The following is a 57,302-nucleotide window of genomic DNA, read 5'->3' as shown; positions in this document are numbered from 1 at the left end:
TTCATAGTTCATGCCTCATATAAGATGTCAATTGTATGCAGTATATAAACCCTAATTTGTTATAGAATTATTCTCATGTGCGAGAGACTGTTCCCAGTCTGTCAATAGATAAAAATTATTAAGTAGTCGCAGGCGGTTTCTACCGCCTGCCTGTTTTAATAGATAAGGGGATTACACTATCAACTGAATAATTGACAAGTCAAAATTTATAGGTGTATAATGACTTATTTGAACTGGGATGGGGGAGTGCCAAAAAACTTTTTAAAGCTTTTACTAAAAGTAAATACATCAGGAAAGCTACATAGGATGGCTACCTCTGAAACAGAATGATTTTTCTCTGTTAATAATTTACGAGCCAATTGCATTTTGTTCTCAGTGATATATTGGTAAGGCGTCTTTTTGTATACCTCCTTAAACCTGCGGAAGAAATGGTATTCCGACATATTACAGTGATCTGAGATTTCCTTGATCTCTGCTATCTCCAAAAAATTTGTATCCATATACTCTTTTGCCAGTTGCAGGCGATGCAGGACTTCTTTTCTGGTAGTTGCTTTCACAGAATTTATTTCGTTTAGTGCGAGGTAATTACCATATTCCTGGTAGATGATCCTTTCGGACAGATCCATGAACCATTCTTTGTTGATTTCCGGGGTTTTTTCCTTTTCTATCCTGGTAAGCAATTGCCGGAGTTTAGCACCAATGGTAGTATTGGTTATGGAGTGCAGACTTTCGAAAAACTCCGGGTATTTAAAATGCCCTGAAAGAAAATTATCAAAGTCTTCGTGCCTGGAGGTAAGTACAGTAAAGGTTTCTAAAACTGTATCCGGGCAAATGTCAATACAAATACTTTTTATCGGAAGTTTATTATAGGCATATACATTATCATATTTGCATGCAGTCAAATAGGTGCCGGCATTCACCGCATGTTCTTTCCTATCGATCTTATAGTAAATGCAATTATCAACTACATATTTCACGCTAAAACTTCTGAATGCATTGGTCGTGTACCATTCTTCAAGCTCGGAATAATAGATCATATCTATATCCATGGGCTTATTCAAAACCAGTTTATTTGATTCAGTTATTTTCTGGAACATTAGCGGTTGGTTTCCTTCTATAAGATAGAGCGAATTCCAACTAATGCTGCTTTTCCTATAATGGCATTTGACCACTTATCAAAATATATACTGGTTTACCCTTAAGAAGGTAAGCTCCAGACTTGCGCAAGTATTTAATTACTTTATGCAAGTAGAATTAATTGATGAGAAGGATCATATTATAAGGCAAAATTTTGTGATTTTTATTTTATTTGAATAGGGTGCAATCAAGTAGTTTTGCCGCATTAAGATATTTTTCTCATGTGCATGTTTTAATGCACATATCCAGGTCCTGTTTCTACAGGACCTGCTTTTTTTATAGCAAGATCTACCAGTTATTCATTTGTTCTTTAATGATCCGCTCGGGATCTTCTGGTTTATGGTCTGGCCATTCAGGATCATAGTTCACAAAGCAGGAAAGCCATAAGCTACGGGCAAAACGCATGAGCCATGGCTGGAGAAATAACAAGGAGATGGAATTAAAACTGATCCAATATAAAAAACGTTTGTCCCTGAAAGAAAAACCAATGATCAATAACCAAAGAAGAAAGCTGATAATTGTAAGAAATAATGCAACCAGGTAACTTACATAACCTGTTCCATAATAGAAGCCTACTTCTATATCGGTTATTTGCCCGCAAACAGGACAGGTCTCATTCATTTCCATGTTTTTGTTAAACCGGAAGGTGAGGGGATATTTAAAAAGTTTCCCTTCACGGCATCTTGGACAACGGCAGGTGATGATAGTTATCAAATAGCTTCTATGAGGTTTTTCTGTCTCCATATTCATTACAAATAGTCCAGGACTTTTTCCATCTGCATACTCCTGGAGCCTTTAATCAACAGGTAAGCATTTTCATATTTTCCTCTCATCCATTCTCCCGCTTTCGCAGAAGAAGGAAACTGATGAAATGGATGATTTATTTGCTGGAAATCTCCGCCAACCAGAATGACATCCTTCCAGGGATATTTTTTGATTTCTTCTATAAGGCTTTCATGTTCTTCTACACTCGTTTTTCCCAACTCCGCCATAGCGCCAAGTGCCAGTATTTTGTCAGTGGATCCCATCCTTGCAAAATTTTCAATAGCAGCTTTCATACTGCTGGGATTTGCATTATAGGCATCTAATATAATCTTGTTGTTCCCTTTTTGCATTAACTGTGAACGACTGTTAGATGGCAAATAAGCTTCAATGGACTCTTTGATTTTTTGCGGAGATACCTTGAAATAAACACCTAAAGCTACTGCTGATAATACATTGGGTAGATTGTAACTTCCTACCAGGTGGGTTTGTATAATTCCTTCATAACCCTTGTTAAACTGGACACTTAAAAAAGGATCTGTTTGAAAAATATTTCCTGTAACTTCTGCACCATGTGTTCCATAGGTATAAATCCCCGGTATGCCTTTGCTCATCTCTTGCAGGTACTCATAGTCTGACATAATAAAGGCGGTTCCTTTGTGTTGCCTTAAATAATCAAATAGTTCGCCCTTGCCTTTCCGTACTCCTTCTTCGCCACCAAATCCTTCCAGGTGCGCCTTGCCTACATTGGTTATCAAACCATGGGTGGGCATTGCATAGGCACAATAGGAAGCAATCTCATTTTGGTGATTGGCACCCATTTCTATCACAGCCATTTGAGCATCCTGCCTGATCTTTAAAATTGTTAAGGGAACTCCGATATGGTTGTTTAGGTTGCCTTCAGTTGTATATGTTTTGTAGTAAGATGATAGTACAGCATGTACCAACTCTTTAGTGGTTGTCTTTCCGTTACTGCCAGTAATGGCTATAAAAGGGATATCAAATTGTAGTCTATGGTGGTGAGCAAGATCCTGTAAGGTTTTCAATACATCATCTACTAAAATTGTCCGTTCATCAATGGCATAGTTTGCATCGTCAATTAAAACATAGGCAGCACCTGCATCAAGAGCTTTGGTAGCAAATTCGTTGCCGTTAAAGCTCGGTCCCTTCAAAGCAAAGAACATGTCTCCTTTATTCAGTTTGCGGGTATCGGTTTGGATAGATGGATTTTGGAGGTATAGAGTATAAAGTTCTTCTATATTCATTTGGCAAATGTAATAGGTGAAAGTCTATTGAATAAAAAACCCCCTCCAGGTTGACTGGAAGGGGTGTCTATGATGTTTTTCAGGATTATCTTTTTTGCTTTTTCGTTTTCCAGAAGTTTCCGGTTTTCCTCTTGTTACCTTCCGGGCTACCCATACGGTCCATAGCGCAACGGAAACCAATAGTGCTGGAGGCCTGGTCTTCTTCTAAGTAGCGGCGTGTACCGGGAACCAGCCAGTAGGCACGGTCATTCCAGCTTCCACCTTTATATACCCTTGACTTATCAGAAATAAGGGTAGTGATGCCGTAGCCATAAGAGGCATTTGATAAGCTGTCACCGTCAAGGAAGTTGATCACATTACCACGCTGGTAGTTACGACGGTTCTTGCTTTCCTCGTCAGTTACATCCGTCATCTTAACGCGACCAGTGCTATCTCTTTCATACCTTTCATTCGGATCTGTTGCAGCTGCGTCCTTCACATACAATTTCTGGTATTTATTACCACGGTAAGGAGCTACATCATCCTGATTCCCTGCGACATCAAGACCTGTAAGAGGCCTATAAACGTCGGCCACCCACTCACTAACATTACCAGCCATATTGTAGATGCCGAAACCGTTTGGATAGAATGAGGTTACTTCAGAAGTGTAAACTGCGCGGTCATTCAAACCACCCGCAACACCCGCATTATCACCTGACCCTCTTTTGAAGTTGGCCAGGAACTGACCTTGCCAGCTGCCATGTTTTGTATCACGCAATCCACTGGAATTCATATTATGTGTCCATGGGTAAACCTGCTTGTTCGATTGCAATTCTTCCCCTCTTTTTCCTTCTTTGGTAGAAGGACGTGGGTTTTGATTGATCAATCCATATGCTGCATATTCCCACTCAGCTTCAAATGGCAAACGGTAATCTGGTAGTAATAGGCCATCTTCCATTGTAACATTTGTACGGGGAGTTCCCTGTGCTGTTTTTAAAGGATTCTTTTTGGAAGTTGCCCCTTTGCCTGGCTGAGCCTGGTAAAGTCCAAGTAGGTAAGATTTAGTTGTAAAGTTTTCCTGTCCTTGCTGTCCTTGTACACCTTGTGGAGAAACATATCCTTTTTGCATCAGGATACCTTCATTCACACGGTCACTTCTCCAAAGACAAAAATCGTGGGCTTGCTTCCAGCTAACTCCAACTACAGGGTAGTAGTTAAAGCCAGGATGACGGAAGTAATACTCCACCAAAGGCTCATTATAACTTAACTCGCTACGCCAAACCAAAGTGTCTGGCAAAGCAGCATCCATAATTTTCTGATTGTTGGGATCGTCCTCAGGATTGAAAACCCTGTTTAGCCAGAAGATATACTCGCGGTAGTGAACGTTAGCTACCTCGGTACGGTCAATGTAAAATGAAGGAACAGTGACACGGCGGGGGATATTATCCCAGTTGCCCATTACGTCTTCCTCAGTCTGACCCATTGTAAAGGTACCACCCTGAACAAAAACCAAACCTGGCCCTAAGCCTTGTTCCTGGGACTTGGCTACCTGGTAACCACCCTGGTTTTTGTCATTGTAGTTCCAACCTGTTACATCGGATTTGTCTTTTTTGTTCTTGCCAAATAGGCCGTTCTTACACGAGGTCAGCGCTGCGGCACAGGATAATAGGATTAAAAAATTTCTTACTTGCATGGTTGCGTTTTTTGTCTTTCTAAAGGAACACATGGATTTTTCATGTGTCTGCCTTGGTTTAACCATTGTTTGGAATAACTTTAACGCCGTCAGATTGGAATTATTGTTACCCCCAATAGTTTTATAAGACAGATGTGCGAATATAGATAGAATGATATTAAATGTCTAAGGGGTTTTACGTTTTTTACATGTTAATTCTACGATAGCCATCACCATGTTCCCTATCCAAAAGCTACTGATCCTGAGTGTTTTGACAGCTTCAATGCTGATGGCGGGCGCCCAAAGAACGTATAAATCCTCCTCTGTTTTGGCCTCCGGAAACTGGTATAAGATCAGCGTTGGCAGGGAAGGGATTTATAAAATCGACCCCACTTTCCTGTCAGCTTTAGGCCTCCAGGGAGCCATTCCGTCAGCTCAGATCAGGATTTATGGAAATGGGGGAGGAATGCTGCCGGAATCAAACGCCGCTCAGGCAATGGACGACCTGGAAGAAATAGCCGTTGTAGTAGAAGATGGCGGAGATGGTGTTTTTAATGGCCCGGACCAACTACTTTTCTATTCTCCCGGTCCCGACCATTGGGAACTGGATTCCAATACCCATTCATTTCATCATACAAAGAACCTTTATAATGATAAAGCCTATTATTTCATTACTATAGGGGGTGTTGGGAAAAGGATTAAACAGCAAACTATTCCGCCTGTTCCCCAGTCAACTATAACTTCTTTCGATGAACACTATTTTCATGAGCTTGATAGTGTAAATTTCCTTTCAAGTGGAAAAGAATGGTATGGAGAAGAAATGACCAGTGCGCCTGGGAAGTCCTTGTCCAGGAGCATAATAACAGCAATTCCTGGCATCATTCCCGGTCGGCAAGCCAGCATAACAACCAATTTGTCTGCCCGGTCTATAAATGTTGCCTCATCTTTTTCTGTAACAATTAATGGATTCCCTGTTCAGCAAATTGCCATTCCAGCTGTGGGTACGGGTATACTGGACCCATTTGCCCGGCAGGTGGAGAAGAAAGATAATTTTATTGCCACTCCTGATCCTATAGTAACACTTAGCTTTTCTCCCGGCAGTTTTAATGCCCAGGGCTGGCTAAACTGGTTTGAATTATTTTATAGACGCAACCTCGAGATGCCTGTTTCAAGGCAGTTGGTTTTCAGAGACCTTTTGAGTGCGGGAACGCCTGCGGTTCAATATATATTATCTAATGCCGATTCACATACCCAGGTTTGGGATATTTCGGATCAGGGGGAGCCTGCTAAAATGTTGGGTGTCATTTCCGGTAACCAGTTGCAGTTTTCCAATGATGCGCGGGAGCTAAAGGAATATATTGCGTTTTCAGACAATTATTTATTACCTGTAGCTAAAGGCAAAGTAGCTAATCAAAACCTGCATGACAATCCCTCTGTCGATTTCTTTATTATTACACCACCTGGATTCATAACGGAAGCAGAGCGCCTGGCCAATTTTCACCAGCAGCATGACCAATTGAAAACACTTGTAGTCACCACCGAGCAGGTTTATAATGAATTTTCAGGAGGGTCTCCAGATCCTTCAGCATTACGCAATTTCATCCGGATGTTTTATGACAGGTACAGAACTACCTGGAAAGAATCAGGTAAATACCTGTTACTGTTTGGAAAGGGTTCGTTTGATTACAAGGACCGGGTTCCAAATAATACAGCTTTAGTGCCGGTATATGAAAGTAATGCTTCCTTAGACCCTTTAAGTACCTATACATCTGATGACTTTTATGGCTTTTTAGAAGAAAATGAGGATATCAATTCCGGCCTGCTGATTAATACCCTCGATATTGGCATAGGCAGAATACCTGCAAAGAATATGGCAGAGGCAAAAAATTTTGTTGACAAGGTCATGGTTTACCATTCTGCTGCTTCACTTGGGTCCTGGCGCAATCATATAGATCTTGTAGCAGATGACGAGGATAATAACCTGCATTTGCAGGATGCTGAATCTTTGTCTGCAGTTATAACCTCGGAAGCCCCTGTTTTTAATGTACAAAAGATCTACCTCGACGCTTTCAGGCAGGAAAGCGGATCAGCAGGTGGACGGTATCCCGAAGCTAATATCCAGGTTGATAATTCCATTTATTCCGGAACTCTCATATGGAATTATAGCGGGCATGGAGGTTCTCAAAGACTGGCTGAAGAAGTGGTACTCGATCAGTCCATCGTCAACAAATGGGACAACGCCACCAAACTTCCATTATTCATAACCGCAACCTGTGACTTTGCGCCTTATGATAATCCCTTGGTGAATTCCCTGGGAGAAAATATTCTTGTCAGGCCTAAAACGGGTGGCATTGGATTAATGACCACTTCACGAGTAGTATTTGCCTATAGCAACAGGATCATTAACGCAAACTACCTCAAAGCGGCACTCACTCCTGATAGTAATGGACGTTATAAAACCTTGGGAGCGGCAGTTTTGGATGCCAAGAATTTCACCTATCTCAATTCTGGTGATATTATCAATAACAGAAAATTTGCCTTGCTGGGTGATCCGGCTATGACCCTGGGCTTCCCGGAATTCAAAGTGACTGCCAGGACCATTAATGGCAAGGATGTAACAGGAACTCCAGATACATTGAGTGCTACAGAACTGGTGGCAATAGAAGGCTTCATCAATGATCTGCATAATATTCCGGATAATGGTTTTAATGGTACAGCCTATCTTACTTTACTTGATAAACCTGAAACCATCAGCACACTGGGTAATGACCCCGGAAGTTTTCCTGTAGGTTTTACGCAACAGGCAAACATTCTTTTTAAGGGAAAGGCTTCAGTGGAGAATGGAAAGTTTCTATTTCGTTTCAGGTTGCCAAAAGATATCAATTACCAGTATGGAAAGGGTAAGATCAGTCTTTATGCAGAAAATGGAAGCAAAGGAGGGAGTGGGTATTCTTCTAATATTATTATCGGCGGTTTAGATACAGCAGCCAATAAAGATCACCAGGGCCCTGAGATCAAAGCCTTTCTCAATGATGAAAAATTTGTCAATGGAAGCATCACTAATGCAACGCCTGTTTTATTGGTGAAGCTTGTTGATTCTTCCGGTATCAATACAGTCAGCTCAGGTATTGGGCACGATCTGGTTGCAACACTGGATAATGATAATAATAAATACTATGTTCTGAATAATTTCTATGAAACAGACTTAGATAATTTCCAGAAGGGAACTGTTCGCTTCCAGATGCCACAACTTGATCCAGGGCATCATACTTTAAAGATAAAAGCCTGGGATGTGACGAATAATTCAAGCGAATACCTACTCGAATTTACCGTGATCGAATCTGGTGAATTACGATTGGAACACGTATTGAATTATCCTAATCCCTTTACTACCTCCACCAGTTTTTGGTTTGAACATAATCATCCATTCGAAGATCTTTACGCAAAAGTTGAGGTCTTTACGGTTAGCGGCAAGCTTATTAAAACGCTCATACAAACAATAAATTCAGCCGGAAACCGTTCCAATGACATTCTATGGGATGGCCGGGATGAGTATGGTAATAAATTAGGCAGAGGTGTCTATGTTTATCGCGTGAAGATCAGAACATCATATGGAAAAACGGCCGAAAAATGGGAACGCCTCGTCATTCTTTAGCCATATAAATCAACCAAACATTTTCCTTTTATAACCAAAACTGTATATTTTCACGCACTTTATAAACAAGAACTATGAAATCAACTGCATTACGACTGACGACTGCTCTTACGCTTTTATTTGCAGGCGTTCTTCCCACCTTTGGACAGGAAAGAATTAATGTTGTGACCACGGCTGTACCTTTTTTACGTATTTCTCCTGATGGTCGTGCAGGTGCTATGGGTGAACTGTCACTGGCCACCAGTCCTGATGCAAGCTCCTCGTTTTTTAATCTTGGAAAAGTTCCTTTTAATGAATCTGTGGCAGGCGTAAATGTTACGTATACACCATGGCTGAAAAAACTGGTTAATGATGTATACCTGGCTTCCCTGGCCGGATATTATAAATTAGACGAAAACCAGGCAGTTTCAGGTTCACTTCGCTATTTCAATTTAGGAAGTATCCAGTTTACTGATAATAATGGTAATCCTTTAAATACATCCAATCCGCGTGAATTTGGATTTGACCTTGGCTACTCCCGCAAGCTTTCTGAGAAAATGGGTATCGGTGTAGGATTAAAATATATTTATTCAAACCTTGCCAGTGGTTATAGCGGTAATGGTAATACTTACAAGGCGGGAAGTGCTGTAGCAGGAGACATTGGTCTTTATTACAGGGCTCTTACTGAATCCGGACAGGGATGGGCGTTTGGTTTGGCATTGACCAACCTTGGTTCTAAAATATCTTATACTGATAATGCTGAACAAAAGGATTTTATTCCTGCCAACTTTGGTATTGGTACCACGTATACCAAGGTCATAGATGAAAGCAATAAGGTCACCTTTGGTGTTGACCTGAATAAATTAATGGTGCCAACCCCACCAGTACCTTCAAATCCTCCAACGCAACAGGATACGATCAATTTCAATAATTACCGCACAAAAAGTGTAGTGGGTAGCTGGTTTAGTTCTTTTGGAGATGCCCCTGGTGGAATGTCAGAAGAAATAAAGGAGTTCCAGGTTTCCCTTGGTGCAGAATATTGGTACAATAACCAGTTCGCTTTACGTGCCGGGTACTTTTATGAAGATAAAACAAAGGGTAATCGCCGTTATTTCACAACAGGTGTTGGAATTAAGTACAATGTTTTTGGACTCAACTTTTCTTACCTTATTCCAGTAAACAGTGGTGTGAACCAAAACCCATTAGCCAATACACTTCGCTTCTCCCTGGTATTTGATCTGAGCGGGGAACCGGCAACAACAGAATAGCATTAGAACATCATACTATATTAAAGCGGCTCTGTATTCAAGGGCCGCTTTTTTATTAACTGGTATGCTGTCCCGGTTCTCTTATCATCGCTTTGCATTCCTACATTTGCCAAAATAATTTATATGGGCATCCGCATAGGCTTAGGCGTTGATTTTCATCAATTGGCAGAAGGAAGGGAATTATGGATAGGTGGGGTATTAATACCTTACCATAAAGGTGGCCTGGGACATAGTGATGCAGATGTATTACTCCATGCCATTTGTGATGCCTTATTAGGTGCAGCTTGTCTGGGAGATATTGGAGTTCATTTTCCTGATACTGACCAGCAATATAAAAATATTGATAGTAAGATCCTGTTACAACAAACCATTGAATTGATCAATGCAGAAGGTTACCGCATAGTCAATATTGATAGTACTTTATGCCTTCAGGAGCCAAAAATTAAACCCTTTATAGAACAGATGCAGCAAACAATAGCAGCAATTGCAGGTATTGGTCAAAAGGATATTTCAGTAAAAGCCACTACTACCGAACAAATGGGCTTTGTTGGCAGGAAAGAGGGTGTTGTTGCCTATGCTTCCGCTTTATTGGAAACTATTTAACATCTTTGGACACTCCCAAACCTATCTTTGGAACAATGAGTATTGCTGTAAAGATCGTTAATACATCCTCCAATCCTTTACCTGATTATGCCACGGAGGGTTCCTCTGGTTTAGACCTCAGAGCTAATTTACAGGGCACTATGGTTTTAAAACCAATGGAAAGGCAAATGATCCCAACCGGGTTATTTATTGAATTGCCTGAAGGGTTTGAAGCACAGGTAAGACCACGAAGCGGGCTGGCTATCAAGCAAGGGTTGACTTGTTTGAATACACCCGGCACTATCGATAGCGATTACCGGGGAGAAATTAAGATTCTGTTGATAAACCTCTCTGGTGAACTGCAGGTCATACAACATGGTGACAGGATAGCACAAATGGTGGTTCAAAAGGTAGAAAAGATCTCCTGGCACCAGGTAGAGATATTATCGGAAACTTCACGCAGTGAAGGTGGCTTTGGTTCAACCGGAAAAAATTAATGAATGCACAGAATTCTATTTTTTATACTTTCTCTTGTATTGATGGCGTCATGCCGGTCCACTAAAAAGATTCAAACGGCTATTTCAAAAAAAGACACTTCTGCAAAAGTTATTCTACAAGGTGTGAAAGAAGATTCTTTACAGTATTTCAGGAAAATGGTTTCGGATATCAATGCTAACCGGATCCCGTACAATACTTTTACCAGTAAGGTTAATATTGACTATGAAGGCAATGATGGAAAGAAATATAACATCAATGCCAATATCAGGATGTATAGGGATAGTGCTATCTGGATCTCCGCGAATGCCTTATTGGGAATTGAAGCCATGCGTGTGCTGATCACAAAAGATTCTGTCAAGCTTCTTAATAAACTGGAAAAAACCTATACCGCCCGCAGTGTTGACTACCTACAGGAAATAACCTCTCTTCCCCTGGACCTTTTTACTTTGCAGGATCTTATCATAGGGAATGCGGTGTATGTTGATCCTAATGTGGTGGCTTTCTCTAAAAAAGCCAATACTATTACTTTGTTGAGTATTGGAAACTGGTTTAAAAACCTTGTCACACTTGATGCCAATAACAATAGCTTGTTACATTTGAAGCTGGATGATGTCAATATCACCAGGAACAGAACAGCTGATGTCAATTACAGCGATTATGAAAATAAAAAAGGTTTTTTATTTTCAACGAAAAGAAGGATCAGTGTTACAGAGAAAACACGATTGGATATTGCTCTCGATTTTAAGCAGTATGATTTGAATGAGCAGGTGAGTTTTCCTTTCTCTATACCCAAAAATTATGACCGTAATTAAAATTTATTTTAATTGAAAGCGTTAGATACATTCCTAATAAGACCGGCCATGCAAAAACTACTGTTGGTATTTATTCTCTTTTTCAGCATTCACACTGCTTTCGCCCAATCTGCCGATAAGGCAAAGATGGAAAGTGAACGCAGGGAAATTCAACAGGAGATAAGGGAATTGCAAACGAGTTTGAGCAAGGTCAAAGGCCAGACGAAGGCAAACCTGGCAAAGCTTAGGATGTTGGAACGTAAATTGGAATTGCAGGATCGACTCATTGCCAATATTAATAAAGAGATCAATATCATATCCGGTGATATCTATACCAGTAATGTTGAAATTAATAGGTTACAAAAACAACTGGATACACTCAAATTAGAATATGCCAAAAGTGTGGTATATGCCTATAAGAATAAAAGCAGCTATGACTACCTGAACTTTATTTTTTCAGCCAGTAGTTTCAATGATGCCCTGAAAAGAGTTTCTTATCTCAAATCATACCGTTCTTACCGCCAGCAACAGGTTGCCAATATTGAAGAAACACAAAAGCTGATCCAGGATCGTAAGCAACAATTATTAGGCAAGCAATCTCAAAAGAAGTCAGCTTTGGAGAATCAGCGCCATGAAATGGCGGCGCTGGAAGTGCAGAAAAAAGAAAAGGATGCCGTTGTATCCAAGCTGAAGTCACAGGAAAAAGACCTTGCACAGCAAATGGCCACCAAGCGCAAGCGTGATAAGATTTTGAGAGGCCAGATAGCGGCTATTGTTCGACGTGAAATTGAAAAGGCCAAAAAAGAAGAAGAAGCCAGATTGGCTGCTATTCGCAAAAAAGAATCAGAGGCAAGTAAGAATTCGACTTCAACAGGTACTGTTTCTGCACCTACTAAAAAAACTACTTCACCAGCTAAAAGACAGGATTACCTGGTATTAAATGAAGGCCAGGCTAAACTGGCTGCCAATTTTGCAAGTAACAGGGGTAGTCTACCATGGCCGGTTGATAATGGCAATGTCAGCATTCCTTTTGGAACCAGTAGGGTTGAAGGCCTTAGCATGGATAATCCCGGTATTACCATAAGTACGCCCAATGCAGGAGCTACGGTTAAAGCAGTATTTGACGGAGAGGTAAGTGCTGTGTCCAATACAGGAGATGGTATGATGGTAATGATCCGACACGGTAAATATTTTACTGTTTACAGTAATCTATCCAGTGCCTCCGTAAGCCGCGGCGATAATGTTCGAACCGGCCAGGCTATCGGCAGAACGGCGCAGGCAGATGATGGTAGTGGAGGACAGCTGGACTTCATGCTGATGGTAGAATCCCAAAATGTAAATCCCCAACCCTGGTTGAGAAGGTAATTATACTTTAAATCAACAATAATTTTATCACCTTACAGCTACATCTATAAAGCCAAAATAGCTTCCATCAGGAGGCTATTTTATTTGAAATATAGTTATTTGTCATTAACTGAAGAAGTCGAATGACTAAAAGTTTAAATTCATTTATGCCATAACACTGCTCAACACTTCTTCATACAATTTCACATACATAGGAACAATACTTGAAATATCAAAAGCCTTTGCCTGTTCAAATGCATTTGTCTTGAATTGTTGCAGGCGCTCATCATCTTTCAATATATCGATTGCGTGTTTGCTCAAAGTATCAACATCTCCCACATTGCCCATATAGCCGGTTACGCCCTGTATCATGATCTCAGGCAAACCACCAGCATTGGTCGATATTACCGGAACACCCGAAGCCATAGCCTCAAGAGCTGCCAATCCAAAGCTTTCATATTCTGAGGTCAGCAGGAAAAGATCGGCAATAGCCAATATGTCTTCCATTTGTTCCTGTTTTCCAACAAAGCGAATGTCATCACATATACCCAGTTTGCGGGACAATTCTTCAGCAGTGCCTCTTTCAGGTCCGTCTCCAACAAACAGCAATTTGCTGGGAATTTCTTTTTTTACCTCGTTAAAGATCAGGACCACATCTTCAACACGTTTTATCTTCCTGAAATTCGAAGCGTGCAACAGAATACGTTCACCCTCAGGAGCGATCACTTTTCTAAAAGCATCAATAGGTTTTCTTGAAAATCTCTGAACATCAACAAAATTGTGAATCACTTCGATGTTCTTTTCTATTTTAAAGTGCGTGAAGGTTTCATCCCTTAGGTTTTGAGAGACAGCTGTGATAGCATCACTTTGGTTAATAGAAAATGCAACCACGGGGGCATACATTTTATCACGTCCAACCAGGGTTATATCTGTACCATGCAAGGTAGTGATCACAGGAATATGTATGCCTTCCTGTTCCAGGATCTTCTTGGCCATATAAGCTGCTGAGGCATGGGGGATGGCATAATGAACGTGCAGCAATTGTAAATGGTTATTTTTTATCACATCAACCATGGTGCTTGCAAGAGCCGTCTCATAAGGTGGGTAATCAAAAAGAGGGTAGGTAGGAACCTGCACCTCGTGGTAGAATATATTAGGAATAAATCCATTTAACCTTACCGGCTGCTGGTATGTAATGAAATGTACCTGGTGGCCATGCTGTGCTAATGCCTTACCCAATTCTGTTGCTAATACACCGCTACCCCCAAATGTGGGATAACAAACTATACCTATTCTCATTCATTCGATTTATATAAATGAAGGTAGTTACAAAAAAGCGTTTGCTTCTTTTCGCGTAACGTTAAAAAATTGGGCTGGTAAAGCAGATTACTTTTATTTTTAAACAATGAAGACGTTTATCCTATTCCTTACCTTTAGTTTACAGGCATTTGTATCATTTTCACAGGACACTGATTCTGTATTTATCAGCAGGATTTCCAACCAGATTTTAACCAATGGAAAGGCTTATGATGACCTGCGTGTTTTGACCAAACAGGTTGGAGGTCGTTTATCGGGTTCGCCTCAAATGGTAAAGGCAGAACAATGGGGTTTGAAAGCTATGCAGGAAGCAGGTGCCGATAAAGCATGGTTGCAACAATGCATGGTACCTCATTGGGTGAGAGGTGGTACTGATGAAGCAAGCGCTTCCTTTACCTCGGGCGGTAAAAAACAGGTGCATAAACTTGATGTGATCGCCCTGGGCAACTCAATGGGATCCATGAAGCCACTAACTGCACCCGTAATGCTTGTTAATAGTTTCGAAGAACTGGATAAAAGAAAGGATGAGGTAAAAGGCAAGATCGTATTCTATAATTACAAATTCGTCCCCACTTACATTCATACTTTCGGTTCCTATGGCGATGCAGTCCGATACCGTGGGGGTGGGCCCAGTCATGCAGCTGCCTATGGTGCAGTAGGAGTAATAGTCAGGAGCATGTCACATAGCACGGATAACAATCCGCATACTGGTGCTACAAATTATATTGATTCCCTGGCTAAAATACCGGCAGTAGCAATTGGCCTGAAAGATGCCGATTGGTTAAGTGACCAGGCATTAAAAGGTAATGTTTCAGTAACACTCCATACACATGGTAAGTTCCTGCCCGATACTATTGGTCATAACGTAATTGGCGAACTCAAAGGATCAGAATTTCCAAATGAATATATTACTATAGGTGGCCACCTTGATTCCTGGGATCCTGCTGAAGGGGCGCATGATGATGGGGCAGGCTGTGTACAAACCATTGAATTGTTGCGAACCTTTAAAGCTTTAGGGTATAAACCAAAAAGAACGATTCGTTTTGTTCTCTTTGCCAATGAAGAGAATGGAGGAAGAGGTGGAGCAAAATATGCTGAGGAAGCAATGGCGAAAGGTGAAAAACACATATTTGCACTGGAAAGTGATGAAGGTGGTTTTACTCCACGGGGGTTTAGTGCAACGGTTTCAGATAACCAGTTTCAAAAGATGCAGGGGTGGAAGGATCTGTTGGCACCGTACGGTTCTGAAGAATGGATACGCGGAGGTGGTGGTTCAGATATAGGACCATTGGGAAAAACTCAAAAAACACCACTAGCAGGTTTTATGCCTGACTCCCAACGTTACTTTGATTACCACCATGCACGAAATGATGTTTTCGAAGCTGTAAATAAGCGGGAATTGGAATTGGGTGCGGTGAATATGGCGGGACTTATCTTCCTGGTAGATAAATATGGATTGTAAATCTTGCCAATCATACATAACTTAGGAAAATGGATAACAGGACAAGTCCCCTTGTACAAAGGAAAGGAAGCGGATTTAGAAAATTCTTTAACATTCTAATCATCTTTCTTTTATTGGCAGGGGGCATTTACTTCTACTGGAAATATTATTTTACCTATAGCAATGGTAACAGGTATGGCTTGCTTCAAAAGTTTTCACACAAGGGCAACCTGTTTAAAACCTATGAAGGAGAATTGATCTTAAGTAGCATCAGAAGCAATGCCAATGTAGCCCTGGCTTCTGAAAAATTCTTCTTTTCCGTAACCAAAGAAAACGTTGCCCAGGAACTGATGAATGCACAGGGTAAGTTCGTCACTGTTCATTATAAGGAGAAAAATGGTACGCTTACCTGGCGGGGTGATACCCCCTATATCGTAGATAGTGTTGTGGTTGATAAATAAAAAGGCATAATAGAAAATAACACCTCACTCACTTAGAAACAGCCTTCTATTATCCTTCCAGGTGTATAGTGAATACGATCATCCTTGATTGTATGGCTTCAAGTATACGGCTGTAGTTCAACTTTTCATTGCGGTCATGCAGGTTGCTTAGTCCATTGCTGATCTTGATCTCTGGAGACAGAATAAAGCTGGGGAAATAAAAGTTAAAACCTACTCCCGCTTCAATGCCATAATCAAAACGGTTGATGCGGATCATATCATCTGCCTTCCTGGCCTTGGCGTTAGAAGCAAGATCAATATCAACTTTGCCCCCACCCATCATATAAACCCGGAAGTTCCCAATGCGGTCGGAATTGAATTTCACCTGCAACGGAAAACTGGTGATAACAGATTCTACTTTTTTATCGACCTGGTATCCAAAATCCTGGTCTTTGTATTTCAACTGGTAGCGTATATTCCTTTCCGTGAACATCAACTGGGGATTGAACCGGAGTTCAAACCTATGGGTAAGGTTCATAGTGGCCAGCAAACCGAGGTTAAAGCCTCCATTATTCATGGGTTCTGCCACCATAATACTATCCTGTTCCATAAATCCCGGGTTCAGGTGAGTATGGAAGGTGGCTTTGCTTACACCCAGGGAAATACCAAAATAATAAGCTTTGTTATCATGGTCTTCCTGGTACAAAACTTTTTGAGAAAAGGAGGTATAGGAAATAGTAAAAAAGAGCGCTAAGAAAAAGGCCCGGTTCTTCAGGTTTTTGGCTTTCGTCCGCTGTATATGCAACATATTCCTAAGCTTAGTGGATTAAATGAGGTATCGGAATAACCTGTTTTGTTTAGAACATCAATAAATAACTGGCGGTCGGGGAAAGCCCTTGCAGATTCATTCAAATACTGGTAGGCCTTCTTATTTTGATTAAACCATTTAGCCATTTGCGGTGCTACCACCCCCATGTAAAAATTATACAGGGCTTTCACACCAGGTAATTTTGGTTTGCTGAATTCAAGAACGATCAATTGAGCTCCGGGCTTCATTACCCTTAAGATCTCTGCCATCCCTTTCTCCAGGTTTTCAAAATTCCTTACCCCAAAGGCCACCATCACGCCATCAAACGAATCCTTTGGGAAATTTATTGTTTCACCATCGCCACTGAACAACTCAATTTTCGTTCCAAGCCCTTCTTTATCAATCTTTTTACGACCTATCTCGAGCATTTTCTCAGAAATATCAATCCCTATGATCTTTTCAGGCTGCAATATTCTTGAGGCCATAATTGACATATCAGCGGTCCCTGTGGCTACGTCTAACAATATCCTGGGATTATCCTTTTGAAAGCGTTTAATGGCCTTCCTCCGCCAGCTTACATCAATGCCGACGCTTAAAAAGCGGTTCATGAAATCATAGCGAGGAGCAATATGGTCAAACATCTCACTTACCTGCTCTTTCTTTGAGCCCTGTTCTGAAAAGGGCTTGATCCTGTCATGCGAAAATTCGGTCATAAGGCTGCAAAGGTAAACGGGAGAAGAATTACTTAATTATGATTTAGGTCTTATTGGTACCAGGCGGGCGGGGGTCTTTGCCCGGAAACTTATCGTCTCCGAGAAATCATAGCCCTCACATATGCTTACAGAACTATGACATTTTAGTTCGTATATAACAATGGCTGATTAACTTTTTCTCTTTCCTGTTTAAATGGGTTGCTTATCACTTTTACCACTGATAAAACTCCTGTGAATTTCTAACAAAGGTCATATTTAACCCCTTGACATCTCGATACTTTCGTAATATGAAAAGTGAAGCGGTCAATTCCATACTCATACGAAAGTACAACCAGCCGGTACCCAGGTATACCAGCTATCCGACTGTACCTTTTTGGAAAGATGAGCTTGACATTGAACAATGGAAAGAAGCGTTCAGGAATAAATTCAGTGAACAAAACCATATCAACGGAATTAGTCTGTATTTACACCTCCCTTTTTGTGAATCTTTATGTACCTATTGTGGCTGTAATAAAAAAATTACCACTAACCATAGGGTAGAGGAAGAATATATCGATGTGCTGGAAAAAGAGTGGAGCATGTATCGCAAACTGATGAAGCAAACCCCTGTGATCAGGGAACTGCACCTCGGTGGCGGAACACCTACTTTCTTTTCTCCACGCAACCTGCAACGCCTGCTAAAGTTTATTTTAAAATCCAGTATACTTCATCCCAAACATGAATTCAGTATCGAGGGACATCCTAACAACACTACCCCTGAACATTTGAAGACCCTTTATAACAATGGTTTCAGGCGTATAAGTTATGGAGTGCAGGATAATGACCCGGAAGTACAACGTGTCATTAACCGCATTCAGCCCTTTGAAAATGTGAAAGCTGCGACTGAAAATGCACGCTCGATTGGGTTTACCTCTATCAATTTTGATCTTATTTATGGCCTACCCAAACAGACCTTGCAAAGCATTGAGACGACCATTAATAAAATTATTGAGCTAAAACCCGACCGCATTGCTTTTTATAGCTATGCCCATGTGCCATGGACCAGTAAGGCGCAGCGTTTGTTTGATGAATCAGACCTGCCTGGTGCTGAAGAGAAAATATTGCTCTACCTGAAAGGCAAAGAGTTGTTGATGAAGAATGGATATGTGGATATAGGCATGGACCATTTTGCCCTTCCTTCCGATGAACTATATCTTGCCTGGAAGTCTGGCAGGTTACACCGGAATTTTATGGGATATACCACACAGAATTCAGGATTGCTATTAGGCCTGGGAGTTTCCAGTATCAGCGATACAGGAAATGCTTTTGCCCAGAATCAAAAGGCACTGCATGATTATTATACTTCCATCAATGAAGGAAAATTTGCTATAAAAAGAGGCTGTATATTAAGCGAAGAAGACATTGCTTTCAGGAGATACATACTGGATATTTCCTGTAAGGGAGAAACCAATTTTAAGGAAGAACACATCCCTATACTGGAGCAATATACTTTTCCAGTCCTTGCAGACCTGGCTAAAGATGGTTTGATTGAATGGAACAGGAAAGGATTGAATCTTACAGAACAGGGACATTATTTCATTCGTAATATTTGCAGTGCATTCGACCTCTACCTGCACCGCACTGCTCCGGGAAAACAGATCTTTAGTAAGGCAATCTAGTGCAATGGGAAGCTAAATAAAGTTGACAAGTTGACAAGTTGACAAGTGATGATTATATCCTCCTATCCAATTCTATGAATCATTGTACTCAAGCTACATGATTCAATAATCCTTATTCTAATGTTGTGTGGATCTATTCCTCCTCCAAAATCCTACCCATTCCAGTAAATCTTAGTTCTCTTAATCTTCCTTAAACTCATCCAATTCTCTTCTCTGTTTCTTGGTAGGACGGCCAATTTTGCTTTGGCGTTTTCCTGTGTGAAATGAAGCTGCGTGAAACTTCATGCGGTCCAATTCTTCCTGTGGAGTGATGTCAAGATAGTATTTAATAGCTTCAGCATAGGCCTGCCTGTTATATAATAATCCAGTTGCCTTGATGCGCCATTTCTTTGCTTCTGTTTTGATCTCGTACTCATCACCTACAACCACATTTTTAGATGCTTTAACTGCTGTGCCATTCTGTTTCACCTTCCCTGAGTCGCACGCTGCAGCAGCCAGCGTCCTTGTTTTAAAAAGACGAATGGCCCAGAGGTATTTATCTATGCGTAATTTTTCTTTTTCAGCCATAATGCAAAAGCAAAATATAAAAACATCAAATTCATAGAGGTGTTATTCCACCTACTGATTATCTCCCAAACTCAGAATTCTTTTCAACTTTTTTCCTTCAACCTTTATGCCGTATATAAAAAGTTCTTTAGGCCATTTTGGCCTAAAGAACTACACACTACAAACTAAAAACTGCTATTGTTCTTGTGCAAAGAACTTATGGAAGTAAGGTATTGTTTCAATGCCTTTATAATAATTCTCAAGATTGTACTTCTCATTCGGTGAGTGCAGGTTGTCATTATCCAACCCAAAGCCCATGAATACGATCTTGATGCCAAGTTCTTTTTCAAGGATTGAACAAATAGGAATACTGCCACCGCCACGAACAGGTATTGGGTCTTTGCCAAAAGTAGTTTGAACCGCCTTTGCTGCAGCCCTATAACCTTTGCTGTCAATTGGAGTCATATAGGGTTCTCCACCATGATGTTCAAATGCTTCCACTTTCACCGACGCAGGTGCGATCTTTTTAAAGTGTTCCAGCAGCATATCAGTGATCTTTCTTGAAGATTGGTTAGGCACCAGGCGTGCAGAAATCTTTGCCGTTGCTTTTGATGGTAATACCGTTTTAGCACCTTCACCTGTATATCCACCCCAAATACCATTCACCTCTATTGTGGGGCGAATGCCAGTTCTTTCCCCTGTAGTATAACCCTTTTCACCCCATGTTTCTTTGATGCCCAGTTCATCCTTATACTGCTGTTCATTGTATGGGGCCTTGGCCATCAGTTCTCTTTCTTCTTTCGATGCATCTACCACATCATTATAAAATCCAGGGATCGTCACATGATTATTCTCATCGTGCAGCGATGCGATCATTTTAGCCAGTATAGTGATGGGATTGGCTACCGCTCCGCCATAAGTTCCACTATGCAGGTCACGGCTGGCGCCTGTTACTTCAACTTCTATATAAGAAAGACCTCTGACACCGATGTCAAGGGAAGGATTTTCCATGGAGATCATAGAGCTGTCAGATATCAGGATCACATCGGCCTTCAACTTGTCTTTATGCTGGGCAACAAATTTTCCCAGGTTGGGAGAGCCTACTTCTTCCTCACCCTCTATCAAAAATTTAATATTGGTTTCCATAGTGTTGGTCTTAACCATGGTTTCCAGAGCTTTTACATGCATGTAAAACTGGCCTTTATCATCAGCACTGCCCCGGGCATATACCTTGCCGTCCTTGATGACAGGATCAAAAGGCCCACTATGCCAGAGTTCAAGTGGTTCGGGAGGTTGCACATCGTAATGTCCATAAACCAATACTGTTGGTTTGGAAGCATCAATGATCTTTTCGCCATAAACCACAGGATGGCCATCTGTTTCCATAACCTCGGCCTTGTCAGCGCCGGAATCCAGCAGGCGCTGCCTTACCAGTTCCGCACATTTGCGCATATCTTCTTTCCGTTCACTCTTCGCACTGATAGACGGTATACGTAACAATTCCAGCATCTCATCCAAAAAGCGTTGTTGATTTTTCTCCTGATACTCTTTCCAGGCTGTTTGCATAATCGTTATTTAGTTGAATGGATAAATGATTCTATTCAGCAGGCCTGACCCTGCTTTGAAAGTTCGTAAAATTAAGGATTAGAAGGGGAGGAAGTCTAAAATGGTAAAGTAAAAACTGAAAATGTGATTGCCAGCCTGGAAAGTTACAAGCTTGAAAAGTTGATACAGAGGGAGCTTTCCGGCAATTGACAAAAGCCTCTTGAAATTTGTCAACACCTGGGACCAGAACTATAAACTTTATACCAGAATAGCTCCTAATGTTATCATCTCTCAAACATATTCCATAGATAAATCATAGATGTCCCGAAGATATCCCGACTATATAAGTATCGGCTTATCGTCGTGATATCTATGGGACATCCCTGCCTTTGATTAGCTTTTACATAGCGTAAAGGGTACCTGGTGGAAGTCGAAAGATCAAAGTTTCTGAAGTGAAAACCTTAAAAGCAAGATGTAAACATTTGCTATCTATCTGATTGCATGATAAATGTTTATGAATAAAACTGACTCCCATTCTCCTCAATAATCCTATTCAATACTGCCCATCTTAGTTCTTTTTCTTTCCAGGCAGTGTAGTAGCTTTCATGACAGCATCCGAGCCATACTGGTTTTTTATGCCATCGACAGCTTTGAATAATTCAAGCTTTTCTACAGAATCGTCAAAAAGACTCATTTGGATGGTCATGGGTACAAGGTGGCTGAAACGCACACCCAGGAGGCGTACCTTTTCTCCCTTGCGGTACAATTTATCAAAAAGATCATGAACCTTGTTCATCAGCACATTATCAAGTGCGGTATAATCAATCACCTCCTGGCGGGAAACGGTTGTAAAGTCCGAATAGCGCAATTTGATGGTGACACAGCCGGTAAGCTTATCTTCCTGGCGCAGGTCATAGGCCGTTTCTTCGGTTAGTCGCACCAGCTCTTTTTTAAGAAAGGATATATCGTTATGATCTTCCTGGAAAGTATTCTCGTGTGACAGGGATTTTTGTTCGCTATAGGGTTCAACGGCGGAATCTGAGATGCCATGGGCTTTTTCCCAGAGGCTTTTGCCCCATTTGCCAAAAGCATATTCCAACTGATCTACAGGTGTTTTTGCCAGTTGCTCGATGGTATGAATTCCCATGCTATATAAGTGCTGTTGGGTTTGTTTTCCCACCATGGGTATTTTATCTACAGTCAGAGGCCAAAGAAAAGCAGTTTCCCGCCCTGCGGGTATTTCAAGGAAACCATTGGGTTTAGCTTCATTGGTGGCCATTTTGCTTACCAGTTTACTGGTAGATAAGCCATAAGAAATGGGTAAGCCGGTTTCCTGAATGATCCTTTCCCTTAACTCCCTGGTATATTGACTAACTCCGAAAAATTTATCCATTCCCGAGAGGTCAACGTAAAATTCATCAATGGAAGCTTTTTCATAAACTGGCACAGCCCCCGCAATGATATCGGTAACCATTCTGGAATACTTACTGTATTCATGGTAACTTCCTTTAAGAAATATTGCCTGGGGACAAAGTTTTTTAGCGGTCATGGCAGGCATGGCACTCTGGATACCAAACTTCCTGGCTTCATAACTACAGGCGGCCACTATGCCACGCTGGCCATCTCCACCTACAATAAGTGGTTTCCCTTTTAGTTCCGGTTTCTTTAATAATTCCACCGAAACAAAGAAGGCATCCAGGTCAAAATGGGCTATATGACGAGGCATTTCAGCCATATTCAAAAATAAACTTATTGCCCGCTTTGCCCCTAACTTTAACCAAAAAGGAAATTTTGGAGTCGGAATTACTTCATCAATTCACTACAGCTATCCATCCATTAAAAGAGCAGGAGTGGGAATCTTTTGTGGAAATCTGGGAGCCTTTTGCCTGCAAGCGAAAAACCTTACTCACTTCCGCAGGAGAAACAGAGCGCTATTTATATTTTGTTCTGGAAGGAGTGCAACGTAGTTTTTACCTTGACCAAAATGGTGAGGAATCCACAATTGTGTTTACTTATCCCTATTCTTTTTCTGGCGTGGCTGATTCATTTCTTACCCAAACTGAATCATCCTATTACCTGGAAACCCTGACCAATTCCCGTTTTTTAAGAACAAGCTACAAACAACTGGAACGGTTGATGGATCAATACCCGGCCATACATCGCCTGGTTTTAAAGGCTACAGCTTTCGCCCTGAAAGGGGTCCTGGAAAGACAAGTGGAACTGCAAAGCTTCAGCGCAGAGGAAAAGTTTCGCCAATTATTAACCCGGAGTCCACAGGTATTGAACCTGATTCCACACAAGTACCTTGCTTCTTACCTGGGGCTTGATGCCACAACATTCAGTAAGTTATTGGGCAGGGTGCGGTTATAAAATCTTGGTGCAGGCAAAGATTTTGCAGCAGCTATAGAAATAGTTTTGAAAAAACAACGGAAAATGAAAAAGTTTAAAAGCGAAAAACTTATAAATCAATTAGAAGCGGATGTTCGTCAATTGATGGCTGCTGCAGAACACTTGCAAATGGCTGATAATGTAAAATTGGGCTATCCGCCTGCGGAAGGCAAGTGGAGTGCTGCCCAGGCATTGGAACATTTAAATATGTATAACCGTTATTATTTGCCTGCTATTGAAAAGGCCATGGTGCATATTCCCAAAGAGGTCAATGCCTGGTTTGTTCCTGGATTTTTTGGTAATTATTTCACCAATACCATGATGCCAAAGAACGTTTACGAGGTTAAGAATAAAATGAAAGCCATGAAGGGCTACAGGCCTGACAGGGGTGTGAGTGTAGAAGGTGTTTTCAAAGAATTCAATGAGCATCAGCATAAATTGTTGCAATTGCTGGAAATGGCACGCAAACGTAACCTGGAACAGATTCGCATACCCACAACGATCAGCAAAATGATTCGCCTGAAATTGGGAGATGTATTCCGCTTCCTGGTTGCGCATGAACAAAGACATATGATCCAGGCAAGAAATGCCATTAAGGCAACTGGTGTATCTACAGATAAATTTCCAGTAATCCTGGAGGCAGCTCGACTATAACCTGCTGTTTTTTCTTATCGATCTTCACGATCGTTTCTTCATGTAGCGGTATCAATGCTTCTTTGCCCTTAATATCTATGCGGCAAAGAAGCTGGTGCGGCTGCTCTATGACTTCAAGGATCTTTCCGAGTACGTTATTCTCTTCTACTACTTCATAACCCAACAGGTTGATAGGGGAAGAAGAGGAAGCAAATTTTTTAAAGTCTGCTTCGGGTAGCCATACTTCTTTTTGGGTAAGCTTCAATGCAGCTTCTCTCGAACTTACACTTTCCAGCTTAATATAAATTTCTTCCTCGCTTTTTATCCTGGTGCTTTCCAAAAACCAGGGTATAAAACTTTCTTTTCTTTCTTCAATAAAAAGAGCAGTCAATCCTTTCAATGAGGTCTTCTTACCCAGGTTGTGTTTCAGTATTAGTTCGCCTGTTAAACCAAAGGCTGCCACCAGCTTTCCTATTTTAAAATATTCTGTCATGCAGTTGGCAAAAATAGGCAGGAATTAGGGAGAGTTGCTGCTAATCAAATTGTTCGTGCTTTTTATTAATTGGATATTTGTCGAATCGGGTTGCCCGGTAAACTAATGCTATGAAAGTTAAACCTATTGACTCCATTTTATTAAATGAATTGACCATTGAATCTGTAACCAGGAAAAACTGGGATAAGCTGGTGCAGATTTTTGGTGAAAAAGGTGCTTGTGGTAATTGCTGGTGTATGTATTTCAGGTTGAACAAAGCTGAATTCCAGGAAGGCAAACAAAGTGATGGAAATAAGGATGCGCTGCAGGAGATCATTTTTAATGATAAGCCGGCAGGTCTTTTAGCCATTTATGAAGAACAGCCAATAGCCTGGTGTGCTTTTGCTCCAAGAGAGGATTTTCTAAAGCTTGAAAAATCAAGGGTACATAAACGCATTGATGATAAACCTGTATGGTCAATTCCCTGTTTATTTATCCATAAGCATTTCAGGCGGCTGGGGGTTTCGGTTGAATTTCTAAAAGGAGTGGCCCGGTATGCCAAAACGCAAGGTATACATATCATAGAGGCATATCCAACCATACCAACTACAGACACCATACCTGATTCATTTGCCTGGATCGGTTTATATAAATCTTTTGAGCGGGCAGGCTTTACAATCGTTAATATTACTTCTAAAAACCGTCCCATGGTTCGTTTTTATACGGATAAATAACCAGGATGTTTCATTATAAGAGTTGTTAACTGACCATATACATATTCGCCGTACAGCCAATGATATATTTAATGAGATGTGTAATTAGTATATTAGACGGCAATTATAATAAAACCAAAATGCGACTGAATACACGTTTGATTATGACTGTTAGTGCTGTTTTTCTTGCCCTGATCGGCATTATATTAAGCTTCATGCCAAATGAGATAGCTGAATTCATCGGACTACAAAGCTCAAAAACCATTCAATTGATTTTGCAGATAGCAGGCGCCCAGTATTTTGCTATGGCGGTGTTGAACTGGATGAAAAGAACAAGTGTGATAGGTGGCATATATAACAGGCCTGTGGCTATAGCTAATTACACACATTATCTCATAGGAACATTAGCATTATCAAAGGTATTATTGGGGAAAGACAGCCTTCCTTCTGTGTTTTGGATATTGGCAGCATTTTATTTGATTTTTTCTTTTCTGTATGGATTTATTTTTTACCGCAATCCAGTACTTTCTTAGAAGTAAGTTATAAGCATTACATCCGGTTAGAAATCCAATAGATTTCGAAGGGGAAATCTTAATAAAAGAGGTAATAATTAATTATTAATATATTTAATAAAGTTTGCCTTCTTAATCTTACGAACTATTCACCTAAAACAAGCTAGATACCTACTAACATGAATCATTTAACTGGCAGGGGCAGGTTAATAATTGGATTGATTTTACTAAGTTTTTCTATAGTTCTATTTGTATTATGGTTGTATGCCTGCCAGATGGCTAATGGGTATCCTGACAATGTAAAATTGTATAATAGTTTTTTACCTGGATCATTGAGATACAACTCTGAAACAATATTAATTCCAATTGTTTTTTGCATAATTGCGATCGTTTTAAATGCACGGAATTTAAAAAATTCCAACTTGCTGATCAAATCCGTATCATGGTTTGTGGTGATCGTTGGGTCACTCATTACCTTTCTTGATCTTTTCTCGCTGATGTAAAGGTCTGCTTATAATGAAAAGTATTAGGGTTGCTTTGCTTTAATTGTTTTCTTCAAAGTTTTTACTGGTTACTGTTTTTTTGTTCAAATAAATTCATACCAAATGATTCCTGAATTCAAAATGTCGGATGAAAAAAAACTGGTTGGAAAGCGATTGCGCATGTCTTTTGCCAACAACAGAACAATGGAATTGTGGCGGTCTTTCATGCCACGTTTAAAGGAGATTAACAGCAAGAAGGGAAATGAATTGTATTCCGCTGAAGTCTACCCGGACTTATTTTTTAATGATTATAATGTGAACACAGATTTTGAAAAATGGGCGGCAGTAGAGGTTTCAGATTACCATGACATTACGGAAGGCATGGAGAGCCTGGTTTTTCCTGCAGGTCTTTACGCAGTTTTTGTTCATAAGGGAACTGCAGATAAGGGGCCTGAAACCTACCGGTATATATTTGTTGACTGGTTACCGCGATCAGGATTTGACCTGGATAACAGGCCTCATTTTGCTGTGATGGGAGAAAAATATAAAAAGGATGACGATGCATCCGAAGAAGAGATCTGGATCCCGGTAAAGCCCAAAAATTTATAATAAGCTTGCTTTCATTTGCTGTGGCGTTAATCATTGTAACTTTAGTACTGATCTTCCCGGTATTTGATATTGCTTATTCCTTTTTAAATACCTGGAATATCTTCTCCTAAACTGAAATAATGGCTACCCAAAAAGAAAAAGCTGCCTTGTTTCATCAACTTCATCATTCAGGTGAATTGCTCATCCTACCCAATATTTGGGATCCCTTGGGAACCTTATTGTTGGAATCATTGCAATACAAGGCTGTGGCTACAGCCAGTGCATCCATAGCCTACTGCAATGGATATTATGATGGTGAAAAAATTCCTTTTGCTGATGTCTTAACTATTTGTAGGAAGATTGTGAATAGTGTGAGCCTACCTGTGACCGCCGACATAGAATCAGGCTATGCGGATAACGAAGAGCAACTTTGTGAGAACATAACAAAACTATTGGACACTGGAATTGTTGGCATCAATATAGAAGATACAGATGCCAGGACGCATACAATGAATGCTATTGATGTACAGTGCAGAAAGATCTCGCTTATTCGAAACCAGGCAGAAGAGAAGGGAATCCCTCTGTTTATAAATGCCAGGACAGATGTATATATTCATGCTGGTTTATTTACTACAGCTGAAGAAACACTGCAAGAGACGATAAAAAGAGGTAGAGCTTATAAGGAGGCTGGTTCTGATGGTTTCTATCCTATTGTGATGAGTCAAAGAGATGATATTGAGCAGGTAGTACACCATGTTCAATTGCCTGTGAATATTATAACCATCCCCGGAATTCCTGATATGAAGGAGTTACAGGATATGGGGGTGGCAAGATTGAGCCTCGGACCATCATTTCTAAAGATAGCCCTGCGTGCCATGAAGAACCTGGCTGAAGAATTAAAAAACCATAAAGGACTGGAAACGATTACTACTAATGAATTGACAAGCGATTACCTTAAAGACTTGATCAGTAAATCAAATAGAAAGGATGAATAAAAGAATAGCAATTAAGGAATTGGAACCCAATGCCTATGAAGCCATGATGGTACTTGAGAATTATGCAACGGAAAGCGCTATAGACCCATTGCTAAAAGAATTGATCAAAACACGGGCTTCTCAAATAAATGGTTGCGCCTATTGTGTTGATATGCATACTGAAGATGCCATGCAATATGGGGAATCAGTAAGGCGGTTGTTAGCCCTGTCAGTTTGGAAAGAATCACATCTTTTTTCAGAAGCAGAAAGGGCAGTATTGCAATTAACGGAGGAAGTAACCATGATATCAAAAGAGGGTGTAACAGATGAAACCTATGATCGTGTTGTTTCTATTTTTGGAGAACAGCTTACTGCCCAACTGATCATGCAGATCGTATTGATCAATGGATGGAACAGGATAGCCGTTTCAACAAGAATGATTTATAAAAAATAATGTTACAGGTTTGAATAGTCCTTTAGGTTAAATCTTATTTTTCAATAAAGCCAAAATAAATGCTTATGGAAAAGGTGAACAACTTGATGAATATATTGCAGGTTTTCCTGCCAATATTCAAGAGCTCCTGCAGCAGGTCAGGGAAACCATTAGAAAGGCTGCACCCGGTGCGGTGGAAACTATTAAATATGCCATTCCCACTTTTACACTTAATGGCGGAAACCTTGTTCATTTTGCTGCATTCAAAAATCATATTGGCTTTTATCCTACACCTCAAGGTATTCAGGCATTTGAAAAGGAACTGTCAGCCTATAAAGGTGCTAAAGGTTCGGTGCAATTTCCTCTTGATCAACCCATGCCGCTGCAATTAATTTGCAAAATTGTAAAGTACAGGTTAACGCAAAATGAGGTAAAGGCAAAGAGCAAAAAGGGCGTTAAATAATAATTTTACCACTGATCACTATCAGTATATTTTATTCTTACCCGAAGTAATTTAACTGTTATGAAAAAGATGATTGTTTGCTGTTTTGTTTTGATAGCTGGGGCATGCTTACAGGTTGGTAAAGCAAACGACAGTTTGTATAAAGAAATTCCAATCACACTGCATACTTCCACCGGAGATTTATTTGGTACAATGACCTTGCCTGTTCAAAAGGGAAAAATTCCGGTAGCACTCATTATTGCCGGATCAGGCCCAACAGACCGGAATGGGAATAATCCAATGATGAAAAATGAAAGCCTGCATAAGCTTGCCATGGAATTAGCAGACAGCGGCATTGCTTCATTGAGGTATGACAAAAGGGCTATAGCTGAAAGTAAAGCAGCATCGAAACAGGAAGCCGACCTGCGATTTGATGATTATGTTAACGATGCAAAAGATTGGATCGGTCTTTTGCGTAAGGATACAAGGTTTTCCAGCATCATTGTAATAGGTCATAGTGAAGGTTCCCTGATAGGAATGATAGCAGCTCACCAGAATGCAGATGGTTATGTTTCGATAGCAGGGGCGGGGAGATCGGCTGATAAAATATTAAAAGAACAATTAGATAAACAACCTCAGGCTGTGAAAGACCTTTCATTTCCCATCATCGATAGCCTGGTTGCAGGTAAGACTGTTTCGAATGTCAATCCCTTGTTGTATTCATTGTTCCGGCCCAGCGTGCAGCCATATATCATCTCCTGGTTTCGTTATGATCCATCAGTAGAGATCCGGAAACTCTCGATACCTGTGATGATCATACAAGGTACCAACGATATACAGGTGCCTGTGCAGGATGCTGTGTTATTATCTAAAGCCAACAAGCATAGCAAGTTAGTTGAGATAGAAAACATGAATCACATTTTTCGCATTGTGGAGGGCGATAGAAATGCCAATATAGCTACCTATAATAATGAATCACTTCCCATAGCAAAAGAATTAACCAGGAGTATAGTGAGTTTTATCAGGAAAATCCGGTAATGAAAACTGTTACCTTTAAAAAGCAGGGTTAATTAATGGGATAAGTGCAAGCCTGCATTAATAGTCAAAAATTGACTCCGTAGCTCAGTTGGTAGAGCAGCTGACTCTTAATCAGCGGGTCCAGGGTTCGAGTCCCTGCGGGGTCACTAAAATGGAATCTGTATCTCTTTACTTGTTGCTGAAAGACAAAAAGCGTTTTTATTTCCCGGTGTAACAATAAAAAAGGTGGTCCGGCAAACGGACCACCTTAATCTTTTGAAGGTCTTGGATGAGGAATTAGCCTTCAGAACCTGCACCAGGAGCCGGTCTTCTTTCACGGCGCTGGTAAGGAGGATTTCTTCTGCCTCTTCTTTCACGTTGAGCTTCTTCCTGGCGTTTCCTGATTTGAGCTTCATGCTCAGAATGCCAACTTTGGAATTTTGTCATAGCCGTAGCTTCGTCAAACAAGCCCAGTGTTACTCCGCGCAATAAATGCTTAAGGAACAAAACACCTTTGTACGATAAAATCTTACGGACAGTATCGGTAGGCTGAGCACCTTTGTGCAGCCACTCCAATGACTTTTGACGATCCAGCTGCACAGTGGCAGGTGTTGTCAAAGGATTGTAGGTACCTAACTTTTGAATGAATTTACCATCGCGGGGACTGCGTGCATCTGCAACAACAATGAAGTAGAAGGGTCTTTTCTTAGACCCGTGCCTTTGTAAACGGATTTTAACTGGCATCTTAAATAGAAATTTAAATGCGTGAAACAATAATTATTAAGCTGCAAATCTAAGTGTTGGAATGGAAAAAGGCAATAAAGAATTGATAAAAAGTGGTCCTGGAACAGCAATTGTCAGGATATAGTCCCTTGCTGCCTTTGAATCCATTGATATTTTAGGCTACCCGGCGTAATTAGTTTACAGTTCCGGGATAAATGGTAAACGAAGGCGTTTAGAGATAGATAAAGTATCTGTACTTCAGGAAACACAGTTACTTTTTCTTTATAAGTGCATAAAAAAAGCTCCTAAATTAAAATCGGGAGCTTTTATATATTATGTACTGAGACCTTACCTGCGCATTCCAGGCATCATGCGTCCCATGGGCATTTTATTCATCATTTTCATCATTTCCCTCATTTGTTCGAACTGCTTCATAAAGGCATTTACTTCCGTTATATCCTTACCGCTTCCTTTGGAGATGCGTTTGCGGCGGCTGCCGTCAATCAGGTCTGGATTAGCCCTCTCTTCGGGTGTCATGGAGTTAATAATTGCTTCAATACCCTTAAAGGCATCATCGCTGATATCTATATCTTTTATGGCTTTACCTACACCGGGTATCATAGCCATCAGGTCCTTGATATTGCCCATTTTCTTGATCTGCTCCAGTTGCTGCTTGAAATCGGCAAAGTCAAACTGGTTCTTGCGGATCTTCTTTTCCAGCTTTCGCGCTTGTTCCTCGTCAAACTGCGCCTGTGCTTTTTCTACCAGGGTAGTAATATCTCCCATTCCCAGTATTCGCTGGGCCATACGCTCAGGGTAAAAGACATCAAGTGTATCGAGCTTTTCACCGCTGCTTATGAATTTAATGGGCTTGTTAACCGTGTACTTAATAGAAAGAGCTGCACCACCACGGGTATCACCGTCTAATTTGGTCAAAACTACACCGCTGAAATCCAGCCGGTCATTGAATGCCTTGGCGGTATTGACAGCATCCTGGCCAGTCATGCTGTCCACAACAAATAGGATCTCTTGTGGATTGACAGCTGTTTTGATGTTGGCCACTTCGGTCATCATAGCTTCATCAATAGCCAGGCGGCCCGCTGTATCAATGATGACTACATTTTTATTTTTACTGCGGGCTTCGCGGATAGCATTTTGTGCTATCGATACGGGGTCAGTATTTTCTGGTTCCAAATGAACTTCCACCCCAATCTGCTCACCCAACACTCTTAATTGTTCCATGGCAGCCGGACGGTACACGTCGGCAGCGACCAGCAATGGAGATAACTTCTTTTGTTTTTTAAGGTAATTGGCCAGCTTTCCGCTAAAGGTGGTCTTTCCACTACCTTGTAAACCAGCTATAAGGATCACGGCGGGTGCTCCCTTGGCATTAAAATCAGCCGCATCGTCGCCCATCAGGTGCACCAGTTCATCCTTTACGATCTTTACCATTAACTGGCTTGGACTGATGGCTGTAAGCACCTTTTCACCGAGAGCTTTATCCTTTACAGTATCTGTAAACTCCTTGGCTATTTTATAGTTTACATCTGCATCCACAAGGGCCCGGCGGATTTCCTTTACGGTTGCCGCAATATTAAGGTCAGTTATTCTTCCTTCACCTTTAAGATTCTTAAACGCCGAATCGAGCCGGTCACTTAAACTTTCAAACATAATCGCGGATTTAAAGATTTAGAATCAGCTTAGGATTTTTGATAACCCTTTTTTCTAAATCAATAATTTTAATAATTATAAATACTTTCTTTATTCTTAACTGGAATGAAATCAAAAACATGATTCTTAAATTCCAGTGATAAAAAAAGAGTGAACCTAAGTTCACTCTAAACAAGTTTGCGCAAAGATAACAAGGATGATGGATGGAAAACGCTTAAGCGCCTAAATAACTACGCAATAAATTGCATTTTTGGGTAGACCTAAGCTTTGTAATGGCCTTGTCCTTGATCTGGCGAACCCTTTCCCTTGTAAGGTTAAATTTCTCTCCAATGTCTTCCAGGCTGAGTGGATGGTCCACTCCAATACCAAAGAAATAGCAGATAACTTCCTTTTGCCTTTCGGTAAGGGTTGTTAAGGAGCGGTCGATCTCAGTTTTTAAAGACTGGTGGTGATCGAGTGCTGCATCTGTTTTTTCAGCATTGGTGTTTTCCAGCACATCCAGCAAAGTGCCTTCTTCCCCTTCAGATAAAGGAGTGTCCACACTTACATGGCGTGCATTGATACCCAGCGAAGAAGTAACTTCTTCCAGCTCCATGTTGAGCAGGTCTGCTAATTCTTCTGCCGATGGCTCACGTTCAAATTCCTGCTCCAGCTGGGAGAAAGCCTTTTGAATACGATTGGTCAGACCTACCTTGTTTAAAGGAAGGCGTACAATACGGGCTTGTTCTGCCAGTGCCTGGAGAATGGATTGACGGATCCACCAAACAGCATAGGAGATAAACTTGAAACCTTTGGTTTCATCAAAACGTTGAGCCGCTTTGATCAGTCCCAGGTTTCCTTCATTGATGAGATCGGGAAGAGACAGCCCCTGGTTTTGATACTGTTTTGCAACAGACACGACGAAACGCAGGTTTGCTTTTGTCAAACGATCCAGTGCAGGCTGGTCGCCTTGTTTGATCAATCTTGCTAGTCGGACTTCTTCTTCCGGTGTGATGAGTTCTACCTTGCCAATTTCTTGGAGGTACTTCTCGAGGCTTTGAGATTCACGATTCGTAATAGACTTCGTGATCTTGAGTTGACGCATACTCATAGGATTGGTTTTAGATGGTTATTTTTAAGATTTAGGTTTAAGTTAGTTTTGGAATTATCCCAAAATATCCATCACAGTTCTGGTTCTTCATATCAGCCTAATGCTGATCAATTCATCCAAATTAACAAAATGGTCTATATGAAAAAAATATTTTTTTAAGTTTTTTTGGATTTGTCCAAAATAATACTGTGTAAACAGGGGCAATTAGGGGTAAAAAAATTTTGCTAGAATGATTATTTCTCTATTATTGCAACCTTAGATAAGTAAGATGAGCAAAAAACAACTTTACACTTTAGAATATCCTGTGAGATGTTCACCAACAATTCTTTATGACTTTCTGGCCACTTCCTCGGGATTACAGGAGTGGTTTGCTGACAAAGTGGATGATGAAGATGGAATTTTTAGCTTTTCCTGGAACGGATCGGAAGATACAGCTGAAGTATTGGATCAGGAGGAAGAGAAATTTATACGGTTTCATTGGTCTCATGCACCAAAAGAGGAATATTTTGAATTCGCTATAGAAAAATCTGAAGTAACCAACCAGACTATCCTGGTGATAAAAGATTTTGCAGAGAAAAAAGAAATTAAGGACCAGAGTATGCTTTGGGATCACCAGGTGAAGGACCTTTTTCACCGTTTAGGTAATTAATCCAGCCAGGAGATTCCAGCTATTGATCATGAAGCTTGCTGCGTATTGCCATTCCTTTAATGGCAATTTTGCAGCAATTTTTATATGTTCCTGCTCCTCCAGTATTGCCAGGAAAGCGCCTCTTGACATTTTGCTTATGGCTAAATAATTATTTTCTTCGAAATGATGTTGCCAGGGATCAGTGTTGATGCCTATATAATAGTCCTGGTCTGCCAGTAGATCATAGGATGCTTCAATGGCCGTAATATATTTTGCCTTTAGATTTCCGGAAAGCTGCAATGTGCTGCTGAAAAAATGCCCCCACCAAAACATGGATCTTATAAAGCCCAGGTCGGGAGTTCGTGAGTATCGGGGATAATCCAGGACCACGTAAGGAAGCCCCTGGTAATACTCACCCCTTGATATTTTAGGTGATATGCTGAACAGTTTTCCCCGGTCATTATGCTGACCAATAGTTTCTTCCACAGTTCCCAGCAATGCAATGGTCTTATTGATGATGCTATTCTTTGTTAAGATGATATCGGCATTACATGCCAGTTCTAACTCACTGTCTGAAAGCTGTATTTTTGAACCTTGCATCTATAAAATTATTTAAACCAGTTGCCATAGTGATCAAAAAACTTGACAAACTCATTATCAAAGCTTTCATTGGGCCCTTTGTGGCCACCTTTTTCATTACGGTTCTGGTGTTGGTCATGCAATTCTTCTGGCTTTATATAGATGATTTTGTAGGTAAAGGGCTAAGTACAGGCATTATCCTCGAATTTATATGGTACCAAAGTGCAGTATTGGTGCCGCTTGCACTTCCCCTGGCAGTATTGCTTTCTTCTTTAATGACCTTTGGTAACCTGGGTGAGAGCTATGAGCTTATTGCTATCAAGTCGGCGGGTATATCACTGCTTCGTTTTATGAGGCCATTATTTATTGTCACGCTTTTTATTTGCGGTGTGGCCTTCTTATTTTCCAACTATATCATACCGGTAGCCAACCTTAAATCCCGAACCCTTTTGGCTGATATTGTATATGCCAAACCTTCCTTTGATCTCAAAGAAGGTGTGTTTTATGATAAACTCAGTGGCTTTGCCATTAAGATTGGGCAGAAAGAAAAGAACGACAGTATTATCAAGAATATCATCATATACGAACAATCCAATGGAACGCAGGATAATTTTATTATTGCTTCCGATGGTGTGATGCGCATATCGGAGAATAAGCGGTACATGGAATTTATTTTGAAAAATGGCTGGCGCTATGAAGAAAGAGGTACGGGTACGTCTACTGCAACTGACTTCATTCGCCTTGGATTTAAGGAGTATAAAAGACCCTTTGACCTGGGGTCCTTTGGCCTGCAACAAAGAACTGCTGATAGCGTGAATAAGAACAATGCCCGCATGCTTAGCATGCGCCAATTGGGTGTGGCCATAGATTCCATAGAAAAAGTTGACAGGCTGATGGCTGGAAGGGTAAAGACTGACGTTTTTGGCTTTCTTCCTGTAAGCCGGTATCTTGACAGTAATTGGAACAGCAAGCCCACACCAGTTAAGGCCCGCAATTTTGAACAATTGATCCCTGATAGTATCAAATCTATGATTCACCAGAAAGCTGGCAACCGGGTCAACTCATTGAAAGGAAGTAATGAGATCGTTTTGGCACAATATGAAGATGTGCAGCGCAACCTGCGTCAGCACCAGATAGAATGGCACCGTAAAATATCTCTTTCCATTGCCTGCCTGGTACTTTTCCTGATCGGTGCTCCATTGGGTTCCATCATCAGGAAGGGAGGTCTTGGTAGTCCATTGGTATTTGCCATTATTTTTTTCATGCTCTTTTACTTCAGCAGCACAACAGGAGAAAAATTTGCCAAAGAGGGTAGTGTGGACCCGAGGATAGGAATGTGGATGTCTACTTTTTTCCTTGTCCCAATAGGAATATTCCTGACGTATAAGGCCATGCGGGATTCGCAATTATTCAGTAAAGAATTCTATACAAGGATCAGCAGGAAAATAAAAGCGTTACGGGAAAAAAACTGACCTCTGACAATTTTAGTAATTTCACAAAAAAAGTTATGGCACCCTTAACCACAAGACGAGATTTTATCAGTTCTACTGGAAAAGCAGGTTTAGGAATTTGTGTTGGTTCTACCATTTTATCTGCCTGTTCCGTTTTATCAAAGAATACACCAGGGAAGTATAATACAGGTTTTAACCAGGATCCATTGCCATATAGCTACAGTGCATTGACCGAAGCCATTGATGCCCAAACCATGGAGATTCATTATACCAAGCATGCGGCAGGTTATGCCAAAAACCTCCAGGATGCTGCCCAAACAGAGGGTGTGAGTATGAATAAACCATTGGAGGATGTGCTTGCCAGCATCAAAAAATACTCGACCAAGATGCGGAACAATGCGGGCGGTCATTATAACCATGAATTATACTGGAAGTCCATGTCACCCAAGGGAGGTAATAACCCTGAAGGGAAACTGGGTGCTGCCATTGCTGACAGCTTTGGCTCCTTCGAAACTTTCAAAACACAATTTGCTGATGCGGGGAAGAACCGTTTTGGAAGCGGATGGGCATGGCTGTTCCTGGATCATGATAAAAAGCTCCGTATAGGTTCCACGCCCAACCAGGACAACCCGGTAATGGATATAGCTGAAATTAAAGGATATCCTTTATTAGGCCTGGATGTTTGGGAACACGCTTATTACCTGCGCTATCAGAATAAAAGAGCAGACTATATTAATAATTGGTGGAAAGTAGTGAACTGGAATTATATACAGGACCGCTACCAAAGTGCTATATAACCTTTACAAATCATTCAAGTTTCCATTTTGTCTGTAACACAGAAGTCTGGCAATAGCAACCTGAAGTTGCAACGCCTCATAGCTATTGCTTCCTCCATATTACTGGTTGCTAAATTCGTTGCCTATTACCTTACCAATTCGGTTTCGGTGCTTACCGATGCACTGGAAAGTATTGTAAACGTAGTGGCCGGGTTCATTGGATTATACAGCCTGTACGTATCGGCCAAGCCCCGTGATATGGACCATCCTTACGGCCATGGTAAAGCGGAATTCCTATCTGCGGCAGTGGAAGGAACATTGGTGTTGTCTGCAGGCATATTGATCATTTATAGCGCCGCTAAAAATTTCATTGCCCCGGTACCCATAAAAAAGCTTGATGTAGGTATCTTTTTAATTGCAGGAACAGCCATCATCAACTGGATATTGGGATTTATAGCAATGAGACAGGGGAAAAAGAATAATTCCCTTGCCCTGATAGCCAGTGGAAAGCACCTGCAATCGGATACCTATTCTACCGCTGGTATCATAGCCGGGCTGGTGCTTATATCCCTCACCCATTTCCTATGGATTGATGGTGTAGTGGCTATAGGTTTCGGAATATTTATAGTTTATACAGGTTATAAGATCGTCAGGGCTTCACTTGCAGGTATTATGGATGAAGCGGATATGATATTGCTGGAAAAGATGGTGGCACTGATGGAAAAAAACCGGCGTGACAACTGGGTGGATCTGCATAACCTGCGAGTGATCAAATATGGTAATGTATTACACCTTGATTGTCATTTAACCGTTCCATGGTATTTTAATATTCACGAGGCGCATCACGAGATTGATGAATTGGGAAAACTCATCCGAAGTAATTTTGGAGAGTCTCTTGAACTATTTGTTCATAACGATGGGTGCCTTTATTTCCAATGTCATATCTGTAAAAAGAATGATTGTCCGGTAAGGCAGCACAGCTTTAAACAAACGGTCGAATGGACACTGGATAATGCCTTGCAGAATGAAAAACATAATTTAAAAGACCTTGAAGAAGCCAAGCAATGAAAACAACTACTACCTGGAAGACAGCGCATGCCTTTAATAGTGCGCAACATGAATCAACGATTCAAATAGACGGAGCAACTGGTTTTAGCCCAAAAGCTTTATTGTTGACGGGGTTAGCCGGATGCACAGGCATAGACGTCGTGGATATTCTTGAGAAAATGCGTATTCCTTTTGCCAGCCTGGAAATAGATGCTGAAGCGGAGCAAACCGATGAGCATCCAAGAGTATTTAAAACCATTCATCTTACCTATAAGTTAAAAACCGAAGAAGATCATAGGGAAAAAATACAGAAGGCTATAGATTTGTCACTGGAAAAATATTGTGGGGTTGCTGCTATGCTAAAAAAGAATTCCCGTATCGAATATGAAATCATAATTACGGAGTAATTGAATTTTTTAACCAGCCTGCCAGGTGCAGGTCTAAACTTTTAATTTTTATGAGCTTACATCTTGGAGACAAAGCCCCCAACTTCAAAGCATCCACAACAGAAGGAGACATTGATTTTTATGAATACCTTGGTGATAGCTGGGGTGTACTATTCTCTCACCCTGCCGACTATACGCCGGTGTGCACTACAGAATTGGGTAGAACCGCGCTATTAAAAGAAGAATTTGCAAAGCGTAATGTCAAGGTACTTGCCGTTAGTGTTGATCCATTGGATAAACACAAAGGTTGGGTCAATGATATCAATGAAACACAGAATTGCCATGTTGATTTCCCCATCATTGCTGATGAGAACAGGGAAGTGGCCACTTTATATGACATGATCCATCCCAATGCCTCAGCAACAGCTACGGTACGCTCATTGTTTGTGATAGGGCCTGATAAAACCATCAAATTAACCATCACTTACCCGGCATCAACAGGAAGAAATTTCCATGAAGTGCTTCGTGTTATCGATTCATTACAGCTAACAGCCAATCACAGTGTGGCAACACCTGCTAACTGGGAGCGTGGTGAAGATGTAATTGTAGTGCCTTCTATTTCCACAGAGGATGCGATCAAAAAATTCCCTAAGGGAGTGAGGGAAGTAAAGCCTTATTTAAGATATACACCTGTGCCTGAAGGTGATAAAAAATAATATAAAAAAAAGTAAAGAGTCTTCCTGGTGGGAGGCTCTTTTTTTATCCTCTTATTTTCTTCGCTCTGACCACTTTGTCAATTGTTGCAGAATAGCTCTCAGGTCTTTGGGCAGTGGAGCTTCCAGGTGGTAATTCTTTCCCTGCATGCCTGTAAAACTTAATTGTGCTGAATGCAGGGCCAAACGATTTAGTAAGGGCCGTTCTTCATCCATGGATTGAGATAGTTTATAATTGGATTTAAGCTGGGAAATAAATACAGGTTTTCCATCTCCATACAGATCATCGCAAACAATAGGATGTCCCAGGTGTTTCATATGTACCCTTATCTGGTGTGTGCGACCAGTTAGAATCCGGAATTGCATCCAGGAAAAAATCCTGAAGGGCTGTAGCACTTCATACTCTGTTATGCTTTCCTTCCCTTTTTTATAGACGGTCATCACTCCTTTTTTTGAAGGATGCTCTGAAATAGGCTCATTGATCATTCCACTATTATCTGATGGTACTCCCAATACGAGGCCATTATAGATCTTGTTTGTTTCTCTTGATTCAAATTGCTGGGAAAGATGTTTATGTGAGACTTCATTTTTGGCAAAAACCACTACACCGCTTGTGCCTTTGTCTAAACGGTGAACGGTATATATGTCACCATATTTGTTCTTTAATATTTGCTTCAGTGAAATATCTTTTCCTTCCCTGTCTGGAATGGTCAATAGGCCTGATGGTTTGTTAATGGCTACCAGGTCATCATCTTCGGAAATAATATAGTCATCGATCTTGATCGTCATGTGCACGTGTTTGAAAGCATAAATAAGGGAATGTAAATATTGCCAGCTATTGCAGGTAGCCGTTATTTTCCTTTCTTAAAATACTTGAGGTCTCTCACTTCTTTTTCAGAAAGAAAACGCCATTTGCCCCGCTCAACATTCTTTTTGGTAAGACCGGCAAAGATGACACGGTCAAGATTTTTGACATCATAACCATAATGCTCGAAAATCCTTCGAACTATGCGGTTGCGGCCACTATGAATTTCTATCCCCACCTGTGTTTTATCTGCATTGTCTGTGAAAGCTAAAACATCAACATTGGCTATCCCGTCCTCCAGGGGCACACCTTTTAATATGGCATCAAAATGCGCCTTTGTTAAGGGTTTATCCAATGTTACTGCATATAGTTTTTTTACTTCATTACTGGGGTGTGTCAGCTTTTGTGTGAGTTCCCCGTCATTAGTTAAAAGGAGTACACCGGAAGTGTTCCTGTCCAGCCGGCCAACGGGATACACTTTTTCTTTTGTAGCATTTTTGATAAGGTCAAGAACGGTTTTTCGTCCCTTTTCATCTTCTGTGGTAGTAATATAATCCTTGGGTTTGTTGATCAGGATATACACCAGGTCTTTTACAGGGAACAACTTTTTTCCATTAAAGTTTACCGTATCGGTGGGAGAAATTTTAAATCCTGGTTCTGTAACAATGGTCCCGTTCACCTTCACCTTACCGTTCTTAATGATATCTACAGCATCACGGCGGGAACAGACACCACTATGGGCGATAAATTTATTCAGGGGCATCTTTTCTTCCACTGGCCGGGTAATGACAGGTTTTTTGCCAACTTTCTCCCCGGAAACAACTTCAGTTCTTCCTTCAGCTCTTTTCTTTTCAAAATATTCCTTCCTTTCTTTGGTCAGTTTCTTTTTTTCCTGTCTGAATTGCTCCTTTTTGGCAGCTCCTGACTTCTCTTTGGACATGAATTTTTCGAACCCTGATTTTTTCTTCATGGTGCAAAAATAGAAAAGACCGTGCAGCACACGGTCTTTTGTTTCCAATAGGCTGAGATACTTATCTCAATAATTATTTGGTATTTCTTTCAGAATGTCCTTTCCTCATGGATTTCATTTTATCCATCTGTTCAGGAGTAAGCACAGTTTTCATTTTCTCCATCTGGGCTTTTCTTAACTCCTGCATCTTTTCTTTCTTTTGATCTTTAGACAGGCTGTTATCATCACGCAGGGCCTGGAACTGGCTGGAATATTCAGCCCTGATCTTTGTCATTTGCTCTTGTTGACTGGATGTCAGGCCAAGCTCTTTGCTAAAATCACCCTTTTTATTAAACCTTCCTTTATCTCCCATACGTGTACTGTCACCATTGTGACGAAACTTACCATCTTGCTGGAAGTTGCTATTTTTCCTAGAAGCCATTCTTTCTTCCTTCATTTTGGCAAACTGTTGTTTTTGATCTGCCGTCAGGATTGACTCCATCTGGGCCTGGTATTTCTCATGAATGGCCTTCCTTTGATCTTTGTTTTCATTCTTTTCGCTCTTTAAGGCCTGCATTTCCTTTTTCTCAGCTTCATGAAGGGTTTTGAGTTTTGCTTTCTGATCTGCAGTAAGATTCAATTCCTTGAAACCTTCTCCTTTGTGCTCTTTTTTGTCGTGTTTTTTGCCTTCAGGAGCCGTGGTGTTTTGCGCCTGTGCTGCGCCAATTGTTAATGCTATAACAAGCGCTGAGGTGATAATTTTTTTCATATTTCCTGGTTCTTTTATTTGTTGTTATATAAGAGACCGGGGAATGAAATAGTAGTTTAAACCCTTAAGGTTAATTAAGGTTAGAAGCTGGCATAAAAGGAGAGTAGTGTATTTCTCGGATCGGTACTAATTTTTATTAGCCAGCTGGCCACAGGCAGCATCGATATCCTTACCACGGCTACGACGTAACCGGGCATTCACTTTATGCTTACCCAGGTATTCCATAAATGCTTCCACTTTTGACTCTTCAGGTTTTTCAAATTTAGCTGCATCGATAGGGTTGTACTCTATCAGGTTAATAAGGTCAGCAGGCACCCGGCGGTAAAGCTTTATCAGTTCATCCGCATCCTTAAGGGAGTCATTAAAATCTTTAAAAAGGATATATTCAAAAGTAATTTCATTCTTGGTCTGGGCATAAAAATGATTCAAAGCCTCTACCAGTGATTGTATGTTATTACTGTCATTGATGGGCATGATATCATGCCGTTTCTTATCATTAGCGGCATGCAGGGACAAAGCCAGCTTGAACTTAACCTTATCATCTCCCAATTGTTTAATCTGCTTGGCTACGCCTGCAGTAGATACGGTAATACGTTTTGGGCTCATGCCAAGCCCATCGGGAGAGGTTATACGTTCGATTGCTTTTAGAACATTCTTATAATTCAGCAATGGTTCACCCATGCCCATAAATACGATATTGCTGAGTTTTTTATCATATACCCTTTCACATTGCTGGTTTAGGAGTACCACTTCATCATAGATCTCGTCAAAATCCAGGTTTCGCTTTCTTTCTATATAACCAGTTGCACAGAATTTACAACTCAGGGAACAACCTATCTGGGAAGAAACGCAGGCAGTATATCTATTGTCTGTAGGGATCAGTACCCCTTCGCAAAGGTGACCCTCATGGGTTTTAAAGCGTGACTTTACAGTTCCATCGGCGCTGTATTGCGAAGCATCAACCATTAGGGCAGGCAACGAAAAGTTCTCACCGAGTTTCTGGCGCAATTCCTTACTCAGGTTGGTCATATCGGCAAAAGAATGCGCATGTTTTTGCCAAAGCCATTCCCATACCTGGTGCGCCCTGAACTTCTTTTCTCCCATGGCAATGAAATAATTTTCCAGGTCAGTTAAACTGAGCTGTCGTATATTTTTACTGCCTTTTATCTTCATGGTTGCCATTTCAGCCATCGCGCAAAGATAGATTTATTGCCCTGATGGCTTTGTTAAAAGCCATGTTTGAAAACCTTCCTTTTGAGTATATTCACTTTTTAAATAACAACAATGAAATTAACCTCACTGCTACTGCTTTTATGTATTTCATATAGCTCTGTGTTTGCACAGGATTCCACACTTACCGAATACAAAGGATTGTATAAGTTCAGGGAAGGCAGTCCGACTCCTTCAGTGGATATTACCCTTGAAAATGGGGCATTGTATGCCAATTCAAGTATTGGCTCTGCATCTTTGAAATGGATAAGTAAGGACACTTTTAGTATCCCCGATCACAATGGCATGGCTTATTTCTACCGTAGTGACAAGGGAAAGGTGAACAGTATAAAAGTGGAGGTGGCAGACCTTGTTCTGGAAGGGGATAAGCAGGATCCTGCCCTGGCTATCAACAGGCGAAAAAGAGTTTACTACCTATCCAAATAGTTTCCAACCTCCCTTATAGTAAATTGCACCGCTAACGCGCAGGAATTTTATACAATTAATCCTGCCTGGTTGCTATTTTGAAACAGATGAATATGAGAGAAGTATTTGTTATTGATGCAGTAAGAACGCCAATTGGTAAATATGGCGGCGCTTTGAGTTCAGTCCGTCCCGACGATCTTTTGGCACTTATAATAAAGGAGTTATTGGCCAGGAACAGGACAATTGACCATTCAGCTATTGAAGATGTTATTGCAGGAGATGCCAACCAGGCTGGGGAGGATAACAGGAATGTGGCCCGAATGGCTGCTTTACTGGCAGGTTTGCCTGTTACAGTTGCTGGTACTACTGTAAATCGCTTGTGTGCCTCAGGTTTACAAGCTATTATGGATGGGGCCAGGCAGATAGCTTGTGAAGATGCTGAAATAATCATAGCCTGCGGGGTTGAAAGCATGAGCCGGGCACCCTTTGTTATGCCAAAATCCCAATCGCCGTTTGAAAGAAAAGCAGAGATATATGATACCACCCTGGGTTGGAGATTTATTAATGAGCAAATGAAAGATGCTTATTATCCATACAGTATGGGTGAAACAGGTGAAAATGTGGCTAAGAAATGGGGTATCACCCGCCAGCAGCAGGATGAGTTTGCATTAGCATCACAAGAGAAATATTTCTCAGCACTTGATAGGGGGACCTGGAGAGATGAAATCGTTCCTGTTGAGGTTAAAGGAGAGAAAGGCGTTACGCATTTTGTTGAAAATGATGAACATCCCCGGAAGACATCAATAGAAAAACTCAGCTCCTTAAAACCCGCCTTTGTAAAAGACGGCACCGTTACTGCTGGTAATGCCTCCGGTATCAATGATGGAGCTGCGGCATTATTGCTGGCAAGTCCGGAAGCCGTAAAAAAATATGAACTGAAGCCGATTGCAAAGATCATATCAATGGCTACTGCCGGGGTCGACCCGGCCATTATGGGAATTGGTCCGGTCCCTGCTACACAAAAAGCATTGAAAAGGGCAAGCCTTTCCATTGCCAATATGGAACTTATCGAATTAAATGAGGCTTTCGCCTCCCAGGCTTTGGCCTGTATTCACGACCTGGGCATTGACCCTGTCAGGGTCAATGTTAATGGAGGTTCCATAGCATTGGGTCATCCTTTAGGTTGCAGCGGCGTGCGTATATCCACTACGCTGCTTCATGAAATGAAAAGAAGAAGATCCAGGTATGGGTTGGCTACCATGTGCGTGGGTGTTGGCCAGGGGGCAGCAATTATATATGAATTGTGTTTATGCAAATAAAAAAGAGAGGCCTTAGTATAATTATTGAAGTAGGTTAGGAATGAAGGTTTGTTTAGCGCTCCTGTTACTTTGTTCTGTACTCAGTTCCTGCTTTTTATTTCCTAAATACAGGCGTAGCTCATTTACATACAATGATAACACCAACACTTATTCTATCCCGGTTATAATTCCCAAAGGGTTTACAAAAGAGAGAACCGAGGTGGATAGTTCAGGGAATACCATATTGACGTATAGTTATGGGCCGGAATTGTTTTATATGGCTTATATGTCAGATACATCTTCGTCTATACATGCCATAGATGAAACGATCAATATACCCAGGTTCTATGAGCCTACTGGTGCGTTGGTATATAAAGGAATGGATTCCATGCACCTGTACTGGAGGGAAGTTCGGCAGAATAAATTGCGCTCAGGTTACAGAAACGTTTCAGGTGAAATGGAAGCAAGATTTGATTCAGCCACCAATTACTTTATGGTACACCCGGCATCTCCCCAGGTGCAGAAATCACGTAAATGATAAGGAATGAATCTCACCAAATGGCACTGAACGTTGCTCTCCTGAACGCAGGTCCTTGAGCACCAGGGCTTTTTCCTCCATTTCTTTTGAACCTATAATAATGATATAAGGGATCTGCTTTTTTTCAGCATATTTGAATTGCTTATCAAATTTTGACTGCTCATGAAACAGCTCAGCAGCAATGCCTCTTTTCCTGAGTTCAGTCAATAACTCATACGCTTTATTACCTTCTTCAAGACCGGTGTTGAAAAACAAAACCCTGGTACCTTGTTCCACTTTGGACGGAAACAATTGAAGTTCCTCCATTACATCATAGATCCTGTCAACGCCAAAAGATATACCTACGCCGGGAATATTGGGCACACCAAATAATCCTGTCAGGTCATCATAGCGTCCACCACCACCAATAGATCCGATCTTCACAGTGGAGGGTGCCTTGGCTTCAAAGATGATCCCGGTATAATAATTTAATCCCCTGGCCAGCGTAAAATCAATGATCAATGAAGTAGAAATGTTATTCTCAACTAGCCCGGTTTTTAAACGTTGATCATTGATCATGGCTAAAATGAACTCGAGCTCACTAATGCCTTTTTTACCGTTTTCTGTATCCTGCAGCAATTCCTTAATGGAAGCTATTTTTGATTCATTGCTTCCATTGATGCTAAGGTATTTTTCAATTACCTGGACTTGTTCACGGGTTAAACCTCTTTCCAACAATTCTTCTTTTACTTTCTCCAGGCCTATCTTGTCCAGTTTATCTATCGCAATGGTAATATCAGTCAATTTATCAGCTCCACCACATACCTCGGCTAGTGCTGATAATATTTTCCTGGAGTTGATGCGCAATTCGCAGCCTTCAATGCCAAGACCGGAGAAAACATCTGTATATAGATTGACAAATTCCACTTCATTAAGCAATGAATTGCTGCCTACTACATCTGCATCACACTGGTAAAATTCACGGTACCTGCCTTTTTGCGGGCGGTCTGCACGCCATACAGGCTGCACCTGGTAGCGCTTGAAAGGAAAGGTAAGCTGGCCATGATTCATGGCTACGTACCTGGCAAAGGGAATAGTAAGGTCATATTTTAATGCCCTTTCGGTGATACCTTTGTTGTTCTTTCCTTTTAATATTTTTTCAAAATCCTCCCGGATCTGCTGTTCTTTAGCGGGATTGTCCAAACCATTATTTAATATCTTGAATATGAGCTTATCGCCTTCTTCGCCATATTTCCCCATCAGGGTATCCAGGTTTTCCATTGCTGGTGTTTCTATAGGAAGAAAACCATACAGCTCAAAAACCGATCGGATAGTATTGAAAATAAATGACCGCTTTCTCACTACATCTGGCTCAAAATCGCGGGTGCCCTGGGGAATGGAAGGTTTACTCATCTGGTGTCAAAAGTAAAAACTAATAATTGGTTATTTGGTTTGCATCATACCTGCATACTTTGCAATGATCTTATCGCAGGCTTTATCAATCAGTTGATACACTTCATGATATCCTGGCTCAGGACCATACCAGGGATCGGGAACTGAAGCGTTTTCACCCGGATAAAGTTCATTTAAGAACAGCTCCACTTTCGATTCATCAAACCGTTGTTTGGCAATGCGCCTGATATCATCAATCACATCATCTGCCATTGCATAGATCTTATCATATCGGTCAAGGTCCTCTTTTACAAACCTTCTTGCCCTTTGTTCGCAAATTTCAATGCCATTCAACCGGGCAACCTTTTGTGAAAGAGGATGAGGAGCCTCACCCACATGATAACCATTTGTACCTGCACTTTCCACTTGCCAGTCCAAACCCGCCTGGAGAGCTTTATGTTGAAGAATTCCCTCAGCTAAAGGGCTTCTGCAAATATTTCCTAAACACACCATCAATATTTTCATAGTTATCATTCAAGGGAGGCAAATTTAAGACTTTCCCTTTGCAGGTTTATTTTGAGAATCATTACTTGCCATGTTCTTTATGCGAACTATATATTTACTACATCACTAAAGTATAGTAATCCAGTACCATCCCCGATGTTTCCCCGTAGTATCCCCGTAGTATCCCCGTACCGGACCGGGGATACTACGGGGATTGAACAAAGACAATACGATTAACCAACGCTGTAACTATAAGGGAGCCTCGAAGAAAACCTGGCGTTGCTATAAAAGAAGTTGCCTGAAGAATTAGAATAACTGTTCATCAAAAGTTTTTCATTCAATTCTTATAATTGGTGATTAATAGTTATGGAAACATTTGGTTAAAGCATCTCAATTGTAAATTAATGAGTATGCAAGCATGGGAAATTTTAAGAGCCGATGTACTGGACATTCTCTTTGATAACCGCAATAAGCAATACGGCGCTTATGCACTTCGAAGGCACTATCCATCAAGATTGAAAATGGCCTTAGGACTTACTTTGAGCTCCAGTCTTTTCCTTGGTTTATTCTTTCGTAACGCGGGCACTTCAACCATCTATGAAGAGCCGGGCGAACATATTCTGAAGGTTATTGACATTGCACCATTGCCTGAACTGCCTAAGCCTCCTGAAGTACCGACCCTTCCAAAAAGGGCGCAATCCAGCTATTCAGATCAAATGAAGATGGTAAGTCAGCCTGATGAGAAAAGGATAATGAAAACCATAGAGGAGATCTCAATAAGCACAATTGGAGCAGATAATGTAGAAGGTCCAACTGATATTTCGCTTCCTAACCTGGGAGGTGGAACTGAGCAAACCGAAATGGTTACAACTCCGGCAAAATCTGGTGTCCCAGCCTTTGAAGCCAAAGATCAGCAACCAGAGTTTCCCGGTGGTGCATCGGCATGGATGAATTACCTGAACAGGAATCTTCAAACGCCCGCTGACCTGGAGCCGGGTGATAAGAAAACTGTATTGATCAAGTTTGTTGTAGATGCCGACGGATCGGTTACAGATTTTACGGTTGTCCGATCTGGTGGCTATACTTTTGATAATGAAGTAATAAGAGTATTAAGAAAAATGCCTAAGTGGAAACCTGCCATTCAAAATGGGCATCCGGTGACAGTTTCATTTACTCAGCCGGTAACATTTGTAGGACTTGAAGACTAAAAAGTTTTAAATTGCTCCACCCAATTAAAGGTATGATAGAAGAATTTCAGGAGGAACAAAGGAAAAGAGTTAGTCGCATGCGCTCCATTATGGATTATGCCATGGGAGCATTGATACTGTTGATAGGACTCTATTTTTGTTTGAATAAGATATTACAAATAAATGTCTTTAACAGGCAACCTTCATCAATGGATGTTTTTATCGGCATTGTATTTATTTTTTATGGTATCTGGAGAATTTACAGGGGCTACAAAAAGGATTATTATAGATGAATTGTAAGTGCAGGATGGCTATCCCTTTGTTATTACTCCTGGTCATTTTTTTCCAGGGATGTTCCAACAGATCCATGGAAAAAAAAGTGGACAAATTTGATAATGGGACCATTTACATTAGTTGTGACGAATCATTCAAGCCTGTTATTGATGCGGAAATAGATGTGTACCAGGCCAGTTATCCCAATGCCCATATCCTTGTTCAATATAAGCCAGAGGCAGACTGTCTCCGGGACTTTGGAGTAGATTCTATCAGGATGATCATTGCTACAAGAGGGTTTTCTGAAAAGGAAAGGCAGTTCATGATCGATTCATTAAAAGTGGGACCTGTCCAGGCCACAGTGGCGCATGATGCTATAGCTGTGATCATTCACCCGGAAGCGAAAGATTCTTTTTTTACTATGAACCGTATCCGCGACCTGGTGAGTGGAAATCTTAAAGAAAATTTAATTCCTGTCTTTGATGGACTTAAGGCTACGAGTACGGTTCGGTTTATGATTGATTCAGTGCTGAAAGGCAAGAGCCTTGGAAAAAATGTAGTTGCTGCTCAGAGCAGCGAAGGTGTGATAGATTATGTTTCCAAAACTCCGAATGCTGTAGGATTTATTGGTGTTAGTTGGGTGGGGAACAAAGAAGATTCGAGCCAGCAAAGCTTTTTGAAAAAGATCAAGTTGGCCCGTTTGGAAAGCACGGACAGTGCCAATGCATACGTATTACCTGTTCAATACCTTATTTATACTAAAAGCTATCCTATGGTACGTGATTTGGTATATGTACTTAGAGAACAGCAATATGGGCTTGGTGGGGCATTTGCTAATTTTTTAAAGAGTGACAGGGGGCAATTGATCTTCAGGCGTGCTTATCTTCAACCCGCAAAGAAGCCTTTTTATGTGCGCCGAGCGGAGTTAAAGGACTAACATTAACAACTAGTAAGTAAACGAAACTGAATAATTTTAAATCTAAAAAGAAAACGAAAAATGAAGAAATCGGCAATTGTTTTAGTTTTTGCAATGGCTCTCTCCTTTGTAGTCCGGGCTCAGAGTATCCAGGAAGGAGTTAACAATTATTATGCAGAGCGTTATGGAAGCGCCAAATCAATCTTTGATAAATTGCTTGCTTCCAATCCAAATAATATAGAAGCTACCTACTGGTTGGGTCAAACTTACCTGGCGCAGGAAAATGTTACTGCTGCTAAAAGCTTATATGAAAAAGCACTGGCTTCCAATGGCAATGCTCCTTTATTTCTTGTAGGTATGGGACATGTTGAATTAGTGGAAGGTAATAAGGCTGGAGCCCGTCAACATTTTGAGCAGGCCATCACAGCCAGCAAAGGCAGAAAAGGCAGCGATCCTGTAGTTTTAACTGCAATCGGGCGCGCCAACGTCGATGCATACAGCGATGCTAAAAAATCAGGTGATCTTGATTATGCCATTGCCAAATTGAATGAAGCTGCACAAATTGCGCCTTCCAATCCAGAGGTATTCCTGGTACTTGGTAATGCTTACCGTAAGAAACATCTTGGAGGTGAAGCTGTCCAGGCTTACCGTAAAGCAACCAATTTTGCGCCTGCTATTTACAGGACCGCAATGTTGTACCAAACCCAGTCTCAACCTGGGCAAGGATATTCGGATATAGTTTTGGAAAACCTGAATAATGCCATTTCAGTTGATCCCCGTTTTGCACCAGCATACGAGCAACTATATTATTATAACCTGTTATACAAAAAAGATTTTGCTACTGCCGAGAGCTTCGCTACAAAATATATAACCAATTCTGATCCCAGTGTAGAAAATGATTACCTGAAAGCCCAGACTGATTTTGTTCAGAAGAAGTTTTCAGATGCCGTCAACATTGGTAAGAACATTATTTCACAAAGTAATAATAACGCTAAGCCCAGGGTGTACCGCCTGATGGGATATAGCTACCTGGAATTGAAGGACACTACAACTGCCTGCCAGTTTGTAAACGATTTCTTCAAGCATGCAAAGGATGAAGATATTATTGGCGAAGATTATTTGTTGCATGCTACAGCTTGTGGTAAGAATGATCCTGAAGTAATCAGGACGGATGTATACAAAGCCGTTCAGATAGACAGCGTTCTTTCCAGGCAAATTGGTTTGCTTACTAATGCTGCCCGTGATGCCAAGAACAATAACCAGCGTGTGCTGGAAGCTGAATTGAACAGGCTTTCCTTTGACCTGAGAAAACCGGAACAAAGAAATCCTACAGAGTTGATCAACGGTGTGGCATTACCTTACTTTTTTGGGGGAGCTTATCAAAAAGCTGACAGTGCGGCAAAGGCGTACATTGCTATTGCACCTGACAGCATCTGGGGTCACTACTGGAGTGCCCTTTCCCTTGCAGCTATTGACACCAGCATGCAACAGGGACTGGCAATGCCAGAATATCAAAAAGTTCTGGATATTTCAGCAACTGATAAAGTACGTTTCAAAAGCCAGGGTGTAAGAGCTGCTCAAACACTGGCTATCTACAGCTTCAATATTAAAAACGATAAGGCTGCTGCCGCCACATATGTTCAGAAAGGCCTTGAATTTGATCCAACAAATGCCAATCTGAAAAATATTGAAGGGGTATTGAATGCCAAACCTGCTGCACCACCTAAATCTAATAGCGGGTCAGGGCAAGGCACTACTAAAGAAAAAACGAAGACCACAACTTCCAAGGTGAAGAAAAAAGGATAATCCTGATAAACATAATGAAAAAGCCTCCAACCGGAGGCTTTTTCAATTGATAAAGCTCATATAAATAATAACGTAAAGATTGATGGTTGTGGCTTATTTTTGCCTGCCCATTTGAAAAACTTATGTTCCATCTTCTTCAAACAAACGTAACCCAGGCGGTTAGAGATGTAAGCAGTGCAGGAAGCTATTTTCCAGTAGGTATACAATTGTTATTTGTGGTAGGAATGATCGGTACTCTTATGGTAGTTACCCATCTTTTGGGCCCTAAAAGACACACTTCAGACAAGCTGCAAACCTTTGCCAGCGGTATTCAAAGTCATGGTGATGCACGCCAGCCTATGGCCATTAAATACTTCCTTGTAGCCATCCTGTTTGTTCTTTTTGATGTGGAAGTGATCTTTTTCTATCCTTACGCTGTTAATTTCAGGGGGTTAGGTTGGAGCGGTTTTTGGGCTGTCTTAATGTTTGTGGCCTTTTTCCTTTGTGGATTTATCTATATTGTCAAAAAAGGAGCACTGAATTGGGAAGACTAATATTTAATATCAAAGCGGGCTGCTTAGCCGGGAAATATTAAATAGAACAATTAAATCTGAATTATTATGGCACGTCCGGTTTCATATAATATTAAACAAAAGCCACTGGAAAGTGATATCAGCCTTGTTGATATGCCAGAGGGATACGAGGGAGAAGGTTTTTTTGCCTCCAAATTGAGTGATGTGGTAGGACTGGCCCGGAAGAATTCTATCTGGCCCCTGCCTTTTGCCACTTCATGTTGTGGTATTGAGTTCATGGCCACCATGGCCTCTCACTACGATCTTGCACGATTTGGATCAGAAAGAGTAGGGTTTTCGCCCCGCCAGTGTGACTTGTTAATGGTAATGGGCACTATCGCAAAAAAGATGGCGCCTGTAGTAAAGCAGGTTTACCTGCAAATGGCTGAACCACGTTGGGTAATGGCAGTAGGTGCCTGTGCCTGCAGCGGGGGTATATTTGACAGCTATAGTGTGCTGCAAGGTATTGACCAGGTAGTTCCGGTGGATGTATATGTACCTGGCTGTCCTCCAAGACCTGAAGCTATTTTAGACGGATTTATGAAAGTGCAGGACCTTGTGGGCAAGGAAGAGCTTCGCCGCCGCAATAGTGAACATTATAAAAAACTATTAGAAAGCTACGGAATTCAATAAATACGCTAAGACGCAGCCAACCTGGGTTTTAGCTGGAGTTAGAAAACTATGTCTTTATCGAACGACCTAATTAAACAACGACTAACTGAAAAATTTGGTGACCAGGTCACTAATGTTGAAGAGCCTTATGGTATGCTCACCTTCGAGGTTCCCAAGGACCTGAATCTAAAGGTGCTTCAATTTCTATACGATGATGAGGAATTAAAATTCCGGTTTCTCACTGACCTTACCGTTGTTCATTATCCTGCCTATAAAGGAAGAGAACTGGCAGTGGTGTACCACCTTCATAACCTGGTTGATAATTGCCGTATCCGCTTTAAAGTATTTGCAGATGTCAATAAGCCAGACGTATTTAGTGCTGTCAATATTTATTCTTCGGCCAACTGGCAGGAAAGAGAAGCTTATGATTTCTATGGGGTCAACTTTGTAGGTCACCCCAACCTGATACGGATCCAAAATGTGGAAGAAATGGATTACTTCCCCCAGCGCAAAGAATTTCCACTGGAAGACCAGACAAGGGTGGATAAGGATGATGAAATGTTTGGCAGGGGAGGAAGTTTTGATTTTGGTAACAGGCAGGCAGATGGTTCGCCGGCAACCATTAGCGAAGCTGAGAAGAAATGATTTTGAACAGGGCAGAAACATTTTTAAGAACTCCCTAAGGGGAATAAAGCTGACTAATAAATTTCATGTCTACGACCGATAAACATATCACACTTTCTGAAGGAAGTATTGAAACCAAAACTACCAAACTAAACCTGGGTCCAACCCACCCGGCTACGCATGGTGTGTTTCAAAACATCCTTGAACTGGATGGCGAACGAATTGTTTCGGCTGAACAAACCATCGGGTACATTCACCGCGCATTTGAAAAGATAGCTGAACGTCGACCACTTTACCAGATCACCCCTCTCACAGACAGGTTAAACTATTGTTCTGCCCCAATAAATAATATGGGCTGGCACTTAACCTGTGAAAAATTATTGGGTATTCAGCTGCCGAAAAGGGTTGACTACTTAAGGGTGATCATCATGGAACTGGCCCGAATTGCCGATCATTTGATCTGTAATTCTATCGTTGGGGTAGATACCGGTGCTTATACCGGCTTTCTGTACGTGATGCAATACCGTGAGTTGATCTATGAGATATGGGAAGAAGTGTGTGGTTCCAGGTTGACAACAAACATTGGACGTATTGGTGGATTTGAAAGGGATTTCAATGATATCGCCTTCACTAAACTTGAAAGATTCCTGAAGGAATATCCTGATGTACTGACTGAATTTGAAAACCTCTTTGCCCGCAATCGTATTTTCATGGAGCGTACCATTGGCGCCGGACCTATCAGCGCTGAACGTGCCTTAAACTATGGATTTACCGGGCCTAACCTTAGGGCTGCAGGTGTGGATTATGATGTGCGGGTACATACGCCATATAGCTCCTACCAGGATTTTGATTTTACCATTCCTACAGGCACCACTGGTGACTGTTATGACCGCTTCCTGGTAAGAAACCAGGAAATGCGTGAATCCTTGAAAATTATTGAACAGGCCTATAGAAAGATCCAGGACTTCAAAGGTGAGGAAGCTACCATTTTCCATGCCGATGTTCCTGAATATTACCTGCCTGAGAAAAAGGATGTGTATACGAAGATGGAAGCCCTGATCTATCATTTCAAGATCATTATGGGCGAAACAAACATTCCTCCGGGTGAGGTTTATAACAGTGTGGAAGGTGCCAATGGTGAACTTGGTTTTTATTTGATCAGTGATGGTGGAAGGTCGCCTTACCGTTTACACTTCCGCAGGCCATGTTTCATTTACTACCAGGCATTTGAAGAACTGACCAAAGGTAGCATGCTGAGTGATGCCATCATTGTCATGTCTTCATTGAACCTGATAGCAGGGGAAATGGATGGTTAATTAGTCAATCATTTGAATGCATTACAGTGAACCTGTTTTGCATTACCATTATATTTTGCATTCGAAATGAAATTTTCAGAAGAAAAATTAAAAAAGGTACAGGAGATCATTGAACGTTACCCTGAAGGGAAACAAAAAAGTGCTCTGTTACCTTTATTGCACCTGGCCCAGGAGGAAAATGGGGGTTGGTTAAGCGTGGAAGCCATGGATCTTGTGGCAGGATTACTACAGTTGAAGCCTATTGAAGTTTACGAGGTGGCTACTTTTTACAGCATGTATAATTTAAAGCCTGTAGGCAAATATCTATTTGAAGTTTGCCAGACAGGGCCATGTATGTTGAAAGGCAGTGACGAAATCATTGGTTATATTAAGGAAAAATTGGGTATTGGTGTTGGAGAAACTACCAGCGACGGGATGTTCACTTTAAAAACAGTGGAGTGCCTGGGCGCCTGTGGTTATGCGCCTATGATGCAAATGGGAAAGTATTATAAGGAACACCTGACGCGTGAAAAAGTGGACCAGATCATTGATGAATGCAGGAGAACAGCAGCTCAGAATAATTAAAAAATAAAAATTAATAAGTAAGGGGTCGGGATGTTGACTTTTAATTTTGACCTTTCACTTTTGACTTTATAAGATGGGCCGAAAATTATTATTAGATAAAGCACATATAGAAGGCATCCGCTACTACGATGTTTATCGCCAGAACGGTGGCTATGCCGCCGTGGAAAAAGCCTTTAAAATGGCTCCGGCGGATATTGTGGAAGAAGTAAAGAAAAGTGGCTTAAGAGGTCGTGGAGGTGCGGGCTTTCCTACAGGAATGAAGTGGAGTTTCCTTGCCAAGCCAGAAGGAGTTGCCAGGTACCTGGTATGCAATGCTGATGAATCAGAACCAGGCACTTTTAAGGACCGTTACCTGATGGAGTTCATTCCTCATTTACTTATAGAAGGTTTGATCATTTCATCTTTTGCCTTAGGATCCAACAGAACATATATCTATATACGCGGTGAATATGCCTGGATAGTGGATATCCTGGAACAGGCGATCGCTGAAGCCACACAGGCAGGTTTTCTTGGAAAAAATATTTTAGGCACTGGCTTCGATTGCCAGATCTATGTGCAGCGTGGTGCAGGTGCTTACATCTGCGGTGAAGAAACTGCTTTGCTAGAAAGTCTTGAAGGGAAAAGAGGGAATCCTCGTATCAAACCGCCATTCCCTGCTGTAAAAGGATTATACGATTGTCCTACCGTGGTGAACAATGTAGAAACACTGGCCGCTATAGTACCTATTTTAAATATTGGCGGTGAGGAATATGCGAAGATCGGGGTGGGAAGATCTACAGGAACGAAATTGATCTCAGCTTGCGGCAACATTAATAAGCCAGGTATTTACGAAATAGATATGACCATTTCCGTGGAGGAATTCATTTATAGCGATGAATTTTGCGGGGGCATACCTAATGGCAGGAAATTAAAGGCCTGTATCCCGGGTGGTAGCTCCGTTCCTATTCTGCCAGCCAACCTGTTGCTGAAAACAGCGAAGGGGGAGAAAAGGATGATGAATTACGAGAGCCTGGCAGATGGAGGTTTTGCTACCGGTTCTATGATGGGCTCCGGAGGGTTTATTGTACTGGATGAAGATCAATGCGTGGTTCGGCATACGCTGACACTGGCGCGTTTCTATCGTCATGAAAGTTGCGGACAATGTTCACCATGCAGGGAAGGGACAGGCTGGATGGAAAAGATCCTGCACAATATTGAATACGGAAAAGGAAAGATGAGTGATATTGACCTGCTTTGGGATATTCAAAGCAAGATAGAAGGTAATACCATTTGTCCACTGGGTGATGCAGCTGCCTGGCCGGTAGCCGCGGCTATCCGCCATTTCCGTGACGAGTTTGAGTGGCATGTGTTGAATCCTGAAGAATCACAAAGAAAGAATTTTGGACTAGCACATTATGCCGATCCGTTGGAAGTATCGGTAGCATAGAAATCAAAAGTCAAAAGTAAAAAGTAAAAAATTGGAAGTTGCTTTAGGAGTTTGACGAAACAGGTAATATGGATATTGAGAATATCATTGAAGAACCCGGTAAACCATATAATATCAGGCATAGGTGCTTTTTCTTTGCCAGGGACGTGATATTCCTGGTAAAAGATGCAAAGTTTGATTATGTATATAATTCATTGTTTAATCAATTAATAAAAAGTGCGAGTTCGATAGGGGCTAACCTTGTAGAAGGCAAAGCAGGCAGTTCCAAAAGAGATTGGAAAAACTTTAATATCATAGCTCTGAAATCCGCAAATGAAACCAAGTATTGGTTGTGTTTGATTAGAGATACAATGGATATTGATAAAGCAAGAATTGAAGGTCTGCTGAAAGAAGCAGATGAAATTTCGAAGATAATAGGAAGTGTCATTGTGAAGACAGGAAAAGTGGGTAAAGAATAAGCATTTTTGACTTTTTAATTTTGACTTTTGACTTAATAAGATGGCTGAAGAAAAGAAATTATTCAAGGTAACTATAGACAACATCACCATTGAGGTAGAGCCGGGCACGAGTATTCTGCAGGCCGCGAGGATGATAGGAGGTGATATTGTTCCACCTACGATGTGCTATTACAGCAAATTGAAAAACACAGGTGGTTATTGCCGTACCTGTATGGTAAAGGTAGCCGCTGGATCCACGGCTGACCCACGTCCCATGCCTAAATTGGTAGCTTCCTGCAGGACCAACGTTATGGATGGTATGGTCGTGGAAAACATTACCAATCCAACCGTATTGGAAGCCAGGAAAGGAGTGGTTGAATTCCTGTTATTGAATCATCCCCTGGACTGCCCGGTTTGCGACCAGGCAGGTGAATGTGATTTGCAGGACCTTAGTTATGCACATGGCACAGAAGGTTCCCGTTATGAATTTCGTAAGAGAACATTTGAGCGTATAGACCTTGGACCATATATCCAGCTGCATATGACACGGTGCATTTTATGCTACCGCTGCGTTCATACAGCCAACCAGGTTGCTGGTCAAAG

General features: G+C 41.2%; 61 protein-coding genes and 1 tRNA gene (1 of these 62 only partly in view). 41 read left to right on the top strand and 21 right to left on the bottom strand.

Annotation, left to right across the window (positions count from 1 at the left end; translation table 11 throughout):
• Positions 1-224: 224 nt before the first annotated feature.
• The 4 genes from BP74_RS06030 to BP74_RS06015 form a co-directional block, all read right to left on the bottom strand.
• Entirely contained in the window at positions 225-1,097 is an 873-nt protein-coding gene (locus tag BP74_RS06030) for a helix-turn-helix domain-containing protein (protein WP_496372084.1), read from the bottom strand.
• A gap of 328 nt (positions 1,098-1,425) precedes the next feature.
• Entirely contained in the window at positions 1,426-1,758 is a 333-nt protein-coding gene (locus BP74_RS06025) for a DUF983 domain-containing protein (protein ID WP_496372082.1), read from the bottom strand.
• A gap of 128 nt (positions 1,759-1,886) precedes the next feature.
• The gene (locus BP74_RS06020) at positions 1,887-3,164 is read right to left on the bottom strand and encodes a UDP-N-acetylmuramoyl-tripeptide--D-alanyl-D-alanine ligase (protein ID WP_496372080.1); all 1,278 of its coding nucleotides are present in this window, start codon (positions 3,162-3,164) and stop codon (positions 1,887-1,889) included.
• A gap of 85 nt (positions 3,165-3,249) precedes the next feature.
• The gene (locus BP74_RS06015; protein ID WP_496372078.1) at positions 3,250-4,836 is read right to left on the bottom strand and encodes an SUMF1/EgtB/PvdO family nonheme iron enzyme; all 1,587 of its coding nucleotides are present in this window, start codon (positions 4,834-4,836) and stop codon (positions 3,250-3,252) included.
• A 214-nt stretch (positions 4,837-5,050) separates the two neighbouring features.
• On the opposite strand from BP74_RS06015, the gene porU reads away from it, so the two are divergent.
• The 6 genes from porU to BP74_RS05985 all read left to right on the top strand — a co-directional run bounded on the left by porU (position 5,051) and on the right by BP74_RS05985 (position 12,953).
• Positions 5,051-8,470 (top strand): type IX secretion system sortase PorU, encoded by a 3,420-nt coding sequence (gene porU / locus BP74_RS06010; RefSeq protein ID WP_496372076.1) that lies wholly within the window; start codon positions 5,051-5,053, stop codon positions 8,468-8,470.
• 74 nt (positions 8,471-8,544) lie between these two features.
• Positions 8,545-9,717, top strand: a complete 1,173-nt coding sequence (porV, locus tag BP74_RS06005; protein ID WP_496372074.1) for a type IX secretion system outer membrane channel protein PorV — start codon at positions 8,545-8,547, stop codon at positions 9,715-9,717.
• A gap of 123 nt (positions 9,718-9,840) precedes the next feature.
• A complete protein-coding gene (ispF, locus tag BP74_RS06000) occupies positions 9,841-10,320 on the top strand; it encodes a 2-C-methyl-D-erythritol 2,4-cyclodiphosphate synthase (protein ID WP_496372072.1) in 480 nt (159 codons plus the stop codon).
• 35 nt (positions 10,321-10,355) lie between these two features.
• Positions 10,356-10,796 carry a dUTP diphosphatase gene (gene dut / locus BP74_RS05995; protein ID WP_496372070.1) on the top strand — a complete coding sequence of 147 codons (441 nt, stop codon included), beginning with the start codon at positions 10,356-10,358 and terminating at the stop codon, positions 10,794-10,796.
• Between the two features lie 3 nt (positions 10,797-10,799).
• Entirely contained in the window at positions 10,800-11,609 is an 810-nt protein-coding gene (gene lolB1, locus BP74_RS05990; RefSeq protein ID WP_496372068.1) for a lipoprotein insertase outer membrane protein LolB1, read from the top strand.
• A 48-nt stretch (positions 11,610-11,657) separates the two neighbouring features.
• On the top strand, positions 11,658-12,953 hold the full coding sequence (locus BP74_RS05985; RefSeq protein WP_496372066.1) for a murein hydrolase activator EnvC family protein: 1,296 nt from the start codon (positions 11,658-11,660) through the stop codon (positions 12,951-12,953).
• Between the two features lie 144 nt (positions 12,954-13,097).
• On the opposite strand, the gene bshA is transcribed toward BP74_RS05985, so the two are convergent.
• The gene (bshA, locus tag BP74_RS05980) at positions 13,098-14,231 is read right to left on the bottom strand and encodes an N-acetyl-alpha-D-glucosaminyl L-malate synthase BshA (RefSeq protein ID WP_496372064.1); all 1,134 of its coding nucleotides are present in this window, start codon (positions 14,229-14,231) and stop codon (positions 13,098-13,100) included.
• A 106-nt stretch (positions 14,232-14,337) separates the two neighbouring features.
• Between bshA and BP74_RS05975 the strand changes: the two genes are divergently transcribed.
• Positions 14,338-15,711: a M20/M25/M40 family metallo-hydrolase gene (locus tag BP74_RS05975; protein ID WP_496372062.1), complete on the top strand. Its 1,374-nt coding sequence runs from the start codon at positions 14,338-14,340 to the stop codon at positions 15,709-15,711.
• A 29-nt stretch (positions 15,712-15,740) separates the two neighbouring features.
• Positions 15,741-16,151, top strand: coding sequence for a DUF8785 domain-containing protein (locus tag BP74_RS05970; protein ID WP_496372060.1), 411 nt, complete (start codon positions 15,741-15,743; stop codon positions 16,149-16,151).
• Positions 16,152-16,200: 49 nt separating this feature from the next.
• Here the strand turns inward: BP74_RS05970 and porT are convergent, their stop codons facing one another.
• Together porT and ubiE are read right to left on the bottom strand one after the other, a co-directional pair.
• The gene (gene porT / locus BP74_RS05965; protein ID WP_496372058.1) at positions 16,201-16,938 is read right to left on the bottom strand and encodes a type IX secretion/gliding motility protein PorT/SprT; all 738 of its coding nucleotides are present in this window, start codon (positions 16,936-16,938) and stop codon (positions 16,201-16,203) included.
• Positions 16,902-17,651 (bottom strand): bifunctional demethylmenaquinone methyltransferase/2-methoxy-6-polyprenyl-1,4-benzoquinol methylase UbiE, encoded by a 750-nt coding sequence (ubiE, locus tag BP74_RS05960; RefSeq protein WP_496372056.1) that lies wholly within the window; start codon positions 17,649-17,651, stop codon positions 16,902-16,904. Before ubiE ends, porT begins: the two co-directional genes overlap by 37 nt.
• 287 nt (positions 17,652-17,938) lie before the next feature.
• On the opposite strand from ubiE, the gene hemN reads away from it, so the two are divergent.
• Positions 17,939-19,309 carry an oxygen-independent coproporphyrinogen III oxidase gene (gene hemN / locus BP74_RS05955; protein WP_496372054.1) on the top strand — a complete coding sequence of 457 codons (1,371 nt, stop codon included), beginning with the start codon at positions 17,939-17,941 and terminating at the stop codon, positions 19,307-19,309.
• A 180-nt stretch (positions 19,310-19,489) separates the two neighbouring features.
• Here hemN and BP74_RS05950 read toward each other — a convergent pair whose 3' ends face one another.
• The 3 genes from BP74_RS05950 to dinB form a co-directional block, all read right to left on the bottom strand.
• The gene (locus BP74_RS05950) at positions 19,490-19,876 is read right to left on the bottom strand and encodes an RNA-binding S4 domain-containing protein (RefSeq protein ID WP_496372052.1); all 387 of its coding nucleotides are present in this window, start codon (positions 19,874-19,876) and stop codon (positions 19,490-19,492) included.
• Positions 19,877-20,050: 174 nt separating this feature from the next.
• Complete coding sequence (locus BP74_RS05945; RefSeq protein ID WP_496372050.1) at positions 20,051-21,421, bottom strand: dipeptidase; 1,371 nt, start codon at positions 21,419-21,421, stop codon at positions 20,051-20,053.
• A 547-nt stretch (positions 21,422-21,968) separates the two neighbouring features.
• On the bottom strand, positions 21,969-23,135 hold the full coding sequence (gene dinB, locus BP74_RS05940; RefSeq protein ID WP_496372048.1) for a DNA polymerase IV: 1,167 nt from the start codon (positions 23,133-23,135) through the stop codon (positions 21,969-21,971).
• Positions 23,136-23,191: 56 nt separating this feature from the next.
• Between dinB and BP74_RS05935 the strand changes: the two genes are divergently transcribed.
• A complete protein-coding gene (locus BP74_RS05935; protein ID WP_496372046.1) occupies positions 23,192-23,770 on the top strand; it encodes a Crp/Fnr family transcriptional regulator in 579 nt (192 codons plus the stop codon).
• Between the two features lie 63 nt (positions 23,771-23,833).
• A complete protein-coding gene (locus tag BP74_RS05930) occupies positions 23,834-24,442 on the top strand; it encodes a DinB family protein (RefSeq protein WP_496372044.1) in 609 nt (202 codons plus the stop codon).
• On the opposite strand, the gene rimM is transcribed toward BP74_RS05930, so the two are convergent.
• Positions 24,399-24,914, bottom strand: coding sequence for a ribosome maturation factor RimM (gene rimM / locus BP74_RS05925; RefSeq protein ID WP_496372042.1), 516 nt, complete (start codon positions 24,912-24,914; stop codon positions 24,399-24,401). The two genes, BP74_RS05930 and rimM, sit on opposite strands and share 44 nt — an antisense overlap.
• Positions 24,915-25,024: 110 nt before the next feature.
• Between rimM and BP74_RS05920 the strand changes: the two genes are divergently transcribed.
• The 9 genes from BP74_RS05920 to BP74_RS05880 all read left to right on the top strand — a co-directional run bounded on the left by BP74_RS05920 (position 25,025) and on the right by BP74_RS05880 (position 30,221).
• Positions 25,025-25,627 carry a GNAT family N-acetyltransferase gene (locus tag BP74_RS05920; protein WP_496372040.1) on the top strand — a complete coding sequence of 201 codons (603 nt, stop codon included), beginning with the start codon at positions 25,025-25,027 and terminating at the stop codon, positions 25,625-25,627.
• A 119-nt stretch (positions 25,628-25,746) separates the two neighbouring features.
• Complete coding sequence (locus tag BP74_RS05915; protein ID WP_496372038.1) at positions 25,747-26,139, top strand: hypothetical protein; 393 nt, start codon at positions 25,747-25,749, stop codon at positions 26,137-26,139.
• A 158-nt stretch (positions 26,140-26,297) separates the two neighbouring features.
• On the top strand, positions 26,298-26,621 hold the full coding sequence (locus BP74_RS05910) for a hypothetical protein (protein ID WP_496372036.1): 324 nt from the start codon (positions 26,298-26,300) through the stop codon (positions 26,619-26,621).
• Between the two features lie 102 nt (positions 26,622-26,723).
• Entirely contained in the window at positions 26,724-27,209 is a 486-nt protein-coding gene (locus BP74_RS05905; protein ID WP_496372034.1) for a GyrI-like domain-containing protein, read from the top strand.
• A gap of 119 nt (positions 27,210-27,328) precedes the next feature.
• The gene (locus BP74_RS05900) at positions 27,329-28,183 is read left to right on the top strand and encodes an isocitrate lyase/PEP mutase family protein (RefSeq protein WP_496372032.1); all 855 of its coding nucleotides are present in this window, start codon (positions 27,329-27,331) and stop codon (positions 28,181-28,183) included.
• On the top strand, positions 28,176-28,616 hold the full coding sequence (locus BP74_RS05895) for a carboxymuconolactone decarboxylase family protein (RefSeq protein WP_496372030.1): 441 nt from the start codon (positions 28,176-28,178) through the stop codon (positions 28,614-28,616). Before BP74_RS05900 ends, BP74_RS05895 begins: the two co-directional genes overlap by 8 nt.
• Before the next feature lie 31 nt (positions 28,617-28,647).
• Entirely contained in the window at positions 28,648-29,058 is a 411-nt protein-coding gene (locus BP74_RS05890) for an iron chaperone (RefSeq protein WP_496372406.1), read from the top strand.
• Positions 29,059-29,118: 60 nt separating this feature from the next.
• Positions 29,119-30,075 carry an alpha/beta hydrolase gene (locus BP74_RS05885; protein ID WP_496372028.1) on the top strand — a complete coding sequence of 319 codons (957 nt, stop codon included), beginning with the start codon at positions 29,119-29,121 and terminating at the stop codon, positions 30,073-30,075.
• Positions 30,076-30,148: 73 nt separating this feature from the next.
• Positions 30,149-30,221: transfer RNA gene (locus tag BP74_RS05880), tRNA-Lys, on the top strand.
• Positions 30,222-30,351: 130 nt separating this feature from the next.
• Here BP74_RS05880 and rpsP read toward each other — a convergent pair.
• The 3 genes from rpsP to BP74_RS05865 all read right to left on the bottom strand — a co-directional run bounded on the left by rpsP (position 30,352) and on the right by BP74_RS05865 (position 33,538).
• The gene (gene rpsP / locus BP74_RS05875) at positions 30,352-30,798 is read right to left on the bottom strand and encodes a 30S ribosomal protein S16 (protein WP_496372026.1); all 447 of its coding nucleotides are present in this window, start codon (positions 30,796-30,798) and stop codon (positions 30,352-30,354) included.
• A 327-nt stretch (positions 30,799-31,125) separates the two neighbouring features.
• On the bottom strand, positions 31,126-32,448 hold the full coding sequence (gene ffh, locus BP74_RS05870) for a signal recognition particle protein (protein WP_496372024.1): 1,323 nt from the start codon (positions 32,446-32,448) through the stop codon (positions 31,126-31,128).
• A 214-nt stretch (positions 32,449-32,662) separates the two neighbouring features.
• A complete protein-coding gene (locus tag BP74_RS05865) occupies positions 32,663-33,538 on the bottom strand; it encodes a sigma-70 family RNA polymerase sigma factor (RefSeq protein WP_496372022.1) in 876 nt (291 codons plus the stop codon).
• Between the two features lie 268 nt (positions 33,539-33,806).
• Here BP74_RS05865 and BP74_RS05860 point away from each other — a divergent pair, with 268 nt between their 5' ends.
• Positions 33,807-34,187 (top strand): START-like domain-containing protein, encoded by a 381-nt coding sequence (locus tag BP74_RS05860; protein ID WP_496372020.1) that lies wholly within the window; start codon positions 33,807-33,809, stop codon positions 34,185-34,187.
• On the opposite strand, the gene BP74_RS05855 is transcribed toward BP74_RS05860, so the two are convergent.
• On the bottom strand, positions 34,176-34,766 hold the full coding sequence (locus tag BP74_RS05855) for a hypothetical protein (RefSeq protein ID WP_496372018.1): 591 nt from the start codon (positions 34,764-34,766) through the stop codon (positions 34,176-34,178). The two genes, BP74_RS05860 and BP74_RS05855, sit on opposite strands and share 12 nt — an antisense overlap.
• A 29-nt stretch (positions 34,767-34,795) precedes the next feature.
• Here BP74_RS05855 and BP74_RS05850 point away from each other — a divergent pair, with 29 nt between their 5' ends.
• The 5 genes from BP74_RS05850 to BP74_RS05830 are packed head-to-tail and all read left to right on the top strand — an operon-like array spanning position 34,796 to position 39,121.
• The gene (locus tag BP74_RS05850) at positions 34,796-36,217 is read left to right on the top strand and encodes an LptF/LptG family permease (protein ID WP_496372016.1); all 1,422 of its coding nucleotides are present in this window, start codon (positions 34,796-34,798) and stop codon (positions 36,215-36,217) included.
• A gap of 35 nt (positions 36,218-36,252) precedes the next feature.
• Positions 36,253-36,993: a superoxide dismutase gene (locus BP74_RS05845; protein ID WP_496372014.1), complete on the top strand. Its 741-nt coding sequence runs from the start codon at positions 36,253-36,255 to the stop codon at positions 36,991-36,993.
• Positions 36,994-37,020: 27 nt separating this feature from the next.
• Positions 37,021-38,040: a cation diffusion facilitator family transporter gene (locus BP74_RS05840; RefSeq protein ID WP_496372012.1), complete on the top strand. Its 1,020-nt coding sequence runs from the start codon at positions 37,021-37,023 to the stop codon at positions 38,038-38,040.
• A complete protein-coding gene (locus BP74_RS05835) occupies positions 38,037-38,426 on the top strand; it encodes an OsmC family protein (protein ID WP_496372010.1) in 390 nt (129 codons plus the stop codon). The genes BP74_RS05840 and BP74_RS05835 overlap by 4 nt, the downstream gene beginning before the upstream one ends.
• A 50-nt stretch (positions 38,427-38,476) precedes the next feature.
• Entirely contained in the window at positions 38,477-39,121 is a 645-nt protein-coding gene (locus BP74_RS05830; RefSeq protein WP_496372008.1) for a peroxiredoxin, read from the top strand.
• Between the two features lie 51 nt (positions 39,122-39,172).
• Here BP74_RS05830 and BP74_RS05825 read toward each other — a convergent pair whose 3' ends face one another.
• The 4 genes from BP74_RS05825 to rlmN form a co-directional block, all read right to left on the bottom strand.
• Positions 39,173-39,907, bottom strand: a complete 735-nt coding sequence (locus BP74_RS05825; RefSeq protein WP_496372006.1) for an RluA family pseudouridine synthase — start codon at positions 39,905-39,907, stop codon at positions 39,173-39,175.
• A 62-nt stretch (positions 39,908-39,969) separates the two neighbouring features.
• Positions 39,970-40,893: a pseudouridine synthase gene (locus BP74_RS05820; protein WP_496372004.1), complete on the bottom strand. Its 924-nt coding sequence runs from the start codon at positions 40,891-40,893 to the stop codon at positions 39,970-39,972.
• A 73-nt stretch (positions 40,894-40,966) separates the two neighbouring features.
• Positions 40,967-41,641 carry a hypothetical protein gene (locus tag BP74_RS05815; protein WP_496372002.1) on the bottom strand — a complete coding sequence of 225 codons (675 nt, stop codon included), beginning with the start codon at positions 41,639-41,641 and terminating at the stop codon, positions 40,967-40,969.
• A gap of 126 nt (positions 41,642-41,767) precedes the next feature.
• The gene (rlmN, locus tag BP74_RS05810; RefSeq protein WP_496372000.1) at positions 41,768-42,814 is read right to left on the bottom strand and encodes a dual-specificity RNA methyltransferase RlmN; all 1,047 of its coding nucleotides are present in this window, start codon (positions 42,812-42,814) and stop codon (positions 41,768-41,770) included.
• Positions 42,815-42,925: 111 nt separating this feature from the next.
• On the opposite strand from rlmN, the gene BP74_RS05805 reads away from it, so the two are divergent.
• The 3 genes from BP74_RS05805 to BP74_RS05795 all read left to right on the top strand — a co-directional run bounded on the left by BP74_RS05805 (position 42,926) and on the right by BP74_RS05795 (position 45,112).
• Entirely contained in the window at positions 42,926-43,297 is a 372-nt protein-coding gene (locus BP74_RS05805; RefSeq protein WP_496371998.1) for a hypothetical protein, read from the top strand.
• Between the two features lie 92 nt (positions 43,298-43,389).
• Positions 43,390-44,595, top strand: coding sequence for an acetyl-CoA C-acyltransferase (locus BP74_RS05800; protein ID WP_496371996.1), 1,206 nt, complete (start codon positions 43,390-43,392; stop codon positions 44,593-44,595).
• 40 nt (positions 44,596-44,635) lie between these two features.
• Positions 44,636-45,112, top strand: a complete 477-nt coding sequence (locus BP74_RS05795; protein ID WP_496371994.1) for a hypothetical protein — start codon at positions 44,636-44,638, stop codon at positions 45,110-45,112.
• Here the strand turns inward: BP74_RS05795 and hisS are convergent.
• Together hisS and BP74_RS05785 are read right to left on the bottom strand one after the other, a co-directional pair.
• Positions 45,101-46,504, bottom strand: a complete 1,404-nt coding sequence (gene hisS, locus BP74_RS05790) for a histidine--tRNA ligase (RefSeq protein ID WP_496371992.1) — start codon at positions 46,502-46,504, stop codon at positions 45,101-45,103. The genes BP74_RS05795 and hisS overlap by 12 nt on opposite strands.
• Positions 46,505-46,534: 30 nt before the next feature.
• Positions 46,535-47,008 carry a low molecular weight protein-tyrosine-phosphatase gene (locus BP74_RS05785; RefSeq protein ID WP_496371990.1) on the bottom strand — a complete coding sequence of 158 codons (474 nt, stop codon included), beginning with the start codon at positions 47,006-47,008 and terminating at the stop codon, positions 46,535-46,537.
• Between the two features lie 389 nt (positions 47,009-47,397).
• On the opposite strand from BP74_RS05785, the gene BP74_RS05780 reads away from it, so the two are divergent.
• The 12 genes from BP74_RS05780 to BP74_RS05725 all read left to right on the top strand — a co-directional run.
• A complete protein-coding gene (locus BP74_RS05780; RefSeq protein ID WP_496371988.1) occupies positions 47,398-48,195 on the top strand; it encodes an energy transducer TonB in 798 nt (265 codons plus the stop codon).
• A 32-nt stretch (positions 48,196-48,227) separates the two neighbouring features.
• On the top strand, positions 48,228-48,467 hold the full coding sequence (locus BP74_RS05775; RefSeq protein ID WP_496371986.1) for a hypothetical protein: 240 nt from the start codon (positions 48,228-48,230) through the stop codon (positions 48,465-48,467).
• A complete protein-coding gene (locus BP74_RS05770) occupies positions 48,464-49,384 on the top strand; it encodes a PstS family phosphate ABC transporter substrate-binding protein (RefSeq protein WP_496371984.1) in 921 nt (306 codons plus the stop codon). Before BP74_RS05775 ends, BP74_RS05770 begins: the two co-directional genes overlap by 4 nt.
• A 60-nt stretch (positions 49,385-49,444) precedes the next feature.
• On the top strand, positions 49,445-51,169 hold the full coding sequence (locus BP74_RS05765; protein ID WP_496371982.1) for a tetratricopeptide repeat protein: 1,725 nt from the start codon (positions 49,445-49,447) through the stop codon (positions 51,167-51,169).
• A gap of 122 nt (positions 51,170-51,291) precedes the next feature.
• Positions 51,292-51,702, top strand: a complete 411-nt coding sequence (locus tag BP74_RS05760) for an NADH-quinone oxidoreductase subunit A (RefSeq protein WP_496371980.1) — start codon at positions 51,292-51,294, stop codon at positions 51,700-51,702.
• Between the two features lie 66 nt (positions 51,703-51,768).
• Entirely contained in the window at positions 51,769-52,353 is a 585-nt protein-coding gene (locus BP74_RS05755; protein ID WP_496371978.1) for an NADH-quinone oxidoreductase subunit B, read from the top strand.
• A 48-nt stretch (positions 52,354-52,401) separates the two neighbouring features.
• Positions 52,402-52,977 carry an NADH-quinone oxidoreductase subunit C gene (locus tag BP74_RS05750; RefSeq protein ID WP_496371976.1) on the top strand — a complete coding sequence of 192 codons (576 nt, stop codon included), beginning with the start codon at positions 52,402-52,404 and terminating at the stop codon, positions 52,975-52,977.
• A gap of 65 nt (positions 52,978-53,042) precedes the next feature.
• Entirely contained in the window at positions 53,043-54,272 is a 1,230-nt protein-coding gene (locus BP74_RS05745; RefSeq protein WP_496371974.1) for an NADH-quinone oxidoreductase subunit D, read from the top strand.
• A 66-nt stretch (positions 54,273-54,338) separates the two neighbouring features.
• Positions 54,339-54,836, top strand: coding sequence for an NADH-quinone oxidoreductase subunit NuoE family protein (locus BP74_RS05740; protein WP_496371972.1), 498 nt, complete (start codon positions 54,339-54,341; stop codon positions 54,834-54,836).
• Positions 54,837-54,909: 73 nt separating this feature from the next.
• The gene (gene nuoF / locus BP74_RS05735) at positions 54,910-56,262 is read left to right on the top strand and encodes an NADH-quinone oxidoreductase subunit NuoF (RefSeq protein ID WP_496371970.1); all 1,353 of its coding nucleotides are present in this window, start codon (positions 54,910-54,912) and stop codon (positions 56,260-56,262) included.
• Positions 56,263-56,330: 68 nt separating this feature from the next.
• A complete protein-coding gene (locus tag BP74_RS05730) occupies positions 56,331-56,720 on the top strand; it encodes a four helix bundle protein (protein WP_496371968.1) in 390 nt (129 codons plus the stop codon).
• Between the two features lie 40 nt (positions 56,721-56,760).
• Positions 56,761-57,302, top strand: partial view of an NADH-quinone oxidoreductase subunit G gene (locus BP74_RS05725; RefSeq protein ID WP_496371966.1) — the 5' end (the start) only. It continues 625 nt past the right edge of the window; 542 of the gene's 1,167 nt are visible here — the first part of the coding sequence; the start codon lies at positions 56,761-56,763; the stop codon falls past the right edge of the window.

It is taken from the genome of Flavisolibacter ginsengiterrae DSM 18136, assembly GCF_059568575.1.
This window is presented reverse-complemented; position numbering and strand designations above follow the sequence as displayed.

Bases quoted from the DNA above. Each gene is read 5' to 3' on its own strand.
- BP74_RS05865 (WP_496372022.1), bottom strand. From the start codon at position 33,538: ATGAGTATGCGTCAACTCAAGATCACGAAGTCTATTACGAATCGTGAA.
- BP74_RS05885 (WP_496372028.1), top strand. From the start codon at position 29,119: ATGAAAAAGATGATTGTTTGCTGTTTTGTTTTGATAGCTGGGGCATGC.
- BP74_RS05970 (WP_496372060.1), top strand. From the start codon at position 15,741: ATGGATAACAGGACAAGTCCCCTTGTACAAAGGAAAGGAAGCGGATTT.
- lolB1 (WP_496372068.1), top strand. From the start codon at position 10,800: ATGCACAGAATTCTATTTTTTATACTTTCTCTTGTATTGATGGCGTCA.
- rimM (WP_496372042.1), bottom strand. From the start codon at position 24,914: ATGACAGAATATTTTAAAATAGGAAAGCTGGTGGCAGCCTTTGGTTTA.
- porT (WP_496372058.1), bottom strand. From the start codon at position 16,938: ATGTTGCATATACAGCGGACGAAAGCCAAAAACCTGAAGAACCGGGCC.
- BP74_RS05740 (WP_496371972.1), top strand. From the start codon at position 54,339: ATGAAATTTTCAGAAGAAAAATTAAAAAAGGTACAGGAGATCATTGAA.
- BP74_RS05730 (WP_496371968.1), top strand. From the start codon at position 56,331: ATGGATATTGAGAATATCATTGAAGAACCCGGTAAACCATATAATATC.
- BP74_RS05750 (WP_496371976.1), top strand. From the start codon at position 52,402: ATGTCTTTATCGAACGACCTAATTAAACAACGACTAACTGAAAAATTT.
- BP74_RS05765 (WP_496371982.1), top strand. From the start codon at position 49,445: ATGAAGAAATCGGCAATTGTTTTAGTTTTTGCAATGGCTCTCTCCTTT.
- BP74_RS05830 (WP_496372008.1), top strand. From the start codon at position 38,477: ATGAGCTTACATCTTGGAGACAAAGCCCCCAACTTCAAAGCATCCACA.
- rlmN (WP_496372000.1), bottom strand. From the start codon at position 42,814: ATGAAGATAAAAGGCAGTAAAAATATACGACAGCTCAGTTTAACTGAC.
- BP74_RS05920 (WP_496372040.1), top strand. From the start codon at position 25,025: ATGAAAGTTAAACCTATTGACTCCATTTTATTAAATGAATTGACCATT.
- rpsP (WP_496372026.1), bottom strand. From the start codon at position 30,798: ATGCCAGTTAAAATCCGTTTACAAAGGCACGGGTCTAAGAAAAGACCC.
- BP74_RS05900 (WP_496372032.1), top strand. From the start codon at position 27,329: ATGGCTACCCAAAAAGAAAAAGCTGCCTTGTTTCATCAACTTCATCAT.
- BP74_RS05910 (WP_496372036.1), top strand. From the start codon at position 26,298: ATGAATCATTTAACTGGCAGGGGCAGGTTAATAATTGGATTGATTTTA.
- dut (WP_496372070.1), top strand. From the start codon at position 10,356: ATGAGTATTGCTGTAAAGATCGTTAATACATCCTCCAATCCTTTACCT.
- BP74_RS05930 (WP_496372044.1), top strand. From the start codon at position 23,834: ATGAAAAAGTTTAAAAGCGAAAAACTTATAAATCAATTAGAAGCGGAT.
- BP74_RS05835 (WP_496372010.1), top strand. From the start codon at position 38,037: ATGAAAACAACTACTACCTGGAAGACAGCGCATGCCTTTAATAGTGCG.
- BP74_RS05770 (WP_496371984.1), top strand. From the start codon at position 48,464: ATGAATTGTAAGTGCAGGATGGCTATCCCTTTGTTATTACTCCTGGTC.
- ffh (WP_496372024.1), bottom strand. From the start codon at position 32,448: ATGTTTGAAAGTTTAAGTGACCGGCTCGATTCGGCGTTTAAGAATCTT.
- BP74_RS05780 (WP_496371988.1), top strand. From the start codon at position 47,398: ATGCAAGCATGGGAAATTTTAAGAGCCGATGTACTGGACATTCTCTTT.
- dinB (WP_496372048.1), bottom strand. From the start codon at position 23,135: ATGGCTGAAATGCCTCGTCATATAGCCCATTTTGACCTGGATGCCTTC.
- BP74_RS05905 (WP_496372034.1), top strand. From the start codon at position 26,724: ATGATTCCTGAATTCAAAATGTCGGATGAAAAAAAACTGGTTGGAAAG.
- BP74_RS05820 (WP_496372004.1), bottom strand. From the start codon at position 40,893: ATGAAGAAAAAATCAGGGTTCGAAAAATTCATGTCCAAAGAGAAGTCA.
- BP74_RS06030 (WP_496372084.1), bottom strand. From the start codon at position 1,097: ATGTTCCAGAAAATAACTGAATCAAATAAACTGGTTTTGAATAAGCCC.
- BP74_RS05950 (WP_496372052.1), bottom strand. From the start codon at position 19,876: ATGGCTGAAAAAGAAAAATTACGCATAGATAAATACCTCTGGGCCATT.
- bshA (WP_496372064.1), bottom strand. From the start codon at position 14,231: ATGAGAATAGGTATAGTTTGTTATCCCACATTTGGGGGTAGCGGTGTA.
- BP74_RS05985 (WP_496372066.1), top strand. From the start codon at position 11,658: ATGCAAAAACTACTGTTGGTATTTATTCTCTTTTTCAGCATTCACACT.
- BP74_RS05775 (WP_496371986.1), top strand. From the start codon at position 48,228: ATGATAGAAGAATTTCAGGAGGAACAAAGGAAAAGAGTTAGTCGCATG.
- BP74_RS05860 (WP_496372020.1), top strand. From the start codon at position 33,807: ATGAGCAAAAAACAACTTTACACTTTAGAATATCCTGTGAGATGTTCA.
- BP74_RS05760 (WP_496371980.1), top strand. From the start codon at position 51,292: ATGTTCCATCTTCTTCAAACAAACGTAACCCAGGCGGTTAGAGATGTA.
- BP74_RS05825 (WP_496372006.1), bottom strand. From the start codon at position 39,907: ATGACGATCAAGATCGATGACTATATTATTTCCGAAGATGATGACCTG.
- nuoF (WP_496371970.1), top strand. From the start codon at position 54,910: ATGGGCCGAAAATTATTATTAGATAAAGCACATATAGAAGGCATCCGC.
- BP74_RS05975 (WP_496372062.1), top strand. From the start codon at position 14,338: ATGAAGACGTTTATCCTATTCCTTACCTTTAGTTTACAGGCATTTGTA.
- porV (WP_496372074.1), top strand. From the start codon at position 8,545: ATGAAATCAACTGCATTACGACTGACGACTGCTCTTACGCTTTTATTT.
- BP74_RS05745 (WP_496371974.1), top strand. From the start codon at position 53,043: ATGTCTACGACCGATAAACATATCACACTTTCTGAAGGAAGTATTGAA.
- ubiE (WP_496372056.1), bottom strand. From the start codon at position 17,651: ATGACCGAATTTTCGCATGACAGGATCAAGCCCTTTTCAGAACAGGGC.
- BP74_RS05795 (WP_496371994.1), top strand. From the start codon at position 44,636: ATGAAGGTTTGTTTAGCGCTCCTGTTACTTTGTTCTGTACTCAGTTCC.
- BP74_RS05845 (WP_496372014.1), top strand. From the start codon at position 36,253: ATGGCACCCTTAACCACAAGACGAGATTTTATCAGTTCTACTGGAAAA.
- BP74_RS05915 (WP_496372038.1), top strand. From the start codon at position 25,747: ATGCGACTGAATACACGTTTGATTATGACTGTTAGTGCTGTTTTTCTT.
- BP74_RS06020 (WP_496372080.1), bottom strand. From the start codon at position 3,164: ATGAATATAGAAGAACTTTATACTCTATACCTCCAAAATCCATCTATC.
- BP74_RS06015 (WP_496372078.1), bottom strand. From the start codon at position 4,836: ATGCAAGTAAGAAATTTTTTAATCCTATTATCCTGTGCCGCAGCGCTG.
- BP74_RS06025 (WP_496372082.1), bottom strand. From the start codon at position 1,758: ATGAATGAGACCTGTCCTGTTTGCGGGCAAATAACCGATATAGAAGTA.
- BP74_RS05895 (WP_496372030.1), top strand. From the start codon at position 28,176: ATGAATAAAAGAATAGCAATTAAGGAATTGGAACCCAATGCCTATGAA.
- BP74_RS05785 (WP_496371990.1), bottom strand. From the start codon at position 47,008: ATGAAAATATTGATGGTGTGTTTAGGAAATATTTGCAGAAGCCCTTTA.
- BP74_RS05815 (WP_496372002.1), bottom strand. From the start codon at position 41,641: ATGAAAAAAATTATCACCTCAGCGCTTGTTATAGCATTAACAATTGGC.
- porU (WP_496372076.1), top strand. From the start codon at position 5,051: ATGTTCCCTATCCAAAAGCTACTGATCCTGAGTGTTTTGACAGCTTCA.
- BP74_RS05800 (WP_496371996.1), top strand. From the start codon at position 43,390: ATGAGAGAAGTATTTGTTATTGATGCAGTAAGAACGCCAATTGGTAAA.
- BP74_RS05945 (WP_496372050.1), bottom strand. From the start codon at position 21,421: ATGCAAACAGCCTGGAAAGAGTATCAGGAGAAAAATCAACAACGCTTT.
- BP74_RS05805 (WP_496371998.1), top strand. From the start codon at position 42,926: ATGAAATTAACCTCACTGCTACTGCTTTTATGTATTTCATATAGCTCT.
- BP74_RS05755 (WP_496371978.1), top strand. From the start codon at position 51,769: ATGGCACGTCCGGTTTCATATAATATTAAACAAAAGCCACTGGAAAGT.
- hisS (WP_496371992.1), bottom strand. From the start codon at position 46,504: ATGAGTAAACCTTCCATTCCCCAGGGCACCCGCGATTTTGAGCCAGAT.
- hemN (WP_496372054.1), top strand. From the start codon at position 17,939: ATGAAAAGTGAAGCGGTCAATTCCATACTCATACGAAAGTACAACCAG.
- ispF (WP_496372072.1), top strand. From the start codon at position 9,841: ATGGGCATCCGCATAGGCTTAGGCGTTGATTTTCATCAATTGGCAGAA.
- BP74_RS05855 (WP_496372018.1), bottom strand. From the start codon at position 34,766: ATGCAAGGTTCAAAAATACAGCTTTCAGACAGTGAGTTAGAACTGGCA.